The organism is Sphingomonas sp. 1F27F7B (assembly GCF_005503355.1).
GTDB lineage: Bacteria > Pseudomonadota > Alphaproteobacteria > Sphingomonadales > Sphingomonadaceae > Sphingomonas.
The window spans coordinates 1-57671 of the sequence record NZ_SCMK01000003.1; the positions used below are offsets into that span (position 1 = coordinate 1).

The 57671-nt window shown below is 67.2% G+C and carries 29 protein-coding genes (1 of these 29 running past the window's edge); 10 read left to right on the top strand and 19 right to left on the bottom strand.

Annotation, left to right across the window (positions count from 1 at the left end; all coding sequences use genetic code 11):
- From FFS08_RS03340 to FFS08_RS03390, 11 genes are all read right to left on the bottom strand, one after another.
- On the bottom strand, positions 1-244 hold a 244-nt coding region (locus tag FFS08_RS03340; protein WP_137871809.1), incomplete at its 3' end, for a hypothetical protein.
- A gap of 52 nt (positions 245-296) precedes the next feature.
- Positions 297-713 (bottom strand): hypothetical protein, encoded by a 417-nt coding sequence (locus FFS08_RS03345; RefSeq protein WP_137865124.1) that lies wholly within the window; start codon positions 711-713, stop codon positions 297-299.
- A gap of 1 nt (position 714) precedes the next feature.
- A complete protein-coding gene (locus FFS08_RS03350; RefSeq protein WP_137871810.1) occupies positions 715-2199 on the bottom strand; it encodes a hypothetical protein in 1485 nt (494 codons plus the stop codon).
- A 253-nt stretch (positions 2200-2452) separates the two neighbouring features.
- Positions 2453-2884 carry a contact-dependent growth inhibition system immunity protein gene (locus tag FFS08_RS03355; RefSeq protein ID WP_137865122.1) on the bottom strand — a complete coding sequence of 144 codons (432 nt, stop codon included), beginning with the start codon at positions 2882-2884 and terminating at the stop codon, positions 2453-2455.
- 13 nt (positions 2885-2897) lie between these two features.
- Positions 2898-13865 carry an endonuclease toxin domain-containing protein gene (locus FFS08_RS03360; RefSeq protein ID WP_137871811.1) on the bottom strand — a complete coding sequence of 3656 codons (10968 nt, stop codon included), beginning with the start codon at positions 13863-13865 and terminating at the stop codon, positions 2898-2900.
- Between the two features lie 317 nt (positions 13866-14182).
- A complete protein-coding gene (locus FFS08_RS03365; protein WP_137871812.1) occupies positions 14183-16699 on the bottom strand; it encodes an nSTAND1 domain-containing NTPase in 2517 nt (838 codons plus the stop codon).
- A complete protein-coding gene (locus FFS08_RS03370) occupies positions 16696-17832 on the bottom strand; it encodes a hypothetical protein (protein WP_137863251.1) in 1137 nt (378 codons plus the stop codon). The genes FFS08_RS03365 and FFS08_RS03370 overlap by 4 nt, the downstream gene beginning before the upstream one ends.
- Positions 17829-18902 carry a trypsin-like serine peptidase gene (locus tag FFS08_RS03375; protein ID WP_171012447.1) on the bottom strand — a complete coding sequence of 358 codons (1074 nt, stop codon included), beginning with the start codon at positions 18900-18902 and terminating at the stop codon, positions 17829-17831. The genes FFS08_RS03370 and FFS08_RS03375 overlap by 4 nt, the downstream gene beginning before the upstream one ends.
- Before the next feature lie 59 nt (positions 18903-18961).
- Positions 18962-20125 carry a trypsin-like peptidase domain-containing protein gene (locus FFS08_RS03380; RefSeq protein WP_137863249.1) on the bottom strand — a complete coding sequence of 388 codons (1164 nt, stop codon included), beginning with the start codon at positions 20123-20125 and terminating at the stop codon, positions 18962-18964.
- A 58-nt stretch (positions 20126-20183) separates the two neighbouring features.
- Positions 20184-21302, bottom strand: coding sequence for a hypothetical protein (locus FFS08_RS03385; protein WP_137863248.1), 1119 nt, complete (start codon positions 21300-21302; stop codon positions 20184-20186).
- Positions 21303-21356: 54 nt separating this feature from the next.
- The gene (locus tag FFS08_RS03390) at positions 21357-24161 is read right to left on the bottom strand and encodes a DNA/RNA non-specific endonuclease (RefSeq protein WP_171012448.1); all 2805 of its coding nucleotides are present in this window, start codon (positions 24159-24161) and stop codon (positions 21357-21359) included.
- A 495-nt stretch (positions 24162-24656) separates the two neighbouring features.
- Here FFS08_RS03390 and FFS08_RS03395 point away from each other — a divergent pair, with 495 nt between their 5' ends.
- The 5 genes from FFS08_RS03395 to FFS08_RS03415 all read left to right on the top strand — a co-directional run bounded on the left by FFS08_RS03395 (position 24657) and on the right by FFS08_RS03415 (position 32275).
- The gene (locus FFS08_RS03395) at positions 24657-25337 is read left to right on the top strand and encodes an outer membrane protein (RefSeq protein ID WP_137863246.1); all 681 of its coding nucleotides are present in this window, start codon (positions 24657-24659) and stop codon (positions 25335-25337) included.
- Positions 25337-26800 carry an efflux transporter outer membrane subunit gene (locus FFS08_RS03400; RefSeq protein ID WP_137863245.1) on the top strand — a complete coding sequence of 488 codons (1464 nt, stop codon included), beginning with the start codon at positions 25337-25339 and terminating at the stop codon, positions 26798-26800. Before FFS08_RS03395 ends, FFS08_RS03400 begins: the two co-directional genes overlap by 1 nt.
- Positions 26797-27864, top strand: a complete 1068-nt coding sequence (locus FFS08_RS03405) for an efflux RND transporter periplasmic adaptor subunit (RefSeq protein ID WP_137863244.1) — start codon at positions 26797-26799, stop codon at positions 27862-27864. The genes FFS08_RS03400 and FFS08_RS03405 overlap by 4 nt, the downstream gene beginning before the upstream one ends.
- A complete protein-coding gene (locus FFS08_RS03410; protein ID WP_137863243.1) occupies positions 27861-30953 on the top strand; it encodes an efflux RND transporter permease subunit in 3093 nt (1030 codons plus the stop codon). The genes FFS08_RS03405 and FFS08_RS03410 overlap by 4 nt, the downstream gene beginning before the upstream one ends.
- Positions 30954-31033: 80 nt before the next feature.
- A complete protein-coding gene (locus tag FFS08_RS03415; protein WP_137863242.1) occupies positions 31034-32275 on the top strand; it encodes a saccharopine dehydrogenase family protein in 1242 nt (413 codons plus the stop codon).
- 14 nt (positions 32276-32289) lie between these two features.
- Here FFS08_RS03415 and FFS08_RS03420 read toward each other — a convergent pair whose 3' ends face one another.
- The 8 genes from FFS08_RS03420 to FFS08_RS03455 all read right to left on the bottom strand — a co-directional run bounded on the left by FFS08_RS03420 (position 32290) and on the right by FFS08_RS03455 (position 49082).
- Positions 32290-33060 (bottom strand): copper homeostasis protein CutC, encoded by a 771-nt coding sequence (locus FFS08_RS03420; protein ID WP_137863241.1) that lies wholly within the window; start codon positions 33058-33060, stop codon positions 32290-32292.
- Positions 33061-33088: 28 nt separating this feature from the next.
- Complete coding sequence (locus FFS08_RS03425; RefSeq protein ID WP_137863240.1) at positions 33089-35002, bottom strand: alpha-L-fucosidase; 1914 nt, start codon at positions 35000-35002, stop codon at positions 33089-33091.
- Between the two features lie 58 nt (positions 35003-35060).
- On the bottom strand, positions 35061-37376 hold the full coding sequence (locus tag FFS08_RS03430) for a GH92 family glycosyl hydrolase (protein WP_137863239.1): 2316 nt from the start codon (positions 37374-37376) through the stop codon (positions 35061-35063).
- The gene (locus FFS08_RS03435) at positions 37373-38782 is read right to left on the bottom strand and encodes a glycoside hydrolase family 125 protein (RefSeq protein WP_137863238.1); all 1410 of its coding nucleotides are present in this window, start codon (positions 38780-38782) and stop codon (positions 37373-37375) included. The genes FFS08_RS03430 and FFS08_RS03435 overlap by 4 nt, the downstream gene beginning before the upstream one ends.
- A complete protein-coding gene (locus tag FFS08_RS03440) occupies positions 38779-41310 on the bottom strand; it encodes a glycoside hydrolase family 3 C-terminal domain-containing protein (protein ID WP_137863237.1) in 2532 nt (843 codons plus the stop codon). Before FFS08_RS03440 ends, FFS08_RS03435 begins: the two co-directional genes overlap by 4 nt.
- A complete protein-coding gene (locus tag FFS08_RS03445) occupies positions 41307-43877 on the bottom strand; it encodes a beta-mannosidase (RefSeq protein ID WP_137863236.1) in 2571 nt (856 codons plus the stop codon). The genes FFS08_RS03440 and FFS08_RS03445 overlap by 4 nt, the downstream gene beginning before the upstream one ends.
- Positions 43874-46183: a family 20 glycosylhydrolase gene (locus FFS08_RS03450; protein WP_137863235.1), complete on the bottom strand. Its 2310-nt coding sequence runs from the start codon at positions 46181-46183 to the stop codon at positions 43874-43876. Before FFS08_RS03450 ends, FFS08_RS03445 begins: the two co-directional genes overlap by 4 nt.
- Before the next feature lie 157 nt (positions 46184-46340).
- Positions 46341-49082: a TonB-dependent receptor gene (locus FFS08_RS03455; protein ID WP_137863234.1), complete on the bottom strand. Its 2742-nt coding sequence runs from the start codon at positions 49080-49082 to the stop codon at positions 46341-46343.
- A gap of 475 nt (positions 49083-49557) precedes the next feature.
- On the opposite strand from FFS08_RS03455, the gene FFS08_RS03460 reads away from it, so the two are divergent.
- The 5 genes in view from FFS08_RS03460 to ptsP are tightly spaced (at most 3 nt apart) and all read left to right on the top strand, a layout consistent with a single transcriptional unit that may run on beyond the window.
- Positions 49558-50304, top strand: a complete 747-nt coding sequence (locus tag FFS08_RS03460) for a GntR family transcriptional regulator (RefSeq protein ID WP_137863258.1) — start codon at positions 49558-49560, stop codon at positions 50302-50304.
- A gap of 3 nt (positions 50305-50307) precedes the next feature.
- A complete protein-coding gene (locus tag FFS08_RS03465) occupies positions 50308-51345 on the top strand; it encodes an SIS domain-containing protein (protein WP_331483950.1) in 1038 nt (345 codons plus the stop codon).
- The gene (gene nagA / locus FFS08_RS03470; protein ID WP_137863233.1) at positions 51342-52475 is read left to right on the top strand and encodes an N-acetylglucosamine-6-phosphate deacetylase; all 1134 of its coding nucleotides are present in this window, start codon (positions 51342-51344) and stop codon (positions 52473-52475) included. Before FFS08_RS03465 ends, nagA begins: the two co-directional genes overlap by 4 nt.
- A complete protein-coding gene (galA, locus tag FFS08_RS03475; RefSeq protein WP_137863232.1) occupies positions 52472-55384 on the top strand; it encodes a beta-galactosidase GalA in 2913 nt (970 codons plus the stop codon). The genes nagA and galA overlap by 4 nt, the downstream gene beginning before the upstream one ends.
- Positions 55384-57671: the 5' portion of a phosphoenolpyruvate--protein phosphotransferase gene (ptsP, locus tag FFS08_RS03480; RefSeq protein ID WP_137863231.1), read on the top strand. Its footprint extends 181 nt past the window's final position; only the first 2288 of its 2469 coding nucleotides appear in the window; its start codon is at positions 55384-55386; its stop codon lies beyond the right edge, outside the window. Before galA ends, ptsP begins: the two co-directional genes overlap by 1 nt.

A 57671-nucleotide genomic window follows, 5' to 3' on the forward strand; every position in this document is an offset into this window, starting at 1 on the left:
CGGCAGCACTGGCCGCCCCGATCGTCGTGCCCGACAGCAGCGCAGCCCCCGCCGGCGCCGCGCTGCCCACCCCCAATCCGGCGAACAGCTTCGCCAACGGCACCCGGGTCAGCACCGTCACCGCCACCGCATAGGATACCTGCGCCTGCACCGCCCCGTCGAACCACGCATAGCCGATCGTCGTCGTCGCGCCCGGCGAAGCCTGGTAGATGTAGCCGTTGACGTAGCGATAGCCGCTGCTCACCGACGAGGTCAGCGCCCCCAGCGCATAGCCTGGCGTCTCGTCCTACGGCGCGCTATGCCGCCTTACTCTCCAGATCGGCTTCGATAGCCAGGATAATCTTCTCCGCCTTGAGCGTCGAGAAACTAATCCCCTTCGACGCGAAGTGTGCCGCTGCCAACCGCACCGCCTCGCGCAAAGCCCCACCGACAAACTCCCTGATGCCCTTTCCGGCAGCGACTGTCTTAGGCACCGCGATCTTCACCACCAGCCCCTTCTGTTTCTTCGAGAAGTGGCCAAGCTCATAGCCCTCAAACTCGGGCTGATATATCGTTCCCGGCACAATAAAGATCGGGTTGATCCACGCCTCCGCACCATCGTCGTAGTTGGAAGCGCGAACATTAGCGGCCACGTTCATGGACCGCATGACCGCTTGATCAATTGAGCTCTCTCTAAGCTCAGGCCCACCAAAATCGGCCCCAATCGCAATCACATTAATTTCCTTGCCGTGCTTTAACTGCCCAGTATTCGCGATTCATTTGCCCTGTGGGATTGGAGATCACCATCTGGCGTTCCAATGCCATCATGTCCGCTCGGGTTCCAGATGTGACTCGAAAGATGCGCTTGTCGCTCATGAATGATCTAGAATAGCGAGCATCGGGATTGACCGATATTCCATATTTCAGAAAGGTCCCATCCTTTTGATACAGCTCATATAGATAGGTGGTCCGCCCCGACAGTTTCGAGTTGCCGTGGACGCCGTTTTGGCCATTAACAATGTTCAACTCACGCTGGTTACCGATCCCGGGCACCCGCACCCCGGCCATGCCGCCCACAGCGAGCAGAAACCCGTCCCCGGCACTGCCTAAGCCATAGCCCAGATCCTGTGTGGCCTGATCTGCGCCCGACTGGATCGACACGCCGGTGGCGATGCCGCTGATCGTGCCACCTTCAAGCCGGTCGAGCCGCGCCGCCAGGGCACGGCCTCCAGGCGTCATCCCGCGATAGGGATCGAACATTTCAGCGTTGCGCTGTGCCGCATCGGGCACGCGGTAGGTCGCCCATTCGCCAAGCCTCCCGAACGTGGTGCCAAGCGATACCTTGTTCGCATCCGAGATGATGTTGCTGAACTGCCTGCCTGCATCATAGCTCGAACGCCCACGTAGCGGCTGCCCCATCCTATCATAGCCGGCTCCACTTCTGACGCTGGGTTGAAAGAAAGTCACAACGATGCGTTCGGCTTTTTGCTTGGAGCGATCATGAGGATTGTGTCCTCCCAAGTTCGTGTCCGCCCAACTGTCAACCCAGTCAAGAAAACCACGCTGCCTCTTGGCGGTCACGGTGATGGCCTCACCATCATATGTGACCGTTGCGTTATGTTTCTTCCCATCATCGTTCGGCGCGAACCTGAGATTAGTTGGGACATCGGAACGCACATTCGGGTCGGGAACGTCCTGAGTGTCGCTGTCGGCCCCATATCCGGCGGCGGCATAGGCACCCAGCGCCATCCTACGCCGTGACCCGCCCTGCGCCATCCGGTCGGCCACCATCCCCCCAATGGTCTGCCCGATGATATCAGGCAGTGCGGCGAGGATATTGTCGCCGAAGCTGGTGCCCTCGAGCAGGCCGCGGGCCGCCGCATTGGCAAGGCCGCCGGCGGTGTTGCGCACCACCTGGCCGCCAAAGCCGCCCAGCCCGACCGCGCCCGAGGCGCCCATCCCCAGCCCCGCCGCCGCCACCCCGGCAAAGTCGAACTTCGATTGCAGCCCCGTCGCCACCCCGATGCCCTGGCCGATCGCGCTGCCCAGCGCCCCGCGCACGGCGTCGCCCAGGAAAGGGCTGCCGGCGACCGCGCCGAAGCCGCCCGCCAGCCCGCCAGACACGCCCGCGCTGATCCCCGCCAGCGCCACCCCCTTCCAGCTGAACTTGTCCTGGATCCCCGCCGCAACCCCGAACGCCTGGCTGGCCGCGCTCGCCACCGCGCCTGCTGCAACGCTGCCTCTTGGCATCCCAGACCTGGCTATGGTCGTAGAGGACGGCCCCGCCCTCCACCGTGTCGGTCTGCCGCGTCTGCCGCCCGAGCAGGTCGTAGAGATAGACGCCGCCGCCCACCTCCCGGTCGATTACGCCCATCCCGCCCAGCGACCCGCCGCCATTGTCCACTAGGATGCTACTGCCTTTCTCTTGTTTTCGCTGTTTCTTATCCTGCGAAAACCCAGGCACCGGCAACCATCATTCTGCAACTTCAAAAGCGGCGAGCACAGCTTTGCCCAAGTCGGGCGAACCCTCGGGAAGTTCCAGCACGTTATCTGTCATAGGGTCAAAGCCTTCACTTCCGCCCATGTTGCGGTAAGGCGTAACCTGAATCCTGCCATCCTTAAGGTGTACATCTACGCATCTCGCAATTTTTGAGAATGTACTCCAAGAGGAAACGCCGGCTTTTGACAGCAACGAGCCAATGAGGTTGGCATCTGGTGCGGGTGTTGGAACGCCACTCCGAGAACTGACTAGCGCTGCGGCGACCGCTTTTTGGATGCCGCTCTCGTCGCCCCCTTCCACAACCGAGGTTTCCTGATCGGCGATCCAAAAGCCTGCTTCCGTCTTGTGTGACGCGGCTATGAACAGCACCCCTTTGCGACGATAAATGGTTGCCGATTTGCTCATGCTGAGAACCTCATCACGGATAGTGAATGACATTGACGGTGACCCCCTTCGTCGGACCATATTTGATAATTTGATTGAGGGTGGCCTGCTGCGCTGCTGTTCCGCCATGCGGGACCACAACGTCAAGAGCGCGTCCAGAAATCTCACTTGAGCGGATCGTTCTACCTGCCCAAACTCTACCGTTGAAGTCTGCCACCTTGTCAACGTAGCGGGTCAGCGTATTTCGGAGACCATTGCCCGTAAGGTACGAAGCCCCGTCGAGATCGATGCTCTTGATGCTAGTTGCAATGCCGTTTTCAAACCGATCGATGACCGGGAAATTGCCCGGAAGATTATGCCCTAGCGCTTGCTCTATCGCCTCGCCGCGAGGTCCAGCGCCCAGTTTCCAAACATTGACCCCTCCACTTTCTGCGGCGACAGCGCGACTAAGAAGGTACCTGCGGCTGGCCGAGCGTGCTGCTAGGCCGGCGCCGCCAACGGCAGCGCCGCCCTCGAGCGGGCCACCCGCCAGCATCAGCATCGGCGCAGCGAGAATTCCCATCTGGAAGTCGAACTCGCCAAGTGCGGCCTCCACGCGCCCCTGCGTCGCTACGATCTCACGATCCTGGCGGTACATGGCCGCGTCCACCGAGCCAGGGTTCGCCAGGTCCAGTTCCAGCCATGACCGGGCGATGTGCTGGGCGGCAGGATTGTCGGAGTAAATGAGGCCCCGCCAGCCAAGACCCTGGGCCCCGGGTTCTATGGCCTGGATCGATACCGTCAGCGTCGGCACGTACATCGGCGGGACGACGATATCGGGATGGTCCGGAGTCCCATATGTCCACGCGCTGGTCCCTTCCATGGGAACATGCTGGCCAATGAACTCTCCTTGTTCATTGCGCCATTGGCGATAGTGGGCACTGCCTTGAACCACATCCCTGAAATCGAAGGCGGCGCCCGGAGGACCCGAGACCGAAACCACGCTGAAATGCTCGGCATTGCTTGTACCAAACCGTCCATCGGAGACGGCCGCATAGCCTCGAACCGAATAGCTGTATGTGCCGGACTCGGGGATGACGATACGTGTCCAACTCGTGGCGTCGCTGTATAGACTTTCGGCAATGCCCCCGATGCTACCGCCCGAAGCCGCCGAAATCGCCCTGCTCAGCGCGCTACCGTTCAGGATCGTCCGGCTTATGCCACCGCTGACGACAGGTTCGGACAATTGAGCGTTGCTGTCGGCCCCATATCCGGCGGCGGCATAGGCACCCAGCGCCATCCTACGCCGTGACCCGCCCTGCGCCATCCGGTCGGCCACCATCCCCCCAATGGTCTGCCCGATGATATCAGGCAGTGCGGCGAGGATATTGTCGCCGAAGCTGGTGCCGTCGAGCAGGCCGCGGGCCGCCGCATTGGCAAGGCCGCCGGCGGTGTTGCGCACCACCTGGCCGCCAAAGCCGCCCAGCCCGACCGCGCCCGAGGCGCCCATCCCCAGCCCCGCCGCCGCCACCCCGGCAAAGTCGAACTTCGATTGCAGCCCCGTCGCCACCCCGATGCCCTGGCCGATCGCGCTGCCCAGCGCCCCGCGCACGGCGTCGCCCAGGAAAGGGCTGCCGGCGACCGCGCCGAAGCCGCCCGCCAGCCCGCCAGACACGCCCGCGCTGATCCCCGCCAGCGCCACGCCCTTCCAGCTGAACTTGTCCTGGATCCCCGCCGCAACCCCGAACGCCTGGCTGGCCGCGCTCGCCACCGCGCCTGCTGCCACACCGCCCGCGATACCGGCAGCACTGGCCGCCCCGATCGTCGTGCCCGACAGCAGCGCAGCCCCCGCCGGCGCCGCGCTGCCCACCCCCAATCCGGCGAACAGCTTCGCCAACGGCACCCGGGTCAGCGCCGTCACCGCCACCGCGATGGCAACCATCAGGATCGCCCCAAAGGCCCCGCACTTGTTCTTCCTGGCGGCCTGGGGCTGCGGGGTGGTCGGCGAGGTGTCGCCATAGGCCTGCAGGGGGTCATAGGCCTTGAAGGTCGATGCGTTGTTGGTGTTGCGCATCACCCCGGCAGGCACCGAGAGCGTCTGCCCAGCGGACAGCGGCACGTCGGCCCCCAGCCCGTTCGCCGCCGCCAGCCGGTACCACAGCCCCGCATCCCCCCACAGCGCCGAGGCGATGCTCGACAGCGTCTCGCCGCCCCGCGCCGTGTAGCTTCCGCTGGCGCTGCCCTGGCCATAGCTGTTGATCGGCGTCAGCCGCTCGTTGAAGTCGGCATGGCCGGTGCCCAGCGTCATCCCGTAGCGGAACGCCCCCGAGCCGCCCCACACCGTGCGCGTCCGGTCGCTCAGGCTGCCGGCATAGCTGTTGTCCCAGGTCCCGTCATTGCCCGTATAACCCAGCTGCCGGCCGTTGAACCGGTACCAGACCTCGTGCGGATCCCCGCCGCCGAACGTGGCGGGGTTCCACGCATTGCCGTCCTCCTCGTCGCGCCGGATCGCCTGGCCCAGCGCGTCATAGGTCGCCGTGATCGTGCGCGGCCGCCCGTCCTGCACGCTCGCCGACTGGAAGCTGCCGCTCGCGCCATTGGTGTACCAGCTGTTCTGCGCCGCGCTCCCCGCCACCGCATGGGACACCTGCGCCTGCACCGCCCCGTCGAACCACGCATAGCCGATCGTCGTCGTCGCGCCCGGCGAAGCCTGGTAGATGTAGCCGTTGACGTAGCGATAGCCGCTGCTCACCGACGACGTCAGCGCCCCCAGCGCATAGCCGCTGCCGGCATCGTCCGAATAATAGTTGGTGGTGCTGGTGGTGACCAGGTCGGCGCCCTGCTTCTGGTAGACATTGTCCTGCCACACCCGCCCCTTGGCATCCCAGACCTGGCTATGGTCGTAGAGGACGGTGCCGCCCTCCACCGTGTCGGTCTGCCGCGTCTGCCGCCCGAGCAGGTCGTAGAGATAGACGCCCCCGCCCATCTCCCGGTCGATCGCGCCCGTCCCGCCCAGCGACCCGCCGCCATTGTCCGCATAGCCGGTGACCGTCACTGCCGCCGAGACCAGGTTGCCCAGCCCGTCATAGCTATAGGTCTCGCGGCTCTGGCCGTAATAGCTCCGCTCCTGGAGCTGGTAGTCGCCATTATAGCCCGGCTGCTCCACTTGAAGCTCGTGCCCCAAGGCGGGGTCGAAATCCGGGTACCACACCCAGATCTGCGCCTGACCCTGCAGCCATTTGTCGCTCAGCGCCGAACGCCGCTGCCCCGCCGCGTCATAGCTCAGATCGACGCCCACGGTGCCCCGCACGATCTGCCCGCCCGACAGCATCCCGCGATCGGTCACCACCCGGTTCATCGTGTCGTAGCGATACCAGAAGGTCGGCGACTGCTGCCCGTCCACCGTCGAGACTGCGCCATTGCCGCCCAGCAGGCTATGGACATTGCTCTGCGAACGGATGTTCCCGTTCGCATCGTAGCGCCAGCTCACCGATGCGGCAGGCGTCGTCCCGTTCCCCGCCTCGCTCCAGCTCGTCATCCGCCCCAGCGCATCATAGCTGGCGGTGGCGTTCTGGATCACCATGCCGGCGCGGGTGCCATATTCGGTAAGCTTGTTGCCGACGAGATCGTAGCTGGAGCTCTGGGTGGTGGCGATGCCGCCCGCGCTGGTGCTGATCGACCCGATCTGACCGTTGTTCAGCCAGGCGTAGCTCGAAGCCTCGGTGCCATGCGCGCCGGTGGTGGTGCGGCTGGTCATCCGGCCGGCCAGGTCGTAGCCGGCGCTGGTGACATGGCCGCCCAGGTCGGTCTTGGACGTCAGCCGCCCCTGGAAGTCGGTGCGCGAAACCGAGGTCATGCCATTGGCATAGCTGGTCGTCGCCACCCAGCCGCCGAACGTCCCCAGCCCCGACGTGGCCATGGCGCCGTCCCAGCCATAGCTGGTCGTGGTGGTGTCGCCGCCGAACGCCATCTGCAGCGTGATCCGGCCGAGCGCGTCATATTGGGTGCGCTCGCGGCCGGCATAGCCGACGGCGTTGTTCCACGCGCCGATGCGCTGGCCCAGCACGTCATAGGCATAGGATTGCACCAGCGTGCCCGCCGCCGTCGCCGGCCGCGTCACCTGCGTGAGGCGGCCGAGCTTGTCATAGGCCATGCTCGTATGGCGGTTGAGCTCGTCCCAGCTGTCGACCTGGTCGCCGAACACGTCATGGCTGTTGGCGACGACGCCGCCGTCCGGATGCCATTCGCGCACCACCAGCGCCGGGCTATCGCCATAGCCGGTGCCGGCGAGCAACTGGCGCGTCGTCTTCACCCCCGAGCCCGTCTGCACGCTGTTCGCGTCCTGCGTCCCGATCAGCCGGCCCGAGATGTCGTAGAACATCCGCTCGGTCGGGCGGGTGCTCGATACCGTGCCGTTCTCGGCAGTGACGGAGACGCTCGGCCGCTGGCTCTGCGTCACCCGGCCCATATTGTTGTAGCTGTAGTCGGTGCGCCGGCCATAGGCATCGTCTTCCCAGGCCAGCTCGCCGAACGCGGTATAGCCCCGCGCCGTCGCGATGTTCTGCACCGCACCGCCCACCGCGGTCTGGCGCTGGATCTGCACCGCCTGCACCGCCTGGCCGCGCGCGTCATAGACGGTCGCGCTCGCCGTCACCGTGCCGCCGGCAATCCGGCCGATCGCATCCGCCTGCGACATGCCCGACAGATCGGTGCTGCCGTTGCTCTCGATGGCGAGCGTCTGCCGGCCCGCCTTGTCATAGACATGGATCCGCCACACCCCGTCGCCGGCATTGGACGCGACCAGGTGCCCGGCAGTGTCGTAGCGGAACTGCTCCTGCCACCCGCCATTGGTGCCGCGCGCGGTGATCGCGCCGAACGCATCATACGCGCTCTGCGTGGAACTCACTTCGCTCCAGCTGCCGCCCGCGATCGTGTTGATCGCCTGGCGCACGACATTGCCGGCAAGGTCGTACTGGTACGAGATCCCCTCGGTCACCAGCGTGCCCGCGCCGGGCGATCCGCCATTGCCCAGCTCGCGCGTGTAATATTCCCCGACCTTGCGGCCGGCCGCATCGTAATAATAGCTGCGCACCTGCCCCAGCGCGTCGCTGACCCCGCTCAGCCGGCCCGCCCCGTCATAGAGATTGGTGCTGATCCGGTCGTTGCCCGAGACGTAAAAATCGCCTTGCCGCGTCACCGTCAGCTGGCCCAGCCCGTTATACTGGTAGCGCACCGTCGGCGTCACGCCATTGAAGCCCGGACGCGCCTCCTGGATCAGCCGCCCGGCATTGTCATAGCTATAGGTGGTGACGTCGCCCGTCGCCTCGGTCTTGGTCCGGACCTCGCCCAGCGCGTTGTAGCTGTACTGGATGTCCGCCCATTTGCCGCCGCCGCTGACCAGCTGGCCATTGGCCGCGTTCAGCGACCAGGTTTCGACCAGCCAGCGCGATTCGCGGATGCGCCGGCCCATCTTGTCGTACGCGAAATTGGTGACGCGGTCGTCGCCTTGCGTGCCCGGCGCGCCATAGCCCGCGATCGAGACGCCAGTCGCCTGCCCCGCATAGCGCCGCTCGGAAAGCACGTTGCCCTCCGCATCATAGCTCCACGTCGTCAGCCAGGAACCGGCATCGACCTGCGCGGTCTTGCGATCCAGCGCGTCGTAATAGCTGTGGACCACCGCGCCGTCCGGCCTGGTCGTGCGCACCACATTCCCGACCACGTCATAGTCGTAGCTCGTGGTCAGCGTGACGTCGGTCGCATAGGCATAGGCGCTGCCGTTCCAATAGCCGACGCCCTGGGCCGCGACGCTCGTCGTCTTCAGCCGGTCGAGCGCGTCATAGCTGTGGACCGTCTCGCGATACGCGCCGCCGGGATTGCCCGGCGGCGTCCCGCCCGCCGTGCCCGGCAGCGCCACCAGCGCCGCCCAGGTGCGGCTCGCGGTCAGGTTGCCCGCCACATCATAGGCGAAGGTCGACAGCACGCCCTGCGTGCCCGACGTCCCCGCCGGCGCCACCGTCGCGATCCTGCGGTTCAGGTCGTCATAATAGCTGAGCGTCCGCGCGCCGTTCGCGTCGATCGTCTCGACCAGGTTGCCGCGCGTGTCGTAGCGATAATATTCCCGCGGCGTCGCCATGGCCTGCCACAGCCCCACCGACACCGCCTCGCCCCATTTCGACGTCAGCCGGTTCGCCTTGTCATAGGCGAACCAGCTGTCGCGCTGCTCGGCCAGGCCGTACGCCTCGATCCGGTGCACCACATTGCCGCGCGCGTCATATTCATAGCGGTTGCGCGAGAAGGCCGCCGTGACGATGTTGCCGCTCCCGTCGCGGATCGCCTGGACCCTTTCCTCCGCCAGCAACCCGCGGCGATCATAGCTATATTCGGTGACCCCACCCAGCTTGTTCTCGAACCGGATCCGGTTGCCGAACGCGTCATAACCGCTCGTCTCGACCCCGCCCTCGGCATCGGTCGTCGTCAGCAAGCGGCCCAGCTTGTCGTAGCTGAATTGGGCAATCGCGCCCGCGCGGGCGATCCGGTCGACCTCGCCAAAGGCCGTATAGCTGGTTGCGGTGACGCCATTCCCGGCATCCCGCACCGAGATCGCCCGGCCCAGCTGGTCATAGGCGCTGTAGGTATAACGGAGATTGGCGTCGCCGACGGCAATCAGGTCGCCGAACACATCGTAGACGAAATGGCTGGTCTGACCGAGCGCGCCGGTCTCGCTTATCTTTCGGCCCGCATTGTCATAGGCATAGCTGGTGGCGTGGCCGTTCGGGTCGATCGTCCGCACCAGATCGCCGAGACCATTATACTCGAAGCGGGTGCGCGCCTGTTCGGCCGTGCCATAGGCGTCGTAGCGCTCCACCAGCCGGCCGGCGCCGTCATAGCCATAGGCGGTACGGGACTCGTCCGCCGTTCCTGCCATCCAGATATCCTCGGCAAGAGTGCCGGTGGCGTTGTATCGATAATGGTGAAAACCGCGTTCGGCATCGAAGGCGTAGACGAGGTTTCCCACCGCGTCATAGGTGCTGCTCGTGACCGCGTAGCCCGACGCGGCGCGATAGGCGGTATCGACATCGCGGATCGTCCAGGCGTCGGTCACCGAGACCGGGTTGTCGGGGCGCGAAACCCAGAAGACGCGGCCTGCCTCATCGATGCCGTATCCGGTGATGAACCCCCCGGCATCGATGGCCAGCTTGCGTTCGCCGCGCGCGGAATAATAGGTGCGGGCGACCCGATCCGCCCCATTCCCGTTCGCCGCCGCCCAATTGTCCATCGCCGCCTTGCCGGGAGGGCCGCCCACTGTATTGAGCGTGGCGAATTCGGTCCGCTTGATGACCTGACCCATCATGTCATAGTCGAAGCGCACCACTGCGCCTGCCGCGTCGATCGCATAGGCGAGCCGGCCGGCAGCATCATGGACGGAATAGCTGACCCGGTCGGCCGAGCTGCTCGCGAGCGCCGCCACCGCGTTCTTCACGCTGGCATAGCCATAGCTCGACAGTGCGCCGAGCGTACCGGCATATTGGGTGGTCTGGCGTACCAGGCCGATCATATCGGCACCTGCGCCATAGCCGAGCTCGGTGACATGGCCCAGCGGATCGATGGTGAAGCGCAACAGCCCCTGTCCGTCATGGACATAGCGCGTCGACCGGTCCGTGGCACTGGCGCCGGCGCTGTCGAGCAGCGCCTGGAAGCTGCCCGTGGCGCGCAGCGCCGCACTGGCCGCATTGGCATAGGCGATGTCCTGCACCTTGCGTCCGGCCGCGTCATAGACCGTCCGCGTCAGATAGCCTTCGCCGTCGAGCGCGCCGATCCGGTTGCCGGCCTTGTCGTAGAAGAGGCGGCTGACGATATCCTGCTCGGAATCGGGCGGCGGCGTCGGCGTGAAGCTCGGCATCGCCGCCTGGCCGATACCCGCCACGCTGATCATCGGCGCGACGATGCCGAACGAGCCGGCACCCGACCCAGAGGCTCGCATGTAGATTTCATATCGGGTGACCACCGCGCCGGCAGGCACGGTGACGAACGCCGATTTCGGCGTCGCGCCATTTTGCGGGCCGTTCACCGCGCCGATCCAGGGATTGCCGACCATGTTTCCGTCGGCGTCGTTGAACCAGAGGACAAGCGACGCCTCGGCCACCGGGCCGGATGCCAGCAACGATCCCTGTACCGCCAGACGCTGGCCCGGCTTCACCCCCAGGAACGGCCCCTGACCCATCGACATGAGATCGTCGCCGTTGCCGTTGAAATAGGTCTGGAACGAAGGCTTGCCGTCTACCGTACCGGCGACGAACTGCCCGTTCCACATGCGGGCCGGATCATAGCCTACCCACCATTGATCGGTGCCCTTGCCTTCGCTGTTCAAGAGCAGGTTCGCCGCCAGGCTGCGCCCGTCTTGCTTGAGCAGCGCCAGCGCGCCCAGCTTGTTCGCCCGCTGCGCGGTCTGGATCAGCCGGCCCGACGCGTCATAGTCATAGGTGACGACCGAACCGTCGCCGGCAATGTCCTGGGTCACCCGTCCTTCGGCGTCATAGGTCTTCCAGCTCCAGATGTCGCTCGCCGAGGCGGCCGGGCGGACCGCCGCCATTTCCGGATTGGAGTTCGGATCCGCCAAGAGCGCCAGCGCCGCGCCGTTCGCCGCGTTGCCGTAGCGCACCGTTGCCGCCAGCCGGTCGGCGGCATCGTAGCGATATTCGGTGACCCAGCCGAAACCATTGACATCGGCGATCTTCCGCCCGGCCTTGTCGTAGACATAATAGCTGGTCGCAGTGGGATCGGCCTTCACCCGCAAGCGGCCCGCGGCGTCGTAGCGATAGGCTTCGGTGGCGACCGCCACATAGTCGCCGCCGTCATGAGAAGCGACCAGCTCGCCCGCCCGGTTGTAGCTGGCAACCTTGGTATAGCCATTGGCCTGGACGATGATCGTCTGCATGCCGGCATCGTTGAACGCGATCTCGGTCCTGCCGCCATTGACGTCGATGCTCGCCACCACGCGGCCGAGGCCATCATAGACGAAAGTCTCGGCATTCCTGCCGGTGGTCTGGCGACGGAGCAGTCGTCCGGCCTGGTCGTAGACGAAGCTGGTCTCGGTATAGCCCTCGGGGTTCGCGGCGATGCCGCTGAAATGTGTTTCACGCAGCAGGTTGCCGCGCGCGTCATAGCTATATCGGACCTGTTCGACCGCAGTGGGATCGTCGAGGCTCGCGATCCAGTTGCCGATCTGCGCGCCAGCCGGCATGGCCGAGGGCGCCAGCCCGCTCAGGTCATAGGCCTTGCCGGTATAGGTGATGGCTTCGGTCAGCTGTTCCTTTGAATCGAAAGTATAGGCGGTGACGCGCCCTTCGGCACCGATGCTATAGAACAGCCGCCCCGCCGGCCCATAGATATTCCGGGCGGTATGGCTGGCGGGCGCCGAATCCTTGTTCGATCCGGTGCGCGTTTCCGTCACGATTTGGTTGCGGCTATTGTAGGTTCGCGTGACCGTGTTGCCGAGCCGGTCGGTCGTGGTCAGGGCATTGCCGTTGGCGTCGTAGGTGTAGCTGCTGAGATTGCCGAACGGATCGGCAACGCTGGTGAGGTTGCCGCTCGCATCATAGGCGAACTGCGTCACTTGCGCCGCCGCCCCGGCATAGGCCGCCGGCGCAGTGATCCGGACGAGCTGGCCCGCGCCATCATAGTGCAGCGTCGTCACCTGCCCGGTGGGATCGGTGATGCTGGTATAGCCCGCACCATAGGCGATAGCGGTGTCGCGCGTGACGCCGCTCTCCACGGCCTGGCGCATGCCGATGACCCGGCCGGCGCCGTCATAGTCGATCTTCAGATGGGAGCCGTCGGTCTCGCTGATCGTATCGATCAGCTTCGAGCTGCCGACATAGGTATAGCTGGTCGTGTAGACGTCATTGTCGCCGATGTGATAATTGGCCGGGGTCCGGTCGATCGTCACCGTCGCAAGGCGATTGAGCCCGTCATAGCCGTAGCGCGTGCGCGTCATCTCCAGCATGCCGGAGAATTGCCGATCCGGCCGCGTTGCCAGATAGGCCTGATGCTCCGGACTGTCCGCGAACCAGAGCAGCAGTTGCGCGCGCCCGACGGAGCCGGAATTCAGACCGTCGAGATAGAGCGCACGCCCATCAGGATCGGCAGAGCGCCGCAGCACCGACTGATACATGAAATCGACATATTCCGCATTGGACATCTGGTGGATGCCATGGGCATTGGCGCCGTAGAAAGATTGCGCAACCTGCAAAGGCGTACTGCCGAAGTTCAGGTAGGTCAGATAATAATAAAAACCGCCCTTGTCGGGCGCGACGTCGAATGCCGCATCATAGAGGCGATATAATTGCTTCGCATTTTCCAGCTGCTCCGGCGGGCATTTATAGCCGGTTACGATCTCGACCAGGTTGTTTCCGGACCAGAGATAGTCGATATATTCGCCATTGGCATTCTCGATCCGAGCGAGATTGGCGCCTGAATAGGTGAATCTGGTCCTCCCCGCCAATGTCGATTGGTCCGTGATCCGCCATTCGGCGCCATAGGCGGCATAGGTCTCCACGATCCTGATACGCCCCCGGCTGTCGCCATCGGTCCAGGTCCAGGTCGAGCCACCAAAGGTGAGCTTGTCATAGGCACCCGCCCCGTCGGTCGCGACATAGGCCGAGCCGTTCCAGCCATAGGTGATCTCGGAGCCGTCGCCCGAGCGCCGCCTGACCGTGCTGCCCGCATTGTTGACGACACCCGTCAGGCCGAAAACGCGCCGGTCGGTGCTCTGCCGCCAATTGTCGCCATTGTCGTCGGTGAAGTTGCCGAGGCTGTTATAGGTGCGGCCGATGGCAACATCCTCGCCCTGACCGACGAGATACTCGTCCCGGCGGCTGACCAGCAGATTGCCGTTCGCCGCATTGAGCGAGACCTGCTCGCCGCTCCGCCCGAAACCCGCCGAGCCCAAAAGCCCCGACGAGCCCAGCACATTTCCCGAGCCGCGCTCGAACCCCGTGCCGGCGCCGGTAAAGATCGCAACCATCCATTCCCCCCAACCAACTCGAGACGACGGCCTTGCCGGCTGTCCTCACGAACGGTTGTCGGAGGGATTCCAGGATAGTTTAGACGCGGGGCAAAATTTATCCCGGCGTTGCGCCGCGGGGCGGCAAGCGGCTGCGCCAGTCTCCTCTCGCTCTTGAATTCTTGCAGCGGATTCGAGGCGACGCCCGTCAAGGCGCGAGGGCTCGGACGGAATTTTCGTGACGAATGCGGATCGGGGGAGATGGACAATGCCCTCTCCCCTAATGAAATCGACGATGCTTCGCGCCACCGCCATGCCGATAGTCATCCTTCGTGCCGTCACCCAACCTTGCCGATCCACACTTCCACTATGCCGGGCTTCGCCACCCGCTCGCAGGATCCATTGACGCCGATCCGATGAATTTCCAGAGGACTGCCAGATTGCCGCTCTATTTGCTGCTTTACTTCCTGCGCCGTCGCTTCATCCTGTTTGAAACAGAAGCGCACCTCGTGCAGATCTCGAGCGATCCCGAGGCGTTGCGCGGACGGCACCGTGTAGCGCGATCGCAGCGCCTCGAGCAGCCGGTTCGGATCCCCCTCGGCATATTGGAAGTAGATGGTCGGCCGCTCCTCCGGGCGCACCGGCAACCAATATTGCTGACTTTGTTGCCAAAGCCGTGGTTGCCATCCGGCATTCGCGCCGAGGGTCCGAACCGTGCCGCCCTTCCTCACCGCGCCGATCCACTGCCCGGACTGGTTGGGCGGTGTCGGCATTGCCGATCGGAGCGCGACATTCTCCTTGACGCGATATTGCGTATCGGGCCGGATCGCGTCCGGAAGCACGGTCGCCCCGGTCCTCATATCGGCAAGGTTGGTGACGTCCTTGTCACCTATCCACATATAGATCGCATTGCCCCGGGCAACGATCTGGCTCGTCGATTCACTCACTTGCTGGATCGCTGCGACCTGTGCGTCAGTGAGCGGCTTGTAGCTTCCGCCATCCTCTTCCTGAAGATTACCGATCAATGCCCTGACCCGCTCTTCCAAACGATTATCTTTTGCAATTTTACTTTTATCCAGTTTATCTCTATTTCTATCTTCTTCTTCCATTAAGGAAATTTCTTTGGTCATTGAGGCAATTTCCTTGGCCATCGAGCTCATTCTCTCGCCCCCCAAGAGCGGGACGACAAGGCCGACTGCCGCAATCAGGGCGCCGTAGAGCAATCGGCTCCGCAGCAATGCCCGTCTGCTTCGCCGGATCAGCGCGACGACGGCCAGCCATTCGGGCTCGTCTTCTACCCTGGCCTGACCGGTGGCTTTCAGAAGATAGCGACGCGCGGTTTCGGGTATCGTGAAGAAATGCTCATAGGCAGTCCTGATCTGCTGGAGCATCGCCTGGTCGATGCGAACCTCGTCCTGCGCCGCGGTGCGGGCAAGCATCCGCCAGGTCAACGCGTCGTCGCTCTCGCACTGGATCCAGCCTGGGCCGATGCCGCCCGCCCCCTTGGTCATGCGCCACCAGTTGCGCAGCAGAGCTTCGTGGCTGATATCGACCAGCCTGATCGCGTTCGTCAGCGGATCGATGCTCGGGACGAGGAGATTGTCGCTTTCCTCTGCATAGAGCCTGACGATGGGCTCGACCAGCGCGGCATTCGGCCCGGCCAGTGCTTCCAGCGTCGCCAGCGTCGTGGGCCGGCGAACGACGCGCCCGGCGCTGTCCACATCCAGCAGCGCGCGAAAAATGGCGGCGATCGTCGGCCCCGCCTCCGGCCCCAGCTTCTCGATGCATTCGCGGCGAAGCTCTTCGGCATGAACCGAGAGCGCGTTCTGATCGGGAAGGCTCGTGCCGCCGGTTCCGCTGCCCTGGGCATTTTCCGGCGCCCTTTCGGTCTTGACGTCGTTATAGTCGCTCAGGCCGATGCGCCACGGCGCGCCCTGCGCGGCAATGCGCTTCGGCTCGGCCATGCGCATCAGTGCGTGCTGCAATATCGGCAGGGCATCGATCATGGTCGATGCCTCGGTGAGCAGGCGCGTCACGAGCCTATCCCCCACCGTCCCCCCGAACATGCGCGCCGGCTCGCGGATCGCCCGCTCGATATCGTCGGGATCCAGGCTGGGGACGAAATACTGACAGCGGTTGATGACTTCGCCCAATGCCGGAAACAGGGCGCATTGGCTGAAAAAGTCCGAGCGCATCGTGACCATGACGAAGAAGCGGTCGCTGCGCTTGGCGCAAGCGATGTTGGCCAGGAAGCGCGTTAGCACCTCGACGTCGGACGGACGCCGCTCGCGCGCCCAGGCGAATATCTCCTCGAACTGATCGACGACCAGGCAGAAGAGCTGCAAATCGCTGGCGACGATCGCCTGTTCCACCAGCCCGGCCATGTCGTCGTCGAACAGCAATGCCGTCGTCCAGGCCGCCGCCGCCGTCGCCACGCTGGCACTGGGCTCCGCCTTCTGCTCCACGCCAGATTTGGCCTTGCGCTTCCCCCTGTTCCTGGCCCGCGCCTCCTCGCGCCGGGGCGGAAAGCCCAGCTGCTCGGCCAGCGCTGCGGCCAGGGCATCGAGCGGGCCCTGGCTGGGCCGGATCGTCTTCTCGGCCATCCGGCGGTCCGCCAGTTGCATCTCCCGGCGCAGCATCGGCAGCACGCCGGCGGCAATCAGCGACGATTTGCCGCAGCCCGATCCGCCATGGACGAGCACGACATTATGGTCGCCGAGCAAATAGAGCACTTCGCGCGCCGCCTGCTCGCGTCCGCAAAAGATGCTCCATTCGTCCGAGCGGAACGGCCGCAAGCCCGGATAGGGCCGCTCCGGCTTGTCGATGAACGCGTGCAGCGAGGCCGGGGCGTTCATGCGAACCTCAATGCTTGCTTGACGCTGCTCGGCCAATTGCGATCGCGTGGCACACACACACGCGGAAGGTCGATCGCCTGGGTCTGGAGCACCGGTCCGTCGTCCTCGACCCAGTCCACCAATACCCAAGGCAGTTCGTCAAAGCCCTCCTTGCGCAACAGCCGGAAATCGCTGAGCGCAACGGCGACATGGAGATCGGTTCGATCATTCTCCCTGGCGCGGACGAGGACGAGCCCGTCGCACGTGGTCAGAAAGACGCGCCGCTCCTCATCGCGCTGGCGTAACAGCGCCAGCTTCGGCGTGGTATCGCTCATGACGGCCGGGTTGATGAACACGATCTTCCTCAGGCCATCGCGCGTGAGGTTCCATCGATCCGGATCAGAGGCCGATTGAAGATAGACCGGCTGCAGGCCTTCGTCCGGACAGTCCGCGGCCGATGCAGATTCCGCCCCGGCCTCCGGCTCCCGGGACGGCGCCGCGGCGAACTGTGGCACGGTCATCAACACCTCGGCAGGCCCGGCGAACGCCGGGGACGCCGGGCGGCGGGCCCTTGCCTGGCCCTTGAGGCTTTCCAGCTTTGTGCGGATCTCGCCCGCCAGGCTCTGCATCGGAGGCAGAAGCCGCGCGAAGCCGACCGGCATTTCGGCCAGCCCGGCTTCTACCGGCAGACCGTTCTCCACGTCGAAAAAACCTTCGCTGTTCGCCGGACGGCGACCATTGTCGAGGAGCGAGTCCAGCTCGGGGAACGTGGCCGCATCGAACTGCGCGGGCAGGATCGTCGCCAGCACGGTGTGGGTGATGGTGCGGCCGTCCCTTGCGGCCTGCTCCAGGAACAGCCTGATCTCTTCGCGGCGCGCATCGTCCGCCACGAGGTTCGGCGACATCAGCACCACCAGCAGCGCCGACTCCCGCACTGCCTTGCGGTCGCTGTCCGTCAGCATGGGGCTGGCGCCCGAATGGGGATGGAAGCTGATCTTGCCCAGCACGTTCCCGGGGAAATCAGGTGGATTGAGGCATTCGTAGAGCGTGGCGATCAGCTTTTCTGACCAACGAGTCAAATCGCATGACTGGCCATCCGTACCCGAAGCCAGGCCGCGGCCGAAGCACATATAGACATCAAAGGAATAGCTCATGGCAGCGCCTTCAGCTTTTCGAGATAGCGGTCCATCTCGGCCAGTGCCTCCGGCTCGAACCGGCGATGGCGGCGGGCATTCATCAGAACATATAGCAACGGCGGCTTCTCGCCGAACTTCAGACCGGAGTCGTTGAGATAGCCGAGCGCCAGGAACAGCCGGTCGGCGATGTTGCCGGCTCCCGGCAATCGGCCGACAAATTCCGGCGACAGGCCGACGAACAGCGTCGCCAGGCTCGCTTCGTCGGCGATGCGCGCTTCCCCGAGCCAGTCGTTGATCGCGTTGAGATCCTCCAATTCGAAAATCTCGCGCCGGCGCTGCTTGGGCTTCCTGGCCGCGACCGGCGCGGCCGGCTTCATCTCGCCCGACCAGATGCCGGCCCATTGCGGGTCACGACGCGCTTCCCAGGCGCGGGCGGCATAGTTTCCGAGCAGATACTGCCCGCCATAATGGATGCCGAGCACCTGTCCGGTCGCGACGTCGATCAGCGGCGCCCCGCTGGCCCCGCCCAGCGTCGAAGCGTCGTGCTTCAGCATCGGCGGATCTTCCGTCCCGCGACGATCCAGGCCGAGGATCAGCCCCGGCGATATCCTCTTCTCGTCATAGACATCGCCGAAGATCGCTTCCTGGACCTTCGTGTCGTTGCGCTGGTCGAAACTCGAATAGCCGATCACTGCGATCGCGCGTCCCGCAAGCACCTTCGGGTCCTGCGGCGGCGCCAGTTCCAGTATCGCACCGGCCGGTGCATCCTCCGCGAGCTTCAGGAAGCTGAAGCACCAATAGGGGTGCACCAGTTCGACCGCTTCGATCCTGATCCGGTCGGACGCCTCGGTGCCGGGACTGTTGGCGAAATTGATCCAGCACGCCCCCTCGCTTGCCGGGGCAACGCGCTCGGCCAGCGCGCTGGCGACGTGCGGCGCCGTCAGCGCGAGGCGCGGGGCGACCAGGAACGCCGTACCCACCCAGGGCAGAACCCCGCCTTCCACCTCCACCCGCCCGATCCCGCGCGCGGCGCGGAGGACGGAGGCGGCTTCCTTCAGCATCGGCAGCGGCGCCGGGGAGCGCTTCAACGCTTCTCCGTCGAAACGGAGTGCCGGCCTTTCCGGGAGGATGATTGCCATCGCGCCGATCAAGCCTGGATGTCGGCGGCAATGTCGCGCCAGAGCGTCGAGTTCGGCAGGCCCTTCAGCCGTTCGACGATCATCGATATCGGGGTGCCGATATTGATCCAGGGCGTATCCTGCCCCTGAAAGGTGAAATTGGTCTTCTGCTGCACCGCCGCCTTGTGCAGCGCGATCACCGCCCAGCTATCATTGCATACCGGCGAGCCCGAGGAACCGGCCTGGGTATCCGTGAAATAGGACAGGTTTGCCCCGTCCAGCCGAACCGCCAGATTGTTGCGGATCGCGATCTGCTTGGGATTTCCACCGGGGTGCTGAATGATATTGACCGGGAAATAGCTGTCTTCCTGATCGATGACGATCGGCGCGAGCGACAGCGGCAGCGGCGGGCGGGCAAAGTCTCCCTCGGGCGGCGGCAATTCGATGATCGCAAAGTCCAGCGCCGGGTCCGATATGCATAGCCTGGCGCAGCGGGCCGTCACTGTCTGCCTGTTGGCATCGTCGTAATCGAACTGGAACTCGAGCGACATGGCCTGCCGGTTCAGCTCGTCCATGCTGGCGTTTGCCTCGCCCGGACTGCGCGCATTCACGACGTGGTGATTGGTGATGATGTACCCTTTGCCGATCAGCCAGCCGGTGCCGAAATAGCGGATCGGCTGACCGGAAGCGGGCGAGATCTTCGGCACGTCGCCCTCGTAGCGCGTGACGGTGATCCGCGCGACCGAGGCGGCGGTCCGCGCGGCGCCGTTGAGGAACGAGATCGGCAGCAGGTCGCTCGTCCAGAGGACCTTTTGCGGGACGACGTTGCCGAGACTGTTCGCAGCGGCGGCGGCATCGGCCCTGGGCGAGGGCGCTACCGGCGAAAGCTCGGCACGCTCCAGCGCGATCTGGGCCCATCTGGTATAGAAGTCGACGGCTTCCTGCTCCGGCCGGCTTGCCCTGGCGCTGTTGCGGAGCCACCGCTCGATCGGAAGGATCCCGTCGACGAAGGTCTTGTAGATGTTCAGTGCATCGACATCGAAAGTAAGCTGCTCGAAATCATCGTCCCCATTGCGTATCCTCTGAAGGACCATGATCGGGATCGAGCGCACTCGCAGATCGCGGGATATCGGCCTGTCCAATGCGAAATCGATGATTTCATCGATCTCCTCCGGCTTGAGAATTCCCGCCACTCTTCTCGTCCTCCCGGCTTTGCCGCGCTAAGGAAATCGAAAACCCTTCCCGATCCTGTCAGCTTGCGAACAGGTCGATCTTGTCGAGCGCCGGCACGCGATCGCTGCCGAGCAATTGCATCGCCGGCAGCAGGTGCGTGTTGCGCGGCAGGTCATCATCAGTGTCGGCGGCCGCTTTCCCGCCCACGATTTCCTGCCCCGACGCTGCCACCACGCTTTCGATCGCGGCGGTATCCTTGAAATATTTGTCGATGGCCGCGATGACGCGCGCGGCATCGATCCGCGTGAGATCGGCGCTGCGATAGGCGGCCATCTTGGCCTGGACGAGCAGGGCCTGGGCCTCTGCTGCCTGCCCCTTGAGCTTGGCCTCGATCGCGCCGTCCAGCGGCTTGCCGATCGCACTCAACGACTGCCAGTCGTCGCGCGTGGTGGTGACGCGTACCTGCAGGAGGATATAGTCCTGCGAAGCAAGCGCCGCGAGATGCGCGGCATCGGGGCCCACACGAACGCCGTCGGCGGTAATCCAGACCTGCTTGCCGGCATATTCGCCTTCCTCGAGGCTCGACAGCAGGATGAAGCCCGACTTGACCGTTCCGGCGCCGCCGGTTCCGCCGAGCATCATGTCATGGACGGAAAGCATCGTCTTGCTCTCGCCCGCGGCGAGAAGCGACTGCACGCCCCCCGCGATCGCGGAAGAGATATTCGCGATCTCGGCAACCTGCGCCAGCTTGAGCGTACCCGCGACGTCGCTGATCGTCTTGGCGAAGGATTCGATCAGATTGCTGGCCTGCATCGACACGAGGCCGAGATCGATCTCCACTGCCCCGCCCCGAAAGGGCAGGAGGGGCGTCAGGGGATAGTTGCGCAGGATCGAATGGTCGAGATCGGCCTGCTTGATCTCGAACCGGTTCTTGCCGGAGACGTTGGCGAATTCGAGCTTGGGCTGGTCGCCATAATGCAGTGCGATCAGCGAATAGACCAGCGGGTAGCGCTTGGTGAACCATTCCCCGCTCCTCCTGAGGAACATCTCGCCCAGGATGAGCTGAACATAATGCTGTTCGGCCTGCGCGTTGACGCCGGTCTGGCCGGTGAGATCACGGGCCCTCGTCACCGGCACCCGCGCCCGCATCTTCGCTTCCTTGCCGATCAGGCTTCCCAGGAAATCGAAGAGTCCCATGCCGCTCTCCCACGAAAGAGAAATGGATTCCTGCCGGAGTCGATCCTGCGAGGCTCACAAGCTCCACGGGCCCTTGAGGTCGTAGAACTCCTTTTCCGGACGGACCGAAATATGCACATGCTTGTTGTGCGGATTCTTGCCGGTGTACGGTCGCCACGCCCAGGCTGCGGCCCCGCCGATCGGCGCGCGATTGGCGATACGCTTGTTCCAGATGATGTACTTGATCCGCTTGTCCATGCCGGCGCGCAGCTTCTCCGCGAGCTTGCCCGCATCGCAGCCATTGGCCGGATCATGGGTGATGTCGATCGCCGTCACCACGCCCATGGCGCCGTCGCGCACCCAGGGATTGTGATCCGAACTTCGACTCCGGTGCGCGGCGTCACCGATCCAGCCGTCGGAGAGCTTGCCGCGCTTGGGCGCCAGAACATTGATCTGCGCGCGCAGCCCCTTCAGTGCTTCAGCCAGTCGATAGTCGTTCGGCGCCTCGGTGTCGGCGACTTCATATGCCAGCGCGCCGGTCTCGGCCGCAGCTTCCTCGTCGTCGCCGCCATTGGGGGTCGGATCCGCGTCCTCCGGCGCATCGAGCACCGCGACGCGTTCGACGCCGGCGCGGAAGGCGATATCGGCCCCTCGGTCGTCCTCGAACTGGTCATTGTCGCGGACGACCTGCGGAAACTCGATTCCGGTGCGGCGCTCCAGTTCGCGGATCGACGTCATTCGCCGCCGGAAATTGTCCGGGACCGTGAATTCAAGCTCGACATTGGAGAGATCCTGATCGAGCACGAATGCATAGGCCGCGACGCCATCGGCGACCTTGGCCACCACCACCTTCCAGAAAGCCCCGGGGATACGCAGGCGCAGGACCGAGCCGTCATCGCCCTTGCCGGTGAAAATCTCGTCCGAAGGATCGAGGATCGGACCCGCGAACAGGCAATAGCGTTCGCTGGCCGCCTCGCCGAGAACCAGATTCTCGAGATCGCCCCAATTGTCCTTGCCGCGTTGCGACTGGTTGAACTGAGCGATCTGGGGCGAGCAGTTGGTGATATGGTAGGTATCGCCATTGGCCCGGCGCAGCTCGGCATAGCTGCGGCCGTAGGAGATATCGTCGCGGCGGACGATGTGCCCCTTGTCGAAGGCGCCCCTGTCCTTGGTATAGAATTTGTCCGACAGCTGATACTCGGCCGCAAGCCGCGGATCGGGGAACCATTTCTCCTGGTCGTTGGGCCCGAGGTCAGCCAGCGCCTTGCGTGAATAGTCGTAGCCCGGCTCCGGCCGCTTGAGCCTTGGCTCGGCCGTCACGTTCGATGCGGTGAGCAGCGCCAGGCGGCGCTGGGCATGCATCTTGATCGAAAAATGGCCATAATGCAGCGTGTCGCCGCCATCGAGCAGCGGCGCGAGCACGCCGGGGTCACGCGGCTTCGGCATCGGCACGACCGCACCGGGCAGGAAGTCCTCCTGATAGCCGTCGCGTTCGGAATAGTCGCCATCATGCCAGACTTCGACCAGCCCTTCCTCGATGGGAGCCGCCGATACCGATTCTGTGGCGACGGCCACAGCCGATGCCGATCCGCCACCGGCCGGTTCGCCCAGGCTGAGCGTGATCGTCAGCGGAATTGTCACGCTCACCGCGCCGTTTCCGGGGGCGACGTTCACGACCGGGCCGCCGGGATCTTGGCGCACGGGCGGAGAACCGCCGCCACCCCCGCCACCGGCATCGCGCCCGCCAGCCGCAGCCACGCCTTCGAGCGCATCCCAATAACTGCTCCATGACGGGGTGCCGCCGCCTGGCTTGGCGGCAAAATCGACTCCGGCGTCGATGACCCGCCCGTCCCTGGCCAGTTCGAACGCCGGGACGCAATAGTTGGTATCGAGATAGCGCCCGCCGAAATGAAGCGCGAGCACTTCGCCCGTATCGAGATCCAGCACGGCCGAGCCGGAATTGCCGCCCAGGGTCGAGCAGTCATGCGTCGCCGCCGAGACGATCTTGCGGAAGCTGCCCGTGTCCCGCCGGCGACCCAGGCGCCCCGGCTGCAGGCGTTTGACGCCGTACCGCCCGCCGAACAGCGTGTTCTGGACATCGATATCGTTCCGCTCGGGATCGAATGCCGGATAGCCGATCACGGCGACGCGGCGGCCATCCAGATCGCCGACATCCTGGAGGGAGAGTTTCAGCGGCACATGCGACGCGGCCAATCCCTCCACCTCGAGCAGCGCCATGTCCCAATATGGATGGATCATACGGATGGAGCGGACCTCAAGCATCTCCTGGTCCGACCGCCCCTGCTCGCGCAGGAAATCGATTGCGGCACGCATGCCGGTCCGGAAACCCAGCTGCCGGACACCGAGGCCGCTGGCGAAGATCTCGGCGACATGGCGATTGGTCATGAGCAGATTCTTGCCGACGACGAATCCTGTGCCGCCATAGGGAATGCGCCGCTGACCGGGCAATTCGATACGCCCGACTGCGGGGATCGCGCCGAGCAATCGCGCATGGAGCGGCGCATCGTTCAGATCCAGCCAGCGCTCATGCGTCGAGCGGAAATCGCCGTTGACGATGTCGAAGGCCGGCCGTTCAGCGGGAATGACGATCGCTTCGGTCAGGTACACTTCCTCCGGCGAGAAGTCGGAAGCGTCCGCATCGGCCTTGATCTTGTCGATGGCCCGGTTGGCGGTATCCGCCACCGCGTCGAGCGCCGGCGCGGTTTTGGCGCCGGCCTCCGCCACGCCTTCCTGGGCCAGTTCCGTCTCGACGACCGCACTGACGTGGGACGATGTGACGGGCTTGATGGTTTCGATACCGCCGTCGCGGTGCCGCGTCACTTCCCGAAGATACTGTTTTGCTCTTTCAGCACGCTTCATCACACCCTCCCCAAGCATCATCAAGACGGACCCAGGCATTGCGGAAGCGAACCGTTTGATTATCGAGCTATCCCGCGCAAACCGATGATATTATTCGCAAGTCAATGTTCTCAAGAATTCATGCACGCATGAAATTCACATTAATTTATAACAGCGGCCAACAGGAAGCCATAGCATCGTCGATGAAAGGTTCAATTTGGACACAATATACTATTTCGCACTCACAGAAACTTTCCGGGCGCGACAACAATTCATAAATTGTAGTGATTTTGATATGTTAGGAGTTGTCGCCTAGTTGGCCAGCTCGCCAACGCAGCGAGATGAATTCGCCTCTAGGTAACGGTCGTCGATTGCGGAGGCCGCGTGGAGGGCCCGCCGCTTCAATCGCGCCCCTCCATCAAGCCTCCATCAAATCCTCCACAAGGCTCCATCAATCTGCCGGAGAGAAGCGTGGCGACGCGGCGATCATGCCGCCTCGGCAGACAGGAGATTTTCATGATGCCCGCTTTTCGTCACTGCGCGTTCGCCGCGCTCGCAATCGCCGCGACCGGTGTGACGCCGGCAGCCGCACAGGATGGCCAGCCGACCGGCATCTATGGCGTGGCGCGGGCCGGCCTGTCGATCGACACCGATGCGCGCCTGCAGGGCAATAACCCCACCGGCACGCTCCAGCGCGACACCGACTATAGGCGCGGCTTCAATGGCGAACTCGGCATCGGCTATGATGCCGGCCCGTTCCGCCTCGAAGGCACCGTCGGCTACACGACCGCCGGTGTCGACAAGAAGAAGGCGGCGACCGGCGGCTTCACCGCGGACGGGCGGACCAAGGCGCTGACCATCGGCGCGGCCGGCTATTTCGATCTCCCGGTGAGCGAGCGGGTGGTGCCCTATGTCGGCGGCGGGATCGGCCTGTCGCGCGTCGACTCGCGTCTTAGCCGCCTGAGCGGTTCGCCCGCCACCGGCAGCCGCTATTCGGGCAAGGACTGGGGCTTCAACTGGCACCTCGACGCCGGCCTCGGCATCGCGGCCACCCAGTCGACCACGATCGAGCTGGGTGCGCGCTATTCCAGGACCTCGTCGCTGCGTTTCGACGGCTTCAATGGCGCAAGCAAGGCGGAATTCCGCCCGCGCCTGTCGGGCTGGTCCGCCCTGGTCGGAATCCGCCAGGCATTCTGATGCACGGTGCCCGCATCCCGTCGGTGCTGCTCCCCGCCGTCCTCGCGACGGCGGGATGTGCACCCAGCCTCGAGATAGGGCGTCCCGCTGCGCCCTTGCCCGCGCGCTTCGAGGCTGCGGCACTGCATCCGGATCCGGAGCCCGCTGCGCTGGACCGATGGTGGACATTGTTCGGTGATGCCCAGCTGGACGACCTCGTCGCACGCGCGCTCCGCGCGAATGCCGATGTCCGGCTGGGCCTGGCGCGCCTGCGGGAGGCGCAGGCGATCCGTCAGGCCGCGCTCGCCCCCTACCGGGTCCAGGGAGACCTGCAGGTAACCGGCGGGGTGCAGCGCAGCGAGAGCCTGTCCGGTCCCGACGTGCTGATCGGCGGCCCCAGCGGCACGGCGGTGACTTCGGGAGCCACGGTGCTGGCTGCCTCGCCCACATTCAATCTCTCATGGGAGCTGGACCTGCTGGGCCGGCGCGGCGTGGCAAGGGAAGCGGCGGACGCCGACCTCGCGGCCGCGCGCTTCGTTCAGGAAGGGACGCGCGCGACGCTCGCGGCCGATGTGGCCGATGCCCTGTTCGCCGCCCGCGGGCTCGCGGCGCAGGTCGAGGCGGCGCGAGAGACCCTGACGATCCAGCACGGAATCCTGGCAGCGGTCCGCACGCGCGCCGATCACGGCCTGGCAGCGCGCGCCGACGTGGCGCGGATCGACGCCGACCTTGCACAGGCAACAGCGCAACGCACTCTGCTGGAAGCCGAGCTCGCCGCCGCCAGGCGCGCGATCCTGGTCCTGCTGGGCGACGCCGACAAGACGCTCGACACCTTGCCGATTCACCCCCGCCTCGACCTTCCGCCGCAACCGCCCGCGGCCGTGCCCGGCACGCTGCTCGAGCGCCGGCCCGATGTGCGGGAAGCCGAGCAGCGCCTTCGGGCCGCAATCGCACGCGCCGAATTACAGCGCCTGGAGCTCTTCCCGCGCCTGACGCTCAACCCCGGGGCAGGGCTTACCGCCACGCGCGGTGGCGGCCTGAGTGCCGTCAGCGCCTTCTGGACGCTGGGCGCGGGGCTCACGGTGCCGATCCTCGACCGGGCCCGGCTGCTCGCGCAGATGCGTGTCGAAGGCACGCGCGCCGAACAAGCGGTCATCGCCTATGAACGCGCGGTCCAGAGCGCCTTCTCCGAAGCCGATCAGTCCCTGCTGCGATTGACTGGAGACCGCGCGCGCGTCGCCCTTCTGGCACGCGCGGAGAGCCGCGCCGCCGAAGCCTATGCGGCAGATCGGCTGCGCTTCGCGCGCGGATTGACCGATGTTTCCACGCTGCTCGAATCGCAGCGGGCGCACAGCGCCGCGCGCCTCGCGGCCGCCACCGCGCGGGCGGAAACCCTCCGCCGCGCCGTCACTGTATTCCGGGCGCTCGGCGGCGGCTGGCAGGCCCCGCCGATCGCCACACCAGGTTCCGGGAAATCAGGATGATACGGCCCATATTCGTCACCGCCATCGCGCTGACGCTCTCCGCCTGCGCCAAGGCCCCGCCCCGCGCCGACGAAGCGGAAGCGCCGCCGACCGTCGGGATAACCCGCGTAGCGCTTCGCCCGGTCAGCATGGGCATCGATCTTTCGGGGACCATCGTCGCGCGCGAGGAAGCCGCGATATTGCCCGAACTGTCCGGCTATCGCGTGCTGCGCGTGCTGGCCGATGAAGGCGATCAGGTGCGTCGCGGCCAGCCAGTGGCGCTGCTCGACGGCGCATTACTGGCCAGCGAAGAGGCACGCCTGAGAGCGCAACGCACCACCGCGCAGGTCGCCGCGGAGCGCGCGCAATCCGAGCATCTGCGCGTCGCGGATCTGACCGGCCGGGGCGTGATCGCCGACGAGACGATCGCGCAGCGCAGCTTCGAAGCCCGCGCCGCGCACGCGCAACTGCAATCGGCACGAGCCGCCTTGCGCGAGATCGTCGTGCGCCGGGGCCGGCTGACGCTGCGAAGCCCGGTCTCGGGAATCATCGTCCAGCGCGCCCTGCGCCCCGGCGATGTCGCCGGGACAGGCACCGAGCCGCCCTTCCGCATCGCCCGAGACGGCCTGTTCGAGCTCGACGCCGAGGCGCCCGAACCTGTCCTGTCGAAGCTCGCGCCCGGCATGGCCGCCAGCGTGACCCTGGCATCCGGCAGGCGGCTGACCGGCACCGTGCGGCGGCTCGGCGAGCGGATCGACCCCGCCACTCGTCTCGGCCGGGTCCGCATCCTGCTGCCCTTCCATCCCGGGCTCCGCCTCGGCGGCTTCGCGACCGCCTCGATCGCAGGCGAAGCGCGATCCGTCCGTTCGGTCCCGCAGCGCGCGCTTTCCTATGAAGGCGGACCGTCGGTCATGACGGTGGACAAGACGGGCCGCGTCGCGCGCGTGCCGGTGCGCACGGGCGCGCGCGGCGCCGGGATGGTGGAACTGCTGGACGGGCCGCCGCCGGGCACGCCGGTCCTCCTCGGCGGGAGCGCGCTGGTCATACCCGGGCAGATCGTCAAGCCAGTGGAAAGCCGGCCATGAGCATCGCCATCTCGGCCTGGTCGATCCGCAATCCGATTCCGGTCTGCGTCCTCTTCGCCCTGCTCACACTTGCCGGAATCTCGGCGTATCTGGCGCTGCCGGTCAAGCAATTGCCCGATACGTCCTTCCCGATCGTCGCCGTCAACGTGACGCAGAGCGGGGCCGCCCCGGCGGAGATCGAGACCCAGATCGCCCGAGTCACCGAAAATGCCGTTGCGGGCATTCCGGGCGTGAAGCACGTCTTCACCGCCATCACCAACGGCCATTCGTCCACCCTCGTCGAGTTCAGGATCGGCGAGAACCAGCAAAAGGCGATCGACGAAGTTCGCACCGCGATCGACCGCGTCCGGGCGGACCTGCCGCGCGGCATCGATCCGCCGGTGGTCGAGCGAGTCGATATCGATTCGGTTCCGGTGCTGACCTTCGCAGTCACCGCGCCGATGTCCGAAGTCGACTTGTCCTGGTATGTTGACGATCGCGTCGCCAAGACTCTTCAGGCGGTGCGGGGCGTCTCGTCGATCCGGCGGCTGGGCGGCGTCAATCGCGAGATCATCGTCTCGCTGCTGCCCGACCGCCTGGCCGCCCTTGACCTGACCGCCGCGCAGGTCGGCCAGGCGTTGCGCACCGCGCTGGGCGACAATGCCGGCGGAAGAGTGGAACTCGGCAGGAGCGAGCAGACGGTGCGCGTCCTCGCATCGCCGCGCAGCGCCGAGGCCCTGCGCCGCGTCGAGCTGCCGCTCGGCGGGGGCCGCAGCGTGGCCCTGTCCGCGGTGGCCGAAGTCGGCGACGGCGCCGGCGAACCACGATCCTTCGCCCGGCTCGACGGGCGTCCGGTGATCGGCTTCGAGGTCATGAAGACCAAGCCCGCCAGCGACATCAGCGTCGAGGATGCGGCAAATGCCGCGATCGAGCGGTTGGCGCGCGAAGGCCGCGGCGTTCGCTTCACGCGCATCGTTTCCAGCGCCGACGAGACGCGTGCGGAATTTTCCGCGACGATCGAGGTGCTGGTCGAGGGCATGGCCCTGGCCGCGCTCGTCGTGTGGCTGTTCCTGCGTACCTGGCGATCGACGCTGATCGCCGCCGTCGCCATGCCGATCTCGCTCATACCCACCTTCGCCGTCATGCTGGTGCTCGGGTTCACGCTCAACCTGGTCTCGCTGCTGGCGCTGACCCTGGTGATCGGCATCCTCGTCGACGACGCCATCGTCGAGATCGAGAATATCGAGAAGCGGATCGAAAGCGGCGAGAGTCCCTATCGCGCATCGATGATCGGGGCGGACCAGATCGGCCTTGCCGTCATCGCCACGACCTTTGCGATCGTCGTCGTCTTCCTGCCGGTCTCGCTGATGGGCGGCATCGTCGGTCAATATTTCCGTGAGTTCGGCGTCACGGTCGCAGTGGCGGTGCTCTTCTCGCTGCTGGTCGCGCGCCTGCTGACGCCGCTGATGTGCGCCTATCTGCTGGTTCCGGCGCGGACATTGCGCGCGCGCAGGCCGATGGCCGGCTGGTATCGCCGCATTCTCGATTGGGCGCTCGATCATCGTGGCCTGTCGATCCTGCTTGCCTTCCTCTTCTTCGCCGGATCGCTCGGACTGGCTTCGCTGCTGCCGACAGCCTTCATCCCGGAAAGCAATCCCAAGAGCATGGTGTTCAACATCGTCGCCGCACCGGGATCGACGCGCGCGGACCTGGACCGAGTCAGCGGCGAGGCGACGCGGATCCTGAAGGGCCAGCCGGATGTCGCATCGGTCTTCGCCCGCTTCGGCGGCGAGGCGATGCACAACGGCTCGCTGACCGTGGTCTTCAAGGAGGATCGCACCGGGACGGCGGCGGCCTTCAAGCGCCGGGTCGCATCCGCGCTGGGCGAGATTCGCGACGTTCGGATCACGCCGAGCGGCCAGAATGGAGGCAGCGCCGATCTCGAGGTCATCCTCGTCGGCAATGATCCGCTTGCTCTGGAGGCTGCCGCCCGGCGCGTGCAGCACGAGATGCGGGGGATTCCGGGGCTGCGCAACGTGCGCGCCGCCGAGCCGGCCTCCTCTCCCGAGCTGGTGATCCGCCCGCGCCTCGCCGAAGCCGCTCGCCTGGGCCTTACCGCCGAAGCCATCGCCGATGCCGCCCGGATCGCGACCATCGGCGACGTCGACGCCAATCTGGCCAAATTGCCGATCGACGGACGCAACCTTCCTGCCCGTGCGCTGCTGCCGTCCGACGCGCGCCTGGATCTCGCGACGATCGCCGGACTGCGCGTGCCGATCCAAGGCGGGGGCACGACCAGGCTGGACGCAGTCGCCGATATCGGCTTCGAGGCCGGGCCCGGCCGCATCGAGCGCATCGACCGCCAGCGCCGGGCGACGATCCAGGCGGATATATCGGGACTGACGCTCGGCCAGGCGACCGACGCAGTCGCGGCGCTGCCGGGCATGAAGGCGCTGCCCGCCGGCGTGCAACAGCTGCTCTATGGCGACAGCGAAGCGATGTCCGAGCTGTTCGGCGGCTTCATCGGCGCGATGATTGCCGGGATCGGCATGATCTTCGCGGTGCTTGTCCTGCTGTTCCGCTCGTTCTTCAAGCCCGTCACGATCCTTACCGCGCTGCCACTCGCGGTCGGCGGCGCGTTCGGGGGGCTGCTGCTGGGCGGGCTCGCGCTGTCGCTGCCGGCGATGATCGGGTTCCTGATGCTGCTCGGCCTCGCCGCGAAGAATTCCATCCTGCTGGTGGAATATGCGATCGAGCGCGAACGGAGGGGCGCGCCGCGCCGCGCCGCGCTGATCGAGGCCTGTCACGAGCGCGCTCGGCCGATCGTGATGACGACCGTCGCCATGGCGGCGGGGATGATGCCGACGGCGCTGGGCCTTGGCGAAGGATCGGAGTTCCGCCAGCCGATGGCGGTCGCCGTGATCGGCGGACTGATCACCTCCACCGCGCTGTCGCTGGTGCTGGTGCCCGTCGCCTATGAGGCGATCGACATGCTGGAGCGCTGGCTCGCCCCCCGGTTCGGCCGGCTCGTCCGGCAGCCCGATCCTCGGGAAGTCGCGGCCCTGAGGACGGATGAGGCGCCGCCGGCGGCTGCGCCGATGCGCCCATGACAATGACATCGGGCCGCTCGCCAAGGCGGCGACGCGCAGCGCGCGCGATATTCTTCATGTCCTGACGAAGGAGAGCAAAATTGCGACTGCTTGTTCTGGGTGCGGGCGAAGTGGGCCGGGCCTTTGCGAAGGTCCTAAGGCGCTTCAACGGCTTCTCCGCCGTCACGATCGCGGACCTGTCACAGGACGCAGCCGCCCGGGCGGCCTGCCTGTGCGGCGGGCGCGCCGTGAAGATCGATATCGAAGATGCGGCGGTGCTGGGCGGGATCCTGCGCCAGCATGACATCGTGGTATCCACCGTCGGCCCGGCGAGCCGCTTCGCGGTGCCGCTTCTGCGGCAAGTCGTCGCGGCCGGCTGCCACTTCGTCGATGTGACCGACGATCCCCTGCCCACGCTCGACATGCTGGCGTTCGACATCGCGGCCGGCGCGGCCGGTGTCACTGCCGTCATCGGCTGCGGCGCCAGCCCCGGCATCTCCAACCTGCTGGCCGTGCATGCGGCCTCCCAGCTCGATCGGGTTGATCGCCTGCTCACTTTCTGGGGCAGCGGCGGCGAGGAGAAGGAAGCCCTGGGCAACGGGGTGACCGCGGCACTGCGGCACTGGGTGGAACAGATCAGCATGCCGATCCCCGTGTGGCGCAATGGTGGGATCGTGAGCGCCAAGCCGCTCGAACGGGTCGAGGTAAACTATCCGGGGGTAGGACGCGTCTCCACCCGTCTCGTCGGTCATCCCGAAGCGATCACGCTTCCGCGCAAATATCCGTCGCTGCGGGAATGCCTCAACCTGATGGATTTCTCGGGCTATGTAATCGCCGCATTGGAAGCGGCCGCCCGGAACGTCCGCACCGGGGGCCTCACGATCGACGAAGCCGCGGCCCGGCTTGCCGCGTCGCTGGGCGAACATCGCGGCCGCTTCGGGCCGAAGGACGCGATATCCTATATCCGCCATGGCATCGCCGACACGCTTCGCGGCAAGAAATGGCTTCCGCCGCTCGGCGCCGCGGCGGAAGGCTGGCAGGGGCGAAAGCAGGTGATCGTCGGCACGGCACTGAACGGCACGATCCCCGGCGGAACGGGATTCCTGACGGCGCTGCCTGCCGCGATCGCGGCCAGCATGATCGCCTCGGGGAGGATCAGGAGACCCGGCGTCGCAACGCCCGAGCAATGGATCGATCCTCAGATATTCTTCCTGGCGATCCGGCCCTTTCTCATCGACGGCCGGGGCGCGCCGCTATCGTCCGACCAGGCCGCGATCACCGTGGCGACCGCCACCGCATCTCTTCCGGACGGCAGGTCCCGCATCGCCACCGCGCGGGCATGACCGATGCCAGATGGTCATGCCTTCGGGGGCGCATCGTGAAACTGTGCCGTTTGCCGGCCGCTTTCCCACGCCGCGATCGCGTCGCGCAGCGCGCGTACGCGTCTCGCGTCGGTCCTGTTCCGCGGTTCGCGCGCGAAGCCGAAGCCAATGGCATCGGGATGCGGCGCCGGCCCCGCACAACTCGCAGAGGCATGGATTTCCCTGACTCCGGTGTGGTCGAGCAGCCAGGCGGCATTGTCTGAAGTCACCCCGGATCCGGCGACGATCGACAGGTTCTTTCCAGCTGCCTCGACCATCGCCGCGAGCGTCGTCGCGCCATCGATCGCACGTGGTGCCCCTCCCGAGCTCAGGATCTTGTCATAGCCCAGCACGGCCACGCGCCGCACCGCCTCGACCGGGTCCGCGACCAGGTCGATCGCGCGGTGCAGCACGATCCGCATGTCGCGCGCGGCTTCGCGGAAGCGGGCGAGCGCATCATAATCGAGCCCGCCCTCCGGCCGGGTGGCGCCGACGACCACCCCGACGATGCCGCGCCACGCGCCCAGGCGGATCTCCTCCTGCATCAGCGCGATCGCCGCGCCATCGAGCACGAAATCGCCGCTGGTCGGCCGGATCATCATGTGCACCGGACATCCCGTCGCGACCGCACGCTCGACGAGCGCGGCAGACGGCGTCAGGCCGCCCAGTTCGAGGCTCGCGCACAGCTCGAGGCGATCGGCCCCGCCCGCCACTGCGGCATCGATCCCCGCCGCGTCGTCGACACAGATTTCCAGCAGCGTGTTCATCGCCGGTCCTGACGCTGAAAGATCACGATCATCGCTTACCGAACGCGCCGATATCCGCAATCGCCAGATCACGGGCCGGCACCGCCACCGCGTCGAAGACGAGGCGGAGGAAGCGTGCGGGCCTGGTGCTCGAAAGTGCGATCCGCTGGGTCGCGAGCGCATAGGCGATGTTGGAGAATTCGCCCTCGCCGCCTGCCTCCCAGGTGCGTCCGTCGAGGCTGGTGTCGACCCGATAGCCCCTGGGCGGCGAGGCATCGGCGCTCGGCTCGCGAGCGGGCGTCAGCGTGAAGCCGGCGAGCGGGTGCACCCCGCCCAGTTCGATGACGACCTCGACGGGACGGCCCGGCGCCGGCGCGGGAACCGTCCAGAGCGACGCCGCATCGTCGTCCAGCAGGTGCCGGGGATCGCCGCCGGCGCTCGCCCGGACGATCGTCCAGCCCGCACGCGCCAGGATCGACGGATCGCTCGATGCGAACGCCGCGAGCCGCGCGGGCGCGGCCTGGCGGAAGAGCGCCACTTCGCTGATCGCCGGACAGGCCGGAGCGTCGAGGATGCGCAGCCGGATGCGGCGCGCCCGGATCGGTGCGGGAAGCCGGATCAGCCGCTGCGCCCCGATGCAGCTGTGGCGCGCGAGCGTCTGCCAGCGCCCCTCGATCTCGGCATCGACCGCGAAACTGGTCACGCGGACGCCGAGCGGCAGATATTCGCGCAATCGGATGAGATCGAACAGCGTGCCCGGCGCGAGATCCAGCGTGAGCGTCGGAGTCCTTACTGCATCCGGCGTCGACCAATAGCTGTTCCGGTCGCCGTCCAGCACCTTGCCGGCGGCGAAGGGCGGCCCCCTCTCTTCGCTGGCATGCGCGATGGCGCCCTTGGCCAGATCCCGCGCAAAGGTGGCGCGCATGGCGTCGCCAAAGGCACGCAGCGAGGCCAGGTCGGCGGCGGGGATCCGTCCGCTCCGGTCGGGCGGGATGTTGAGGTTGAGATTGGTGCCGCGGCCGACGGACTCGTCGTAGAGGCGGATCAGCCGCTCCGGATCCTTGACCTTGCCGTCCTCGTCGGCGTGGTAGAACCAGCCCGGCCGGATCGAGACGTCGGTCTCCGCCGGCCACCAGAGCGGCGCGCCGCGGACACCGGAATTGCCCTCCGCCTGCACATAGGGATGATCGGGCATGGTCGGCCAGCACGGATCGCCGGCAACGCCCTTCTCGTTGCCCACCCACCGCACATCGGCCCCCAGCGGATCGAAGGTGCAGGCCATGGGCTGGTGCCGGTGCACCAGCGCGACGATCGAGGGCCAGTCATAATAGGCCGGCGCATCGATCTTCCGGGCTTCGCGGGCGCCGCCATAATAGCCGTCCCCGCCATTCGCCCCGTCGAACCAGAATTCGAACAGCTCGCCATAGCGGGTGCACAGCTCGACCACCTGCTTGCGGAAATAGTCGATATAGGCGGGCCGGCCATATTCGGCATGGTTACGGTCCCAGGGCGAGAGATAGATCCCGAACTTGAGCCCCGCGCGCCGGACCGCGCCGGCAAGCTCGCCGACGATGTCGCCCTTGCCGCCCTTGTACGGCGCGTTGCGGATGCAATGCTCGGTCAGCATCGTCGGCCACAGGCAGAAGCCGTCATGGTGCTTCGCCGTCAGGATCAGGCCGCGCATCCCCGCCGACTTCGCCGCCGCGGCGATCTGATCCGGATCGAAGCCCGACGGATCGAACAGGCTCGGGCTCTCGTCGCCATAGCCCCATTCCTTGTCGGTGAAGGTATTGATCGAGAAGTGGACGAAGCCGAACATCTCATGGGCGTGCCAGGCGAGCTGGCGCGGTGACGGCGTCGCCCCCCACGGCGCGGGCGGCGCCACCCGGCCCTTCGCTCGTGCCGGCATCGCGGCCATCAGAAATCCCATGCCGGCAAAGCCGCGGCGGGTGAGTTCGATCATCTGTCAGGGCCTTTTCGGGAATGGCGCATCGCATGTGGAGCGATGCCGGCGCTCGGGCTCATGCCGGGAACCGGCCGCCGGACGGCGGGCGATCCGCCGGCGCCCGCCCGAACGCGGGATTGGGCGTGGCGCGCATGGTGAAGCGCAGCGTTCCGCCCCGGACGAGGTCGGCATGCGCGATCCAGCTCTTCGACCAGGGGCGTCCGTTCCAGCTGACGGCATGCACATAGGGCGTCGCCGCCGAGTTGCCGGGCGCCTCGACGACCAGCGTGCGCCCATGCTCCAGCGCGATGCTCGCCCGCGTGAACAGCGGCGAGCCGAAGACATAGACCGCCTCGACGGGGTCCACGGGATAGAGGCCCAGCGCCGACAGCACGAACCAGGCGCTCATCTGGCCGCAATCGTCATTGCCGATGATGCCCTCCGGCGCGTTCGTGTACATCGCGGTGCACAGCCGGCGCACCATCGCCTGCGTCTTCCAGGGCGCGCCGACGAACGCATAGAGATAGGCGGCGTGCTGGTCCGGCTCATTGCCATGGGCATATTGCCCGACCAGCCCCGAAATGTCCGGCGGCGCATTGGCCGGCAGCGTCGACGGCGCATTGAAGAACCCATCCAGTTTCGCCTCGAAGGCGGCGTCGCCGCCCATGTGCGCGATCAGGCCGTAGATGTCGTGCTGGTTGAGGAACGTCGCCTGCCAGCCATTCGCTTCGGTATAGTCGCGCCACCACGGCTTGGGCATGTGCCCGAGCTGGATCGGATCATAGGGCTGCCACCAGCTGCCGTCGTCGAACCGCGGGCGGGCGAAGCCGATCCGGGCGTCGATCACGTTGCGCCAGTTCGCGGAGCGCTTGCGCAGCCGCGCCGCATCCTCCTCCGCCCCGGCCGCACGCGCCAGATGCGAGGACGCCCAATCGTCATAGGCATATTCCTGGGTCCGGCTCACGCTCTCGAAGACCTTGTCCGCCGGCACATATCCCTTCGCATCGTAGAGATCGCGGCCGAGGCTGTTGTCCTTGTCGGGCGCCGCGAAGTCGAAGCTCCGGCGCCGGATCGCCGGCCATGCCGCGGCATAGTCGGCGGGAATGCCCTTGGCCTGCGCCTCGGCGATGGGCACCACCCCGTGCCAGCCGATCATGGTGCCGGTCTCCTTGCCCTGAAGCGGCCAGACGAGCGGGCCGAAGGGCGATTCCGCCGTCTGGCGGATCAGGTCGTCGACGAAGCTCTTGCTCCGCTCGGGCGCGACCAGGGTGAGCAGCGGCAGCTGCGCGCGATAGACGTCCCAGAGCGAATAGCTGCCATAGGCCGCCGCGCCGGCCGGCGCCCGCTGGATTGCGCCGTCGAGCCCCGGATAGCGCCCGTCGTCGTCGGAGAGCAGCGTCGGGGCGAGCTGCGCGTGATATAGTGCGGACGCCATCACGACGCGCTGCGCCTGGGTGCCGCCCTCGACCGCGACCCGGCCCAGCGCCGCATCCCATCGGGCGCGCGCCGCCTCCCGCACCCGATCGAAATTCCAGTGCGTTGCGTGCGGCGCCAGGTTCGCCCGGGCCCCGGCGACGTCCACCGCCGAGATGCCGCAGCGGATCAGGATCGGCGCCGCGCCGGCATCGTCATAGAACAGCGCTGCCTTGACGCGCTTTCCGGCGACACGGTCGGCACCGGCCGGCTGCTCGGCATCCTCATCGCCATAAAATGCGATGCGATCGGGCTTCCGCGAAAACTGCATGGCGAAGAAGATCCGCCGCCCCTTCGCCCAGCGGAACACGCGGCGGCCGCCGGTCAGCGTGCCGTCGGCATCGATGGCGAGATGCGCCTCGTCGATCAGCGGGCCCTGGTCCGACTTGTCGCGCACGAGATGCGACAAGTCGATCAGGATGTGGCCGGGGCCCTTGGGGAAGCTGTGGCGATGCCAGCCGGTGCGCTCGGTGACGGTGAGTTCCGCCTGCACGCCGCTCTCGAGCGTCACGCGATAATAGCCCGGCTCGGCATGCTCCGCTGCGAAGCGCTGGCGATAGCCGGCATCCGGATCGGCGAGCGTGCCCGGCAGCAGATGCAGCCGGCCCCGGGTCGGCACGACAAGCACGTCGAGCATGTCGCCGATGCCCGTGCCCGACAGGTGCGTATGGCTGAAGCCCATGATCGAGGTGTCGCCGCGATGATAGCCCGAACAGGTGTCCCAGCGCTCGACATCGGTGTCCGGCGAGAGCTGGACCATGCCGAATGGCAGGGTGGCGCCCGGATAGGTGTGGCCGTCGCCGCCCGTGCCGATGAACAAATTGGGTGCGGCCGGCGCAACCGCCGGCACCGGCGGCAAGGCGGCGGCGACGGCGCCCAGGGCACTTCCGGCGAACAGCTCACGACGCGACAGGTTCATAGCGGTTCCTTCAATAGCTGCGGGCGCACATCCGCGAGATGGACGATCAACTCCCCGAAAAGCCCATTGGCCCAGGCGAACCACTTGCGGGTGAAGATCGAGGGGTCGTCCTGGTCGAAGGCTTCGTGGACGAAGCCGGTATCCGCGTCGGTGTCGCGGAGCATCTTCAGGCAACGCCGGATCGTCGCGTCGTCGCCGGCGCTCAGCGCGCGGACGATCAGCGACATCGGCCAGATCTGGCCGCTTCCGACATGCGGGCCGCCAATGCCTTCGGCGGCGCGCCCCTTGAAGAACCAGGGATTGGCATCGCTCCATGCCGCATCCGCCGTCCTGCGCCACAATATGTCGTCCGGCTTCACGCAGCCCAGATAGGCAAGCCCCGAAAGCGACGGGACATTGGCATCGTCCATGAAGACCGCATTGCCATATCCGTCGACCTCATAGGCCCAGACGCGCCGACCATCCGGCAGGCGCATGGTGCCGTGCGTCCGCAGGGCGGCGGACACTTCGGTTGCGAGCGCCATGGCTTCGGCCGCGAGCGCGGGATCGGGCCGCGCTTCGGCACAGAGCGCCGCCAGCTCGCGCAGCGCGGCGACGGCGAACAGATTGGACGGGATCAGGAAGGGATAGAGGCAGGCATCGTCCGACGGGCGGAAGCCGGAATGGATCAGGCCGATCGGCCGGGTGGGATTGCCAGCGCCCCATAGCAGCGTCTCGGTCGGCTGCGGCGCCTGGCGGCGAAAGCGATAGGGGCCGGGGCCGGTCTTGCGCTGCTGCTCGCGAAAGGTGCGCACGATCGCCCGCATCGCCTTAGCCCAGCTCGCGTCGAAGGGGCGCGCATCGCCGGTCGCACGCCAATATTGATGGCTCAGCCGGATGACGTAGCAGAGCGAATCCACTTCCCATTTCCGTTCCGCGACGCCCGGCTTCATCTCGGTATCGTCATTGACGGCCCAGGAGAGGCTCGTCCGCGCGAGCGGATCTTCCATGAACGCATTGGCATAGGGATCGATCAGCACCGACCGCGCATGCCGCGCGATCAGGCCGCGCACGAGCATGGCGAGCCTGGCATCCTCCCTGACCAGATGGAGATAGGGCTTCATCTGCGCCGCCGAATCCCGCAGCCAGAGGCAGGGGATGTCCCCGGTCACGACGAAGCTGTCCTGCTCGCCGGCCCGGGTGACCGTCGTGTCGAGCGTGTTGGGCCAGGCATTGGCGAACATCCAGGCGAGCTTGGGATCGCCGATCCGGGCCGATACCCGCGCTATCTCGCGCTCCACCGCCGGGCTCGTGAAGCGCCGCTCGCCCATGGGAGGGCGCTGCGAGGCAAAGGCGGGCGCCACCGCCCATGCCGGGCGAGCGGCCAATGCCAGCCCCGCGGCGAGCATGCTGCGTCGGTCCATCATTTCGGTAGCTCCTCCGCTCTGCCCGACAGGATCGCCGCGACCCACTGCCCCGGCCCGTCGCCGGGCTGGCCGCCGCCGATCCAGATGCGATATGTCCCGGGCAGGACGCGCCGGGTGCCGTCGCGCGCGACGCTCGACAGGCCGCGCGGATCGATCGTCAGCGAAACCGTCCGTCCCTTGCCCGGCGCCAGCGCGACGCGCGCGAAGCCGGCGAGCTGTCGTTGCAGGACCGGATCGGTCATCACCGGCGCCTCGCCATCGGCGGGCGGCACGACATAGGCCTGCACCACTTCCTCGCCCGGGCGGCTCCCGGTATTGGTGACCTGGACAGTGACGGTCACGGGCTCGCCGGTGGTGCCGGCCCGCACCGCGGCGCCGGAATAGCCGAACCGCGTGTAGCTGAGGCCATGGCCGAAGCCCCAGAGCGGTTGCCCCGAGAAGTAGCGATAGGTGCGCTCCTTCATGCCGTAATCGATGAAGGCGGGCAGATCGCCGGTCGAGCGATAGAAGGTCACCGGCAGGCGCCCGCTGGGATTGTTGGCGCCGGCCAGCGTATCGGCCAGCGCCGTTCCCCCCGCTTCGCCCGGATACCAGAGCGCGAGGATTGCATCGGCCTGGCTCGGGTCCACCGACACGGCGCTGCCGCTCGACAGGACGAGCACCATCGGCTTGCCCGTAGCCCGGATCGCCTCGACCAGCCGCGCCTGAGGCGGCGGCAACGCGATGTCGGTGCGATCGCCGCCGACAAAGCCCGGCACCTGGACCTGCAGCGCCTCGCCCTCGAGATCGGGCGAGAGCCCGACGACCACCACCGCGACGTCCGCCCCCCTCGCCGCCGCGACCGCTTCGGCGAGCAGCGGCTCGGCCGGCGGCAGCCAGAGGAGGCGGATGCTCTCGTCCTCGCTGCGATGATCGAGTTCGAGCATGATCGGCTGCGACGATCCGTCGCTGTCGACCGTCAGCTCCACCCGCCCCCTGGGCAGCGCGCCGGCATGGAGCACGCGCCCGCCCAGGGTGAGCGTGGCCGTGTCATGCACCGTGCAGTCCTTCCAGCATTGGGCCTGGTCGAGGACCAGTCGATAACGGCCCGGGCCCGGCGGCACGAAGCGCGCGGTCCAGCGCCCATGCCAGCCGACGCTGGGCACGCCAGGCCCGGGCGCGGCGCGATTGAGATCCAGATCGATCCGGGGCTCGGCACGCGCCAGCACCGTCTTGCCGTCCACGCGATATTCGGCGCGCAGATCCTGGAGCGCGGTGCCCGGCATCACCACCGGCGCGCCGTCCGCGAGGATCGAGCCCTGCGCATGGGCGACGCTGGCGAAGCGCTTCCGCAGGCCGGCCAGCGGCGTGACCGGATCGACGGCAGTGCCGTGATAATTGCCCTGAAGGACGCCCAGGTCGTCGGCATTGGCGCCGATCACCGCCAATCGGGTGCGCGGATCCAGCGGCAGCAGCCCCTGTTCGTTGCGCAGCAGCACGATCGACTTGCGCGCGGCTTCGAGCGCGACCGCATGGTGGCCTGGCGTCGCGACTTCTTCCGGCCGGATGGCGGACCAGGGCGAGTGCGCGCCAAAGGCGATCCCCAGGTCGCGCCGCGCCGAAAGGACGCGAACCAGGGCGGCGTCCAGCTCGGCCTCGCGCAGCAGGCCCTGGCGCACCGCGGTGGGCAACGCGCCATAGGCGGAGCCGCAATTGAGGTCGGTCCCGCCCTTCAGCGCGGCCGCGGATGCCGCGGCCCCGCCCAGGCGATAATGGTGGAACAGATGGATGTTGGCGACGGCATCGCAATCGGAGACGGAGAAGCCCTGGAACCTCCAGTCCCGCCGGACCCGTTCTACCATGAGCGACGGCAACGCGCAGACGGGGACCCCATGCACGGCGTTGTAGGCACACATCACCGATCGCGCCTTGCCTTCGGTGATCGCCATCCGAAAAGCGGGAAGATAGGTCGCCTCGAGATCGCGCGGCGAGGGATCCACGTCGAAGCCGTCGCGGCCCGCCTCGGGACCGCTGTGCACTGCGAGGTGCTTGGGCGTGGCGATCACCTTGGGCGCGCGCGGATCGGGGCCCTGGAGGCCGCGGATGAAGCCCACGGCCAGGCTGCCGGTCAGATAGGGATCCTCGCCATAGGTCTCCTGCCCGCGCCCCCAGCGCGGATCGCGGAAGATGTTGATGTTGGGCGACCAGATCGTCAGCCCCTCATAGATGCGGCGATCGGCGCCGGCCGGCCGCGCGTTGAAGCGCGCCCGCGCCTCGGTCGACACCACATCGCCGACGCGGCGCATCAGGTCGGGATCCCAGGTCGCCGCCAGCCCGATCGCCTGGGGGAACACCGTGGCCGGCCCGTTGCGCGCGAGGCCGTGCAGGCCCTCGTTCCACCAATCATAGGCCGGCAGCCCGGCATCGGGCGCGGCGGGCGCCGTCGACTGGAGCTGCGCCGCCTTTTCCTCCAGGGTCATCGCCGCGACTGCCTCGACCACCGGATCGGGGCCAACCGGTACGGCCTGGGCGAGCAGAAGCCAGATCATCGCGCAAGGCTCCTCAACGTCAGGGCGCGGGCAAGCGCCGAACGGCCGGCCTCGGACTTGATGGTGACGGTCACGGCTTCGCCCGGAAGCAAGTCGAAGCCATTGTCGCTCGGCCGGGCGGCGACCGCCCCGAAATCGAGCATCACCGCACGGGCGAGCCCGGTGGCCGACACGGTCACGCGGTCGCCGTTCCAGCGCGCCCGCAGCTCCGGCGCGGGATAGGCCATCTCCCCCGGCGGCGCGCGCTCGACGATGGTGCGATGCACGACTTGTCCGCCGATCAGCAGCTCGGCCGCCGCGAAGCTGGCGCGGGCCGGCGCGTCGCGGAACAATGCGGCATCGTCGATCCGCGCCACTTCGGTCGCAGCCAGTGGCGGCAGGCTGATCTCGGCGGCCCGCTCCCCGAGCGGCTGCCCGTCCATCGTCATCGCGCGCACGCGCCAGCGCGCCGCGATCGGCGCGGTCGCATCGGACACCAGGGTGACGCGCGTCGCCGCATCCTTGTGCTCGGCGACGATCGCCTGGGGCGCGAAGAAGCGCCGCGCGGCGAAATGGAGCAGCTTCCAGCGGCCGGCATGGTCGATGCTCGACCAGGAAATCCCCGGCCAGCTGTCGTTGAGCTGCCAATAGAGCGATCCCATCGTCACCGGCCGGCAGGCACGGTGATGGAGCGCCGCCATGCCGATCGCCTGGGCCTGGTTCACCTGGCTGAGATAGACGAAATCGGCGAAATCGCGGGCGGGGCGCAGGCGCTGGTCGATATAGGATTGGAGCCGGGCATTGCCCTCCCCCGCCAGGAATTTCTGGTGCGCCTTGAGGACGGGGCTGTCGGGCGCCAGCGGCCCTTCCCCGGCGAATTCGCGGATCGTCGCGAGGCCCGGCATGGCCTGGAAGCCATATTCCGACATGAAGCGCGGGCAGGAATCGAGATAGCGCTCGACAGGCTTGGAGCCGGACCAGACATCCCAGAAATGCCGGTCGCCGCTCGCATCGGTGTCGACCGGGCCCTGATAGTCGGTCGAGGGCGAGCCCGGCCAATAGGGAATCCCTGGCGCGTTGCGCGCCACCGCGTCGCGCAGCACCCGGTCGAACAGCACGGCCATGCCGACACCGATCCGCTCGCGCTCATCGGGGCCGACCGCCTGTTTGAAGGCCTTGCGATCCGACCAGTTCTCCCAGCCCGACAGGACTTCGTTATTGCCCGCCCAGAGGACGATCGACGCATGATTGGCCAGCCGGCCGACCTGCTCGTCGGCCTCGTTCGCCACGCTTTCCCGAAAGGCCGCATCGGGCGGCGTCACCGCGCCGCCGAACATGAAGTCCTGCCAGACGAGCATCCCCAGCTCATCTGCGGCGTCGTAAAAGGCATCGTCGAGATAATAGCCGCCGCCCCAGATCCGGATCATGTTCATGTTGGCCGCCCGCGCATCGGCGAGGATCGACCACATCTTCGCGGCGGATACGCGGGCGGGGAAATTGTCGAACGGGATGAGGTTCGCGCCCTTGGCGAAGATCGGAATCCCGTTGATGCGGAAGCCGAAGGCGCCGCCCTCGCGCAGCAACTCGACGGTGCGCAGGCCGATGCGGGTGGCGGCGCGGTCCGCGCCTTCCAGCTCCGCTTCGACGCGGTAGAGCGGCTGCTCGCCATAGCCGACCGGCTGCCAGCGCTTCGGATCGGCAAGGGCGACCGGGACGGAGACCAGGTTCCTTCCCGGCGCCAAGGCGATGGAACGATCGACCGTCACGGTCTCGCCGGCCGGCGTCGTCACCACCAGCCGCACCCGCCGCACACCCGGGGCTCCCGCAACCACCTCCAGCCGCACCAGCAGGCGCGCCTCGGCATCGGAAAGCGCCTCCTGCTCGACCCTGAAGCGATCGATCCGGGCAGCGTCCCATTGCTCGAGCCGCACTTCCCGCCAGATGCCGGCGGTCACGATGCGCGGGGCCCAGTCCCAGCCATATTGATATTTGGGCTTGCGGATATAGGGCGAGGTCTGGCGCCCCTTCGGCTCGTCGCCGAACGCGCTGTCATACTCTCCGGGAAGCGGATGCGCCTCGGCCAGCACCATCGGCTGGAGCCGCCGTATCGGCGAGGCGATCACCACGGTGATTTCGTTGAAGCCGGCGCGCAGGAGCGGCTTCGCATCCGCGCGCCAGCGGCGATGGGCGTTGTCCGCGGCGATCAACAGCGTACCGTTGACTCGCACTTCGGCATAGGTGTCCAGCCCGTCGAAGACCAGGTCGAGATGGCCCGCCGCGAGCATGGCGGGCGTCACCGTCATGGTCCGCTTCCATTCCCAGTCGGTCAGGCCGGCCCATTGGATCGCGCCTTCGTTGGTGCCCCGATAGGGATCGGGCACCAGCCCGGCGGCGATCAGATCCTGCTGGACGCTGCCGGGCACTGTCGCCGGGATCCAGCGCGCCGCGCGCGGATGTGCCGCCGCTGCCGCCTTGTCGGCGGGCGCGATCCGCACCTGCCATCCGGCATCCAGCCGGGTTATCGTCTTCGGTGCGGCAAGCGCGCCCGTCGGAGCCAGGGCGAGCAGGAGCGCGGCAAGCCACTTCATTCCCCATCCTCCACCAGCTGCACCTTCTCGACGGCGTAGAAGGGGCCGGAAGTCGGCGCGGTGAACTGGAAGCAGATGTCGCGGTCGCCCGGGCCCCGGGGCAGCGCGCCGCGGAAGGTGAAGCGCTGCGGCGCCTTGTCGGGATCCGGGAGCGGGAACGTCCCGGCAACCACGGGCTTCGCATCCTTGTCCGTGCATCCGACCTGCACCACCAGTTCCCCGAAAGGCGTGACGTTATAGTGCGCGCGCACCGCCTTGAAATCATGGGCCAGGCCGTAGTGGCGAGGCAGGCGCGCGACATCGACGACGAAGGCGCGCGCGATGTCGAGCGGCGCGGCCGGATAGGCCGTGCAGGTGTCGAACAGGTTCACGTTGAATACCGGCTGGTTGGCCGCTGCCTCGGAAGTGAGCGGCACGCGCAGCCCGAGCGCGCCCTTGGGGCATGCGGCCATGTCGGAAGCGGACCGGGCGAGCAGCGCAGCGCGCGTGTTTTCGAAGCTGCGCGGCGCCGCGGTCGGCGTGCCGTCCTCGCGGAAACCGGCCGCGCGGATCGTCGTGCCGAACGCAATGTCGAGCGGCTGGGCATAGGCCGGCGAGGACGCCTGCGGCACGCTACCGTCCTTGGTATAGCGGATCGTGCCATAGCGTATCTGGCTTGCCAGCGAGAGCCTGGCCCTGCCCTCGCGCAGCGCTGCGCCGCGCGTGCCGCCCAGCGTGAAGCCGACCGCAAAGCCGCTGTCCGCGACTTCCACCCCGCCGCGGCGCCAACGCGCCATCTGCGCGTCGACGCGCGGCACGAAGCCCGCGAAACTGCGCCGCTGCCTGGGCGTCCAGCCCATTTCGGCGATCGCCGCGGCGCGCGGGAACAGCATGTGCTGCACCTGATAGGGCGTCACCAGATACTCGCTCCACGCATTGCCCTGGGCGCCCAACACATGGTGCGCCTTCTCGGGCGCGATGCCCGCCGGCAACGGCTCATAGGCATAGACCGTCTCGAGCGACTGGATCGAAATCCGGCCGGGCGGCTCGTCGCCCCGGTCGCTCTGCAGGCTGTCGAGATAGAGCGTCGGCGCGGGCGACAGCACGACGTCATGGCCGGCATTGGCCGCTTCCACTGCCCCCTTCTCGCCCCGCCACGACATGATCGAAGCGGAAGGCGGCAGGCCGCCCTCCAATATCTCGTCCCAGCCGATCAGGCGCCGCCCCTTGCGCGCGAGATATGCGCCGAACTGATCGATGAGCCAGCTCTGCAACGCATTCTCGTCCTTCAGGCCGAGCGCGGCGATCTGGGCCTGCACCGCCGGGCTGCGCTGCCACTGGTCCTTGATCGCCTCGTCGCCGCCAAGATGGACATAGGTCCCGGGAAAGACCGCCATGAGCTCGTCGAGCACCGCCTTGACGAACGCAACGCCTTCCGGGCCCGGATTGAGCAGATAGGGGTTGACGCCCCAGTCATGGCTCACCGGCGGCCGGTCGCCGAACACGCCGAATTCGGGATAGGCGGCAACGAGCGCCTGGGCATGCCCCGGCAGGTCGATTTCCGGCACGATCGTGATGCCGCGCTCGGCGGCATGGGCGACGAGCGCCTTCAACTGCGCCTGGCTGTAGAAGCCGCCGACCCTGTCACCCGCCGGACCACCGGCGGAGGGCGGCAGCCGCCATCCCCCGATCTCGGTCAGCTTGGGATAGCGCTTCACTTCGAAGCGCCAGCCCTGGTCGTCGGTCAGATGCAGGTGCAGCGTGTTGAGCTTCACCGCCGCCATCTGGTCGATGATGACATAGAGCTCCTCGATCGGCTGGAAATGCCGGGCAACGTCCACCATCAGGCCACGCCAGGCGAAGCGCGGCATGTCCTCGATCACGACTCCGGCGATGGTGGCCGGCTGGCCGAAGCGCCCGTCCGGACTGGCAAGCTGGGCCAGCGTCATCGCGCCCCAGACCAGCCCCGCATCGCCCGACGCCGCGATGACGATGCCGCCCGCATCCACCGTCAGCCGATAGGCTTCTCTGCCCTTTATCCGCCGGTCCCGGACGAACCGCACTCCCGCCTTGCCGTCGGTCTGGCCGAGCGCGATCCCGCGCACGACCTTCAACTGCGCAGCCAACAGGCGCGCGGCCGCGGCGGCTCCCCGATCGCCCGGCGCCGTCCCGATCCGCGTATCGGAGCCCAGGGTGAAGCTCCCCCCGGCGGGAAGCACCGATGCCGGCAGCGGCACCAGCGGCAGGGGGTCCGCCACCGCCACGCCCGGCATGCCGAGCGCCAGCGACGCGAACAGGATCAGTCCGGAACGATGGCGTTCAGGCATCGGGAAACGTCCTTTCCTGCAGGTACCAATGCGAAAAAAGCCGCCCGCGGCACACCGCGGGCGGCAAGGTTGGAATGCCAGACAGGAGAGACACCGGCATCAGGGAACACCCAGCTAGGCGGGGCGCGGCCACCATGCCGCCGCGCCCGAAACACACTCACATGCGCAACGACGCACTCAGCGAATATACGCGACCATTCTTGTACACTGCGGTCGGGAACTTCGGATCCGAGCTGTACTGATAATAGGTTTCGTCCAGCAGGTTCGATGCCGAGGCGCTGACCTGCAGCTTGTCCGTCAGGTTGACCGAGACCGAAGCGTCGAGCTGCCTGTAGCCGTCGGTATAGTCCTGCGACTGCTGCCGGCCGAAGCGGTAGAAATATTTCGAGCGCCGATTGTAGCTGACGCGCGCCTGGAACGGCCCCTTCTCGAAATAGGGCACCACCGTGAAGACGTCGCGCGAGAGGAACGGAAGGCCGGTCGGCAAACCCGTATCGGCATCGGTGAACGTGTAGTTCGACTGGATGCCGAAGCCCCAGAACAGATTGGCGTTCGCGGTCAGCGAGAAGCCCGTGACCTTCGCCTTGCCGCCGTTGACCGGCCGCGAGATCGAATAGGTCAGCGTCCGGCCGGTTACGGTGTTGGTCATCTGAACACCGTCCTGCGTCTCGTTGCCGATATAGTTCGACACGTCGCGGTAGAAGATTTCGGCGGAGAGATAGCTCGCCCGCGCGAAATACCATTCGGCCGATAGCCCGAAGTTCGTCGCCGCATAGGGCTTCAGGCCCGGATTGCCGCCGCTGCCGCTGCGCGTGGTGTCGTCGAGCGAAAGCGAGCCGGCGAGATCCGAATAGCGCGGACGCGCGATCACCTTCGCCGCGGATCCGCGCAGCACGACATTCTCGCCGGCCTGGAAGATCAGGTTCGCCGCCGGCAGGAAGCGGTTGTCGTCGGTGGTGACGGTGGTCGGCGCGAAGATGCCGCCGCTCTGGACGTAGAATTGCGAGCGATCGCGGGTGAAGACGTAGCGGCCGCCGACATTGCCCCGGAAGCGGCCCGCTTCGAAATTGGCCTGGACATAGCCGGAGAGGATGTTCTCCTTGACGCGGAAATACCGGTCCTTGGCGAGGCCGCGATTGACGTTGATCGTGCCGTATTTCTCCAGCGTCCGCCGGATCGCGTCGCTGTCGAGCGTGGCATAGGGGGTGCCGTTACCGCTCACGCCCAGGCCGTCGTACAGATCCGCGTCGAGGACATAGGGCCCGAGATCGGCGAGCGTGAAGTTCTGGTTCGTGAACGCCGCGCCGCCAAGGGTGGTGCTGCTGTTGGTGTGGCTGACGTAGCGGGCACCGAACAGGATGCGGTTGATCGGTCCCAGGCTGACATTGCGCGCGACGTCCGCCTGGCCGAAGATCTCCGCGTCACGGGTCTTCTCGGCGAAGGTGATGCCGCCGATCTGCCGCCCGAAGAACGGCCTGCCGCCATTGGCCGCGAGCACCGCGGGCTCGCTCTGGTTCTCGCCGCCAAGCGCCGTGAAATTACTCAGCCAGCGCGATGCGTCGCTCGCCGGGAACTGCCAGTTGACATAGGTATTCCGCCCGTTGGTGCCGGACGTGAAGCCCTGCCGCGTACGGAAATCGAGGAGATATTCCGGATCCTTGCCGCCTGAAGCGCGGGTCGCGCCGAAATTGCCCGAAATCTCCCAGGCGCCCGGCTTCCAGTCGAACATCAGCGCGATCGAATCGTTCCTGACCCGGGTGCGGCGGAAATTGGTGTCGAGCTGGCCGGTGGCGCCGTTGCCGGTGATGCCGGCGAAGGTCGCCGAGGTCACCATGCCGTTCGCATAAGTCGCGCTCTGCAGGAGGGACCCTTCATAGCCATAGGTATATTCGGAGTTCGACAGATTGTCGTAATTGCCGCGAATGACGAGGCCGGTCGCGGTGAGCGTCAGATTGTCGGCCGGGCGGACCTGGAGCGCGCCGGAGAAGCCGATGCGCTCGCGCTCCTGCCGGAAGAACTCGCGTGCGAGGAACGACGCCACGCGCGCCTTGCTGAATTCGGCGATCATCGCCGCGTTCGGCAACTGGCCGTTCAGCGTCGGACCGCCGGGCACGCGCCCGTCCGCACCATAGATGATGTTGCCGGAGCCGTCCCGCGCATAGCGTTCTAGCAGTGCATCACCGGTACGATACCAATAGACCGCGGAACCCGCCCGGCTGAGCTGCTCCTTGTCGTAATTGACTGCGCCCAGGAAGCCGATCGTGCTGTCGGCATTGTGCCAGCTGTACAGCGCCGAGCCGCGGAAGCTGCCGCGCTTCGCCCGGCTGTTATACTCGCCGCCGCCCGTCACCGCCACCGTGTTCGGCTCCAGGTCCAGCGGCTTGCGGGTGACGATGTCCACGCTGGCGCCGATCGCGCCCTCCTGAAGGCGCGCCTCGGGCGTCTTGTAGACCACCGCCTGGCTGATGATCGTGGGCGAGAGCAGCGAATAGTTGAACGAGCGGCTCGAGCGATCGGAGGGATTGCCGCCCCAATCGGCCGATGCGACGGAATGGCCGTCGATGGTCAGCCGGTTCAACGCCGGCTCCACGCCCGCGATCGACAGCTGCTCGCCCTCGCCGAACTGGTGGTCGACGGTCACGCCGGGCAGGCGCGCGAGCGACTCCGCGACGTTGCTGTCGGCCAGCTTGCCGACATCCTCGGCGCTGATCACATCGACGATGGAATCGGCGCGCCGCTTGGTCTCGATCGCATCCTGAAGGCTCTTGCGGATGCCGGTGACGACGATCTCGCCGCTCGCGCCCTCGTCGCGCTGCGACGGCACGACATCCTGCGCGCAGGCCGGTATCGCGACACAGCTCAGCGCCGTGCCGATCAGGAATTTAAGACGCAGATTCATTGATATAACCCCCTCGTTTGCATCGCAGGACTGGCATCGCCAGCCCAGATTCCCTGCGGATACAGAACGTCTCTCCAGCGCCTCTCCTGACCGATTCTCTCGAATCCGAACCCCGGGACGCCTGGGGACCAGTGTGTAACCACGAACGAACCAATCGTGCAACGAGTTTTTGGAAGTTTGTTTTGTGTATAAAAATTAAGCATGACATTTGCCTAATTTCCCCTGATGTTGCGCCGGGCGATTCGAGCCGGATGAGAGGAAGAATGGACGACACGGGCATGTCTGCGCAGTTCCCGACCGCGCGCTCGAGGCGCATCCGCCAGGCGCGTGCGGATGGCGCGATTGGTCCCTTGTCGAGCCGGCCACGCACGACGTGCGGTCTCCGCCCGGTTCGTTCCCCGGCGATGATCGCGGCATGACCGCCGGCATCGCCCTGCGAAGCCGCGAGGCACGCACCGCGCACCTCCCGGCCCCCATGTCCGAGCCGCAAGGGCATGCCCGCCTGGGCGAACTCCTGCCCCGCGACCGCAAGCCGCTCTACGCGCAGTTCGCGCAATTGCTGCGCCGGGCCATCACCGAGGGACGGCTCGAAGCCGGCACCGCCCTGCCGCCCGAACGCGACCTCGCGGCGGAATATGGCGTGTCGCGCATCACCATTCGCAAGGCCATCGCCGAACTGGCGGAAGACGGGCTACTCACGCGCAAACAGGGTGCCGGCACGACGGTCGCCGCCCGCATCGAGCAGAGCTTCTCCCGGATCAGCTCCTTTTCCGAGGAGATGGCCGCGCGGGGCCAAGTGGCGAGCAGTGCCTGGATCCTCCGGGCGGCGGGAGCGGTCACTCCCGCCGAAGCGATGCAGCTCAACTTGTCGCCAGGCGCGCCGGTGATGCGGTTCCACCGCGTGCGGATCGCCGACGACGCGCCGATGGCCGTCGAGTTCTCGACTGTCCCCGGCTATTGCCTCGGCGGCGTCGATGACGTTTCGGAATCGCTGTACGCGGCCCTGGCCTTCACCGGCCATCGCCCGGTGCGCGCGCTGCAGCGGCTGCGCGCGGTGCCGTTCACCGGCGCCCAGGCCCGCCTGCTCGGGGTCGATGCCGGCACGCCGGGCCTGTTGATCGAACGGTGCGGCTTCCTGCGCGACGGCCGGCCGGTCGAATACACCCAATCCTATTATCGCGGCGATACCTATGATTTCGTCGCCGAGCTGACGGATCTCTAGCCAGTGACGACGAACATCCTATCGGCGCCGCCAAGCCTGATGTGGCGCGAAACGCAGGAAATTCCGATCGCCGTCGCCCGGCAGCTCGCGGAGAACCGCGAGGCGTTCCGCGCGCTGGGGGAACGGTTGCGCAAGCGGCCGCTCCATCTCGTCGGAACTTGTGCGCGCGGATCCTCGGATCACGCGGCGACCTATGGCAAATATCTGATCGAGACGATGATCGGCGTGCCGGTCGCTTCCCTGGCGCCGTCGGTGGCATCGGTGTTCGCAGCGCGCGTCACGACGGACGACGCCTTGTGCCTCGCCATCTCCCAGTCCGGCCGCAGCCCCGATCTGCTTGCGACGGTCGATGCCTGGCAGGACGCGGGCATCCCCGTCGCCGCCCTGGTCAACGATGCCGAATCCCCGCTTGCCTTGCGCGCCGACACGCTGCTGCCGCTATGGGCGGGCCCGGAACGCTCCGTCGCCGCGACCAAGTCCTGCGTCGCAGCCATGGTGGCTCTGGCGGCAATGGTGGCGGCCTGGTCGGGCGATGCCGACTTCATCGCAGGAGTCGAGGCGCTTCCCGCGGCATTGTCCCGCGCGGTCGCGCAGGACTGGAGCGCCGGCGTCGCCTCGCTCTCGGCGGCCCGGCAGATGTTCGTCCTCGGGCGCGGCTATGGCTTCGCAGTCGCGCAGGAAGCGGCGCTCAAGTTCAAGGAGACCTGTGCGATCCAGGCGGAGGCGTTCAGTTCCGCGGAGGTCCGCCACGGCCCGATGACCATCGTCGGCCCCGGCTTTCCCATCCTGGCGTTCGCGACTTCCGATGCGGCGGGCGACGGCGTCGCTGCGATGGCCGAGGAATTCCGGGCGCGCGGCGCGATCGTGCTGACCGCTCGCGCCGGAGACGCCTCCCCCCTGCCCGCCGAGGCGGCGCATCCCGCGCTCGAGCCGATCCTCCAGCTGGCCAGCTTTTACGGCCTGGTCGAGCAATTGTCCCGCGCGCGCGGGCTCGATCCCGACCAGCCTCCCTATCTCGCCAAGGTCACCCGGACCCAATGAGCCCGTATCGCTTCGGCAACGGCAATGTGGTCGTCGGCGGACGGGTCTGGGACGGCGCGGAAATCCACGTCGCGGACGAGCGCATCGCGACGCTTTCCCCGCTGCGGGCAACCGCCGCGAATACCATCGACCTCGACGGCGGATGGCTGATGCCGGGCTTTGTCGACACCCAGGTCAATGGCGGCGGCGGCACGCTGTTCAACGACGATCCCAGCGTGGAAGGCATCGCCAGGATCGGTGCCGCCCATGCCGCCTTCGGAACCACCGCCTTCCTTCCCACCCTGATCAGCGACAGCCCCGATCGCATCGCCCTGGCCCTGGCGGCGAGCGATGCGGCGATCGCCGCGGCCACCCCCGGCGTCGTCGGCATCCATGTCGAGGGACCGTGCCTTTCCGCCGCGCGCATGGGCATCCATGATCCCGCGCATTTCCGCCGGCTCGACGCGGAGATGGTGGCGCTTCTCACCAGGCCGCATCGCGGCGTGGTCGTAGTGACGCTCGCGCCCGAATGCGCGGATGCCGGCGCGATCGCCGCGCTCGTCGCCGCCGGAGTCCGGGTCAGTGCCGGCCATACCGATCTGGGCTATGCGGAGGCGCGGGCCGCGTTCGGGGCGGGGGTGACGGGCGTCACCCATCTGTTCAACGCCATGCCGCCGCTGCATCACCGCGATCCCGGGATCGCCGGCGCCGCGCTCGACGATCCCAGACCCTGGTGCGGGCTGATCGCCGACGGCGTGCACGTCTCGCCCGCCATGCTGCGCATCGCCATGCGCGCGCGCGGAACCGAGCGCATGATGCTCGTCACCGACGCCATGCCCTCGGTCGGCGCGATCGAGAAGGACTTCGTCCTCCAGGGGAGGCGGATCCGCGTGGCCGACGGCAAGGCTTCCTATGATGACGGCACGCTGGCTGGTGCCGATCTCGACATGGCGAGCGCAGTCGCGAACAGCGTGGCGCTCGGTCTGGCCGCCGAGACCGTCGCCGCGCTGGCATCGGCCAATCCGGCGGCTTTTCTGGGTCTCGACCACGAGCGCGGCAGCCTGGCGCCGGGCCTGCGCGCGGACTGGGTGCAACTGGATCGCGGCTTCAGGCCGTGCGGCACCTGGATCGGCGGAAGGCGCGCTGCATGAGCTGCACGCGGCGCGCGCTCCTCGGCGGCTCGGCCGGGATTGCGGCGATCCTGGCCGGCGCACCGGCGGCGGCGATGCCGCGCGTCTCCCATGCCGGCACCGGACCGCCCATGCCGCCGCCGAGCGACGTGCTGCCCCCGCCCTTGCCCGAGAGCGACCCTTCGCGGACCTGCTTCGACCTCGGCTGGCGCTTCCACGAGGGCGACGTGCCGGCCCCGCCTCCGGTGACGCACAACGACACCTATCTGAGCGTGAAGGCCGGCACCGCGCCGGGCGCGGCGGCGCTCGATTTCGATGACAGCGACTGGCAGCGCGTCACGCTGCCCCATGACTGGGCGTCGTTCCAGCCCGTCGTCGAGACCGCCAATGTCAGCCAGGGCTATCGTCCCCGGGGCATCGGCTGGTACCGGCGGACATTCAGGCTCGACGAGGCGGATCGCGGCAAGCGGCTGGAAGTGCAGTTCGGCGCGATCGCCACCAACGCCACCATCTGGATCAACGGCAACGTCGTCGCGCATAGCTGGTCCGGCTATACCGGCATCCAGGTCGACATCACACCGTTCGCCCGGTTCGACGATGCCCTGAACGTCATCGCGGTGCGCGTCGATGCGACCGTGATGGAAGGCTGGTGGTACGAGGGCGCCGGCATCTATCGGCATGTATGGCTGGCCCGGCGGCCGGCGGTATCGATCGCCACGGACGGCGTCCATGCCCGCCCCGTGCGCGGCGAGGACGGCGAATGGCGACTGCCCGTGTCGGTCATGCTCGAAAGCATCGCGCGGGAAGAAGCCGAGGTGACGGTCGAAGCGATACTTCTCGACCCGCAAGGACGGGAGACCGCACGCGGCCGCACCCTTGCCCGCGTCGCTTCGCTCGCGCGCGGCGAGGCGGCGCTGGCGCTCGCCGCCGGCCGGCCGAGCCTCTGGTCGCTGGAGGATCCGGCGCTCCACACGCTCGTGGTTCGAGTTACGCGCCTGGATGCCCCCGGGGACGAGCGTCGCCTGGCCATCGGCTTCCGCACGATCGACTTCGATCCCGATCTCGGCGTGTCGCTCAACGGCCGGCGCATCAAGCTGAAGGGAGTCTGCCTCCACCAGGACCATGCCGGCGTGGGCGTGGCCGTGCCCGATGCGCTGCTCGCCTGGCGCCTGGCGCGGCTGAAGGACATGGGCTGCAACGCGATCCGCTGCTCGCACAACGCCTGCGCCGCCGAGTTGCTCGACCTTGCCGACCGGATGGGCTTCCTCGTCATGGCCGAGAACCGACGGTTCAACCCCGCGCCGGACTATCTCGCCCAGCTCGAATGGATGGTCAGGCGCGACCGCAACCATCCCAGCGTGATGCTCTGGTCGGTGTTCAACGAGGAGCCGATGCAGGGCACCCATGCCGGGGTGGAGATGGTCCGCCGGATGGTCGCCGCGGTGCGGCGCCTCGACCCCGATCGACCGACCACCGCCGCCATGAACGGCGCCTTCTACGAGCCGGAGAACGTGTCGCAGGTCGTGGACGTCATGGGGTTCAACTATTATCCGAACGACTATGACCGCTATCATCGGCTGAACCCTGGCAAGCCGATCCTCAGTTCCGAGGACACCAGCGCGATGATGACGCGCGGTGCCTTTGCCAACGATCCGGCGGCGCACGTCCTGTCCTCGCTCGACACCGAAGCCGCCGATTGGGGCGCGACTCATCGCCGGAGCTGGAGCGAGATCGCCGGCCGCCCCTTCGTCGCGGGCGGCTTCGTGTGGACCGGCTTCGACTATCATGGCGAGCCGACGCCCTTCGCCTGGCCGACGACGTCGAGCTTCTTCGGCATCCTCGATCTCTGCGGCTTTCCCAAGACCGCCCATGACATCCGCCGGGCCCAATGGCGCGACGACATCCCCGTCGTGGCGATCGCGCCGCACTGGACCTGGCCCGGCCGCGAAGGCCAGCCGATGAAGCTGCTGGTGACGAGCAACGCGGACACCGTCGTGCTGCGTCTGAACGGCCGAACGATCGGCGAGGCGCGAGTCGATCGCATCAACGGTAATGCGTGGACCGTGCCCTATGCACCCGGACGGATCGAGGCGATCGCCCATCGCGCCGGCCGCGAAGTCGCGCGCGCCGTGCACGAGACCGTGGGGGAGCCCGTTGCGCTCAGGCTCACGCCGGCGCGCGGCAAGATGGCGGCGGACGGCGAGGACGTCCAGCCCTTCACCGTCGACGCGGTCGACCGGCTCGGCCGGCACGTCCCCGATGCCGATTGCCTCGCCCATTTCACGGTGCGGGGCGGCACGATCATCGGCGTGGGCAATGGCGATCCCAACAGCCATGCCTCCGGGAAGGCGCCTTCCCGCGCGCTCTTCCACGGGCTCGCACAGGTCATCGTGCGTGCGGATGCCGGCACCGGCTCCCTGCTGGTACGCGCAGAGGCCGTATCGCTACGCGCGGCACTGGCAACCGTGGAGAAGGTGGCGCGCACGCCTCGGCCGCAAGTGGCCGTGGCGGAGCGACCTCAGTCGATCACGGCCTGGCGGCGCTCGCCGCCGGTGTCCGAACGCCCCGATCCCGCGCTCGCGCCGCGCGACGGTGACAACAATGCCTGGGCATTCGTCACACCGGGAGACAGCGTCCCGCCCGATGCGGAACCGGGCTGGCGCATCTATCGCGCGACCGTCACCCCGCGCCGCGCCGTTCGCCATGCGGGCGGCACCCTGCGGTTCGCCACCGTCATCGGCCGGGCGGAGCTGTGGGTGGACGGTAATCTCGTGACGGAGAAGCGCGAGCAGGCGCCCGGCCGCATCGCCATGGCCTGGCCCGCGGGAGACGGGCCGCGCACGATCGCGCTGCTGGTGCAATTCCAGCCCGCCCAGACCAGCGGCCTGGCGGGTCCCGTGACGATTACCGAGGACAAAGGGAAACGATGATGATCGAAGTCGAGCTCGGCGCGCCGCTCGCCGGGTGGGTGATCCCGCTGGAGAAGATTCCGGATCCGGTGTTCGCGCAAGGCATGGTCGGGGACGGGCTGGCGATCGAACCGGTCGGCGATACGCTGCACGCCCCTTGCGCGGGAACGATCTCGTCCATTCACGCCGCCCGCCATGCCGTGACGCTCGCCTTCGCCGAAGGCGCGGAGCTGCTGATGCATATCGGGATCGACAGCGTCGCCATGGCGGGCCGGGGATTTGATCTTCTCGTTTCGCCCGGCGCCATGGTCGCTGCCGGCGACCCGCTGGTGCGCTTCGACCTGGATCAGCTGGCGCTGCGGGCAAGCGCCGCCGCCACGCCGATCATCGTGACCGGTCCGGGAGTTGACATTCTGGCCCGGCATACCGGCGGCATGGTGGCGGTCGGCGAGACGGTGCTTCGGATCGGTGCCCGCACTGCCGCCAATGGCGCCGCCCAGCCAGTGGCGACGGCCGGCGAGACGAGGCGCCAGGAAGCCGTCATCGCCCTCGCCCACGGCCTGCACGCCCGCCCCGCCGCGCGGATCGCCGCTGCGCTTCGCGAATTGCGAGCGGAAGTCGTCCTGGAAAGCGGCGATCTGCGGGCTTCGGCGGCAAGTTCGATCGCGATGCTCGGACTGGGGCTGCGGCACGGCGCCGCGGTAGCCATCGTGGCGCGCGGCGCCGATGCCGACGAAGCCGTGACGCGCGTCCTGGCGGTGCTGCAGCACAACACCGACGTGCCCGCGGCCATCGTGGCGCGATCGGAAGGCATCGTGCCCGAAGGCGCCATCGGCGGCGTCGGCGCCGCGCCGGGCCTGGCGATCGGCCCCGCCTGCTGGCTGCGCACCAATCGCCCTGCCCCGCCCCGCTCCGGCGGCGGGATCCCGATCGAACGGACCAACCTCGAGCGAGGGATCGCGGCGGTGCGGGCCGAGCTCGAATCGGCGTCCCGGGGCGAAGGGCAGGCGGCGGACGTGTTCACTGCGCATCGCACGATCCTGGAGGACCCCGGCCTGGTCGACACGGCGCTGGCGCGGATCGAGGCGGGCGACGGCGCCGCATTCGCGATCCTGGCCGCGGCGGAGGTCCAGGCCGGCATCCTGCGCGCTGCCGGCGATGCCCGTATCGCGGAACGAGGTGCCGATCTGATCGATGTGGGCGAGCGGATCGCCCATGCGATACTCGGGACCAAGGCGAACATGGCGGCGCTTCCAGAGGGTGCGATCCTGCTCGCCGACGACCTGCTGCCTTCCCAGTTCGCCGCGCTCGACACCGATCGCATCGCGGGCATCGCGCTTGTCCGGGGCGGGCCAACCGCGCATGTCGCCATTCTCGCGGCCGGCATCGGCCTGCCGATGATCGTGGCGCTCGGCACGCCGCTCGAAGCCATGGCCGAGGGCACCAGCCTGCTGCTCGATTGCGACGCCGGCTTCGTGCGTATCGATCCCGATGCGCAGGCACGCGCCGGATTGGAGATCGCGATGGCCCGCCGGGCCGCCATCGAGGCGCGCGCCCGGACGATCGGCGCCGCTGCGGTGGAGACCGCAGACGGCCTGCGGATTTCGGTACAGGCGAACTGCGGCTCGCTAGCCGATGCGCAGGCGGCGATGGCGGCCGGCGCGGACGGCTGCGGATTGCTGCGCACCGAATTCCTGTTCCTGGAGCGCACCGCCGCGCCGGACATCGCCGAGCAGAACAAAGCCTATCGCGCCATTTTCGCGGCGCTGCCCGATCGGCCGATCACGGTGCGCCTGCTGGACGTGGGGGGCGACAAGCCTGCCCCCTATCTCAGCCTTCCGGCCGAGGAGAATCCGGCGCTGGGGCTTCGCGGCATCCGCGTCGCGCTGTCGCGCCCCCGGATCCTCGAGGCACAATTGTCGGCCATCCTCGGCCTGTCGTCTCAAGGGCCCCTGCGCATCATGGTGCCGATGGTCGCCAGCGCCGGCGAGATGGCGGCGGTGCGCACGGTGCTCGATCGGCTGCGCGGCGATGTGCCGGTGGCGCTGGGCGCCATGGTCGAGACGCCCGCCGCCGCGATCGGCGCGGACCTCATCGCCGCCGAAGCCGACTTCCTGTCGATCGGCAGCAACGATCTCACCCAATATGCGCTGGCTGCGGATCGCGGCAACGCCGCGGTCGCCACGATGCTCGACGGCCTTCATCCCGCGGTTCTGCGCCTGATCGCAGAGACCTGCGCGCGCGCCGGGTCGACGCCGGTCAGCCTGTGCGGCGGGCTCGCCGCCGATCCGATGGCGGCGCCCATCCT

Excerpts from the sequence above, each read along its gene's own strand:
- FFS08_RS03355 (WP_137865122.1), bottom strand. The coding sequence starts at position 2,884 with ATGAGCAAATCGGCAACCATTTATCGTCGCAAAGGGGTGCTGTTCATA.
- FFS08_RS03360 (WP_137871811.1), bottom strand. The coding sequence starts at position 13,865 with ATGGTTGCGATCTTTACCGGCGCCGGCACGGGGTTCGAGCGCGGCTCG.
- FFS08_RS03365 (WP_137871812.1), bottom strand. The coding sequence starts at position 16,699 with ATGAACGCCCCGGCCTCGCTGCACGCGTTCATCGACAAGCCGGAGCGG.
- FFS08_RS03370 (WP_137863251.1), bottom strand. The coding sequence starts at position 17,832 with ATGAGCTATTCCTTTGATGTCTATATGTGCTTCGGCCGCGGCCTGGCT.
- FFS08_RS03385 (WP_137863248.1), bottom strand. The coding sequence starts at position 21,302 with ATGGGACTCTTCGATTTCCTGGGAAGCCTGATCGGCAAGGAAGCGAAG.
- FFS08_RS03390 (WP_171012448.1), bottom strand. The coding sequence starts at position 24,161 with ATGAAGCGTGCTGAAAGAGCAAAACAGTATCTTCGGGAAGTGACGCGG.
- FFS08_RS03395 (WP_137863246.1), top strand. The coding sequence starts at position 24,657 with ATGATGCCCGCTTTTCGTCACTGCGCGTTCGCCGCGCTCGCAATCGCC.
- FFS08_RS03400 (WP_137863245.1), top strand. The coding sequence starts at position 25,337 with ATGCACGGTGCCCGCATCCCGTCGGTGCTGCTCCCCGCCGTCCTCGCG.
- FFS08_RS03405 (WP_137863244.1), top strand. The coding sequence starts at position 26,797 with ATGATACGGCCCATATTCGTCACCGCCATCGCGCTGACGCTCTCCGCC.
- FFS08_RS03410 (WP_137863243.1), top strand. The coding sequence starts at position 27,861 with ATGAGCATCGCCATCTCGGCCTGGTCGATCCGCAATCCGATTCCGGTC.
- FFS08_RS03420 (WP_137863241.1), bottom strand. The coding sequence starts at position 33,060 with ATGAACACGCTGCTGGAAATCTGTGTCGACGACGCGGCGGGGATCGAT.
- FFS08_RS03425 (WP_137863240.1), bottom strand. The coding sequence starts at position 35,002 with ATGATCGAACTCACCCGCCGCGGCTTTGCCGGCATGGGATTTCTGATG.
- FFS08_RS03430 (WP_137863239.1), bottom strand. The coding sequence starts at position 37,376 with ATGAACCTGTCGCGTCGTGAGCTGTTCGCCGGAAGTGCCCTGGGCGCC.
- FFS08_RS03435 (WP_137863238.1), bottom strand. The coding sequence starts at position 38,782 with ATGATGGACCGACGCAGCATGCTCGCCGCGGGGCTGGCATTGGCCGCT.
- FFS08_RS03440 (WP_137863237.1), bottom strand. The coding sequence starts at position 41,310 with ATGATCTGGCTTCTGCTCGCCCAGGCCGTACCGGTTGGCCCCGATCCG.
- FFS08_RS03445 (WP_137863236.1), bottom strand. The coding sequence starts at position 43,877 with ATGAAGTGGCTTGCCGCGCTCCTGCTCGCCCTGGCTCCGACGGGCGCG.
- FFS08_RS03450 (WP_137863235.1), bottom strand. The coding sequence starts at position 46,183 with ATGCCTGAACGCCATCGTTCCGGACTGATCCTGTTCGCGTCGCTGGCG.
- FFS08_RS03455 (WP_137863234.1), bottom strand. The coding sequence starts at position 49,082 with ATGAATCTGCGTCTTAAATTCCTGATCGGCACGGCGCTGAGCTGTGTC.
- FFS08_RS03460 (WP_137863258.1), top strand. The coding sequence starts at position 49,558 with ATGTCCGAGCCGCAAGGGCATGCCCGCCTGGGCGAACTCCTGCCCCGC.
- nagA (WP_137863233.1), top strand. The coding sequence starts at position 51,342 with ATGAGCCCGTATCGCTTCGGCAACGGCAATGTGGTCGTCGGCGGACGG.
- galA (WP_137863232.1), top strand. The coding sequence starts at position 52,472 with ATGAGCTGCACGCGGCGCGCGCTCCTCGGCGGCTCGGCCGGGATTGCG.